Origin of the sequence: Vibrio sp. MA40-2 (assembly GCF_047302445.1) — a bacterium.
Taxonomy (GTDB): domain Bacteria; phylum Pseudomonadota; class Gammaproteobacteria; order Enterobacterales; family Vibrionaceae; genus Vibrio.
Genome location: NZ_CP178628.1, coordinates 2,075,993 through 2,133,322 on the forward strand (window position 1 = coordinate 2,075,993; position 57,330 = coordinate 2,133,322).

Here is a 57,330-nt window from a genome sequence, read left to right on the forward strand (position 1 = left end):
GAAAGAAACTGGAGAAAAAGATGCTGAGGGTAATCCCAAGTTTAGGGCAAAAAAAACAAGGCCACAAACAGGAAAAAATCAACTAACCGGAAATGACACGCTAAAGACTTGGGTTCCCGGTAAAACTGATTTGGATGAAGTAATAGGAATTTCTTCAGACCAGAAAATTTCTCAATGTGGAAAGGTTCGAGTTGCTTACCCCTCAAAAATTATGGTTACTCTCCCGTCAGACAGCAAAGGGCTAACCGGATTTAAGTCTGCTATTCCTTACACTTTCGAGGATGCCTTGGTATTAGCCAACCTCCCGACGTTCAAATGTATAACCCAAGTAACAGGTCTCACTAAGAAAATGGCTGATGCTACTCAGAAAGTAACCCTTGATGAAACCTGTGAAGAAATGTTTAATGCGTTGGATAGGAGTGCAAAAAAAGCAGAGATGGCGCTAGATTTACTCTATTCAACGGATCCAAGTATTTTTCGAACGCCGCATTATATACATGAGGGGTTATCATGGCTTAAAACAAACCTAGACGAGTTGGTTCAACCTACATCGAGTCTGGAGGCTAATCCATGACAGACGTTACCACCTCTGCTTCTATTGATGATGATATCTATAGTTGTCTTAACCTTGACGCACCCAAGAGTTTTTTTCTATTTGCTGGTGCAGGTTCAGGAAAAACTCGCTCATTGGTTGAAGTACTCAAGCGATTTCGTGAACACAACGTACATCGCTTACGAGCGAATGCTCAGCAAGTCGCTATCATTACTTACACCAACGCAGCATGTGACGAAATCAAGCGTCGTTTGGAGTTTGATCCAAGCTTCAGCGTTTCAACAATTCACAGTTTTGTTTGGGAACTTATAAAACCCCACCCAAACGACATCAGAGAAATACTCAGAGTTAGTCTTCAAGCCGATATTGAAAAACTTGAAGATGCTCAGCGTAGAGGGCGTGCAGGAACAAAGGCGGCAGAAGACAGGCCTCGGCAGATCGCAACAAAACAAAAGCGGCTTGACTCGCTTGATAGAGTTAAGAGGTTTTCATATAACCCCAATAGGGAAAATGCGGGCAGAGACTCTCTAAACCATACTGATGTAATAGGTATTGCTGTCGAACTCCTGATAAGCAAACCTCTTTTGCAACGAATCCTTATTCGCAAGTTTCCAGTGCTGCTCGTGGACGAGAGTCAGGACACCAAGAAAGATCTGATTGAAGCCCTATTTGTTGTTCAAGCGTCTCATAAAGAGCAGTTTTCAATGGGGCTATTTGGTGACGTCATGCAACGGATCTACTTTGAGGGTAAAGAGCATTTAGATCAAGACTTACCTGATGACTGGTTGAAACCCAAAAAAGAGTACAACTACCGCTGTCCGCGACGGGTTGTTAGGCTTATCAATAAGATCCGTGAGGATGTTGACCAAAACGTTCAACTGCCAGTTAAAGATAAAGAAGGTTTTGTTCGCCTTTTTATCGCAGATTCTCAAGTAGAAACTAATAAGGCTGAATTTGAGTACTCGGTTTGCCAAGAAATGGCAAAAATTACTGAAGACAAACGGTGGATAGAGGATAGAAAAACGCTTACTTTAGAGCACCATATGGCTGCGGTTCGTGGAGGTTTTTCAAGTTTCTTTGATCCACTGTATAAAGTTGAAAAGTTAAAGACGAGTTTGCTTGATGGTACACATGCCTGTATTACTCTGTTTTCAGAGCGAGTTTTACCACTGTTCAATAGTTTGGAGACAGGGAATCAATTTGCTATTAGTCGAATCGTAAACAAATATTCACCACTTATTTCTCCTGAACTCCTACAAGTAAGTAATAGTCCTCGAGAAGAATTAGCTAAAGCCAAGCAGGCTGTTGATTCTCTCTATGCTTTGTGGGATGAGGCTTCTGATCCCTCCCTACATAATATACTTAAAGAAGTTCATCGTAGCGGACTTTTCCCTTTACCAGAGACTTTAGCGGTGATCGCAGCTAGAAAAGAGGAAAAGGAGTATCAAGAGTCTGATGCCGAGAATGACCTTAATCCAACGATTGAAGCCTGGGATAACGCACTTAAAGCGAAGTTCAGTGAATTAAAAGAATATGTCCAGTACATTTCCGACGAATCAGAGTTCGGTACACATCAAGGGATAAAGGGGCTTGAATTTCCTCGTGTTATGATCATTCTAGATGATAAAGAGGCTCGTGGTACTACATTCAGTTATGACAAGCTTTTTGGAGCTAAGCCTCTTACATCAAGTGATCTCCGGAATCAACAAGACGGCAGAGACACGGGTATCGACCGCACCAAAAGACTCTTTTATGTAACTTGTAGCCGAGCAGAAGAGAGCCTAGCAATTATTGCTTACACGGATAACCCTACGGAAATAGCTAGAACAGCGCTCCAGCAAGGATGGTTTGACGAGGGAGAGATTATTAATATTCCAAAAACTGTGTTGGAGTAGTGAATTTGGTTCCCTAATTAGAGGTGGTTAAAGTACACCTCTAATTAGAAGAAACAGGTGGACAAGATAGGTTTTTTGTATGTGGTTCAATGTCGAATTGGCTGTTAGTGTATTTAGTATCGACTAGGGTTTCTTTTAGTTATGGAAGGTCAGGCGATGGACGTGTTTGTAACCCTCACCCCAAATTAGCCAAGTATCCATTAGTTTATATTATTTATTCACTGTTCCTGTAACTCTCTGCGCTAAATGATTTTTGTCCAGAGGCATGCAGACAGGGTATGAAACACGAAAATGCCCCATTCTTTGGTAGATCTTTTAATCATTCATAGCCTGTTCATTAGCTTTTGCTCTACTAAAGTTAATCGGATTTAGTTAATGAATTCACATTCCCATTATTAGACAACAATTCGTTCTCCAATAAGTATTATTATGCTTTTCACTCGCACAATAACACTTACTAACCCTGTTTTTATATACAGGCATTGTTGCTCTTGTTAGGATGAGTTAGTTTTAGTAATTAAGATGGCATACGGCAGAATCGATCGGTTTTGTGAGCCACATATCTTTATTGGACCTTACATAATAAGGAGTAACAATGAATATCAGTGACGTAAACGGTCTTGAGGCTACGGGTTTTGTCATTCGTACAACTAATGCGGATGAAGTAAATCCATCGACTGCAAAAATTGGAGAACTTTGGGCAAAGTTTTACACAAATGCAGCTCCAAAATTGAATGAAAAATCAAAAGTTTTTGGCATTTATACAAATTATGAGTCTGATTTTAGGGGGGCTTTTGACGTTATCGCTTGTTCGGATACGTTATCACCAGAAATATTACCAGACTCAGTAAAAATAAATGTTACCTCTGGCAAATACGTAACTTTTTCAGCAAGTGGTGAAATGCCACAAGCAGTTATAGATCTTTGGGGTGAAGTTTGGACTTACTTTAATTCTGAATACTGCCTATATCAACGGGCATACACAACAGACTTTGAATACTATAAAAGCGCTCATGAAGTGGAAATTTTTATTGCTGTTAGATAGCTACATGACAAGCGTTTAAGTTTTCAAGATACTTTTTTCTAATCTGCTCTATACGATTTAGGGCTTTGGATCTAAATCGTTTATGCCCCTAAACGTTTCAGAACGTTTCGCTTTGGCCATTGACCTAGCTAATGTGCAAAACATGCACATTGCTTATAACTAGAAATAGGGATTTCTCGGTAGTTGAGTTATAAATCTATTATGCACGGTACGTAATAGGTTCACTTTTGTCAGTTATCGCCGACCATTTGACTGGACTGCCTAGACAAGCGGTTGCTGTTTCCTCACTAGGCAACATAGTGACTAAGCCATTCCGCAAGTATACTTTGATATACAGATCTCTTGCCGAACTATGAATCATGAAAACATTGTATAAATATGTAGATAATCCTGATTTTATACTGAAAGATGGATATATCCGAGCAACTCAGTTGTCAGCGTTAAATGATCCATTTGAAGCAAATTATTGTGAGAACGGACTGACTAAGCTTGCGATAGAGTTAAATTATGCCCATGGGATAGAAACTGACCTATGTGAATACTTAAATAACAATAAAAATAAGATTGGAGTAATTTGCCTTACCGAATCTAAAGAAAACTTATTGATGTGGTCACATTATGCGAATGAACATAAAGGATGTGTTCTGGGATTCATGGTGAAGTCGGCACATGACGAAAAATTATTCGATTTTTTCGATAACTTGTTCACTTATGAGTCTTACACATTTTTTCCATCTCCATTTAATGGCTTTTTCGAACCTATAAATTATCGGAAGCAACCCCGATATCGAATAGACAGTTTCGACGTTGACTATTCAAATTTTCATGAAGATCAACTTCTTTTCGAAATTTTCCAAAGAAAGAGTGATGAATGGATTTACGAAAAAGAACATAGGTCTATTTTAAGGTTAGCCCAAGCCGATAAGGTAATAGTTACAGATGAGGCACTAGCTTCTCATCGAAACGTAGACCATTTTTTGACAGTAGCACAAGAATTAAATTGTTATAAACAACAGGATGGTAGACACTATTTTTACCTAGATAGTATTACTGATAACACTGATAGAATATGCATGGGGGAATGTCTCGAAGATTTTGCAAAATTCCGTGATGTACTTTATCTATTCAAAATTAGCAAGGGTTCTTTAAAATCAATAACATATGGTTATAATTCGAAGTATATTGAACAATTAACTGGATACAGGGAGTTATACCCATCTCGTTTTTTTGAGCACTGGACGACATCTCTAAATCCTGACTACTATACCCTCGATTTTAATGAAGTAAATATTGAATAATCTAATGAGTTTTTAGCTGGCATGTAAACATTCGGTTTCGTTGAGTCATTAGCTAAGGCGATGTTCCATCACTTAAAAAGGAAACATGATAATGGGTTGGTTCTCTGACATTTTTAACTCTTCCCTCAAAGACTATGATGTTGGTTTTAGAGAGGAGTTTAGCTTAGGTTTTTTCACGCAACTTCTTTATAAGCACAATGGCTGGTATTTATGGAAAACCGTGAATGGAGATTCAATTAGCTTAATGTTAACTAAATCAGCTATTGATGTAACAACTCCACCAAAGCCATCAGGGTTAGTTTGGTGTTTTGGTGGCTTAGGTGTTTATGCTCATAGGGTAATTTCAACCCCAGAACTTTATGCAAGCTTTTATGGGCAGAACCAATTTAGAGGATCAATAAAGTTCTTTTTTAACAACAAGTTATATACATCATTAACAGAGAGTAATCTGTTAGAAATGGAAGGCTCTATTGTTAGGTTTGAAGTAACCTCATCCCCTATAAAACAGAAATCAGGAGGCAAATATCAACTGGAAAGTAGTTCTGTCGACTTTTCAGGGATAGGAGAGGCTTTAAAGGTGCTGAATTCTGAATATCAAACGTTAATAATGAGCTAAACATGGATTAATGCCCCCTGTAGGCTATACGATATTCAATATATGGAATGGCATGCGAGCTCGCTTACATCAACACTACCCATTTTATGTGTGAGTTTAATCTGTTTGAAAGTGGGCTTTGATTTATCTTAGGTAAAGCTCCAATTTATCTAAATAACCAACTCATTCTCAATGAAAATTTGGTAGCGGTTTTTTCGGATGTTAGCGTATTGGATTTTTGAATCTTGACCAGTCAACCTGATGACACTCTCCAATAGCTTCCGGTCATGCTCCGAAATCTTAGAACCAATAATCACTTTTCGAAGAGCATTTACTTGATTGTAGTTTAATTCGCCATCTCCAGTTTTGATGAATCGATATTCTTTTTCATTTGAGAAGCAGTCAGGTTTATTCATGTAAGCAGAGGTAATTAACCTTTTAAAATTGTCACGTTTGAAGTTTTTACCGGGAACTTCTTCCAATCCCCACTCTTCAGTTATTAAACTATCCCCAACGAGAATGTTGGGGGTGTGCTGATAACTGACGGAATCGTGATATACGGTCTTTTCTTCAAAGCTATCAATAAGTATTTGCTTATCAAAAATCATACAGAATCCTTTCAGCCCATCAGCGTAATAAGACCAATGGAAGAGTGAGCTAGCCAATTCATAGGCATTTGTTTCATCAGAAGCCATGGATAAAATTGCTGTTTTTTCGAAAGAAGCCAAATCTGGACAGTATTTATCGTCTTCATCTGGTAATTCTAATTTGAATATTGACTCTGTAGGATCATTCAAGTTAGCGGAAGGCGAAAAATAAAGAGAATTGCTCAACAGGTTAGCTATAGAGTATTTGTCAACTCTCTGAAATTTATATAAATACAATGAGTTTTCCCTCATGTTTCACAACTCTCTGAAATCCTCCGCGCATCTTCAATCTCAACACCAAGGTATTCAATCGTGCTTTCGAGCTTAGCATGACCCAGAAGCAACTGAATAGCCCAAAGACTCTTGGTCTTAGCGTAGATCAAAGAGGCTTAGGTTCGGCGTAATGAATGCGTACCGTATTAAGTTTTGATTGGGTTAGAAAGAGGGGGTCAGGTCAATCAACTGTCCTACCACGTTTATGTCCGTGCTACGAGCTTGGGTATCTAACGTAACTCTGCACTTTCTAGCACATACATAAGAAGGGAGCGATTGCTCCCTTCTATGCCGCAAGTTTAAGCAAGGCTACTTCGTACAATCATACCACCCATCACCACTGTCACACTCATATTTGAACGTCCCATTAGGATAAGAAACAAATCGATAGTGCATTACCATATCGCCATTGGGCATTTCAGTCGCCGCATTAGTTCGGTGTTCAGATACGTTACTATCACCTTCTTTATAACGCTTTGTATACTCCCACCAGTCAGATCCTACAGAATCTTGGGAACCATAAGTTTGCGGTAGTGCTGCGATATCAGCATTTAATGCATCAATGTCGATGTTCTCCACATCAGCACTGAAGCCTAACCAATGCGCGTATTCACTTGGCACTGTATCCCACTTGTAACGGCTTCCCTCTTCATCGTACATACCACTCACTCTTGCAGTCGAAAGAGTCATGTTTTGGCTATCAGCGGTATCAATCAAACTAACCTCATTACACTCCAACTCACTTAAGTCATAGAACGATGACTTGTTCTCCATACCGTATTGGTTGTCAGTGTCAGCCATCTTCGAAAGTAAGGTTTCTGATTTACTGCAAATGTAATCGTCAAAGCTTGGATCAGAGCTCATATTACGGTATTCATTCACATAACCCACGGTGCCAAAGTCAGTGATACTGTCTTCTTGTAGGTAGTTTCTAACCAAACGTTCGGGTAGCCAGTTATCATCTACCGCATAGACGGATTCAGACCAGAAGCTACCTTGGCGAATAGAGACCGATTTGTACCACAGCTGTTCATCATCTTGGCGTTGCCAGTCCGTTGGATCGTTAAGATAGTGAGCCACGTTGATATGTGCATATGGGTACTGAAGCGACAATTCATAAGTCTCTTCAAATGAAAGTTGAATGGATGCCATAAGCTGCTCAGCAATATCGTATACCGCACTGTTACCATCCGCTATGTAATCACTCCACAGCTCTTCCTCTGAGATATTGAAATGCCAAACTAAATCACCCGCTACGTTACGCATGGCGTCTTTTATGGCATTGCGGACTTGTTCATTGTCTTTCACTAATTCACAGCTATACGCCGCTCCTTGCTCTCTTTCAACCGTCTGTTTCGCTGACTCCCACAACATTGTGGTGAGTGGCGTAATGTTAACGGAGCCATTCGCTACCTCTTCTGGCAACGTGAACGCTGGTGGCAGGTTAAGTACATATGCTTGAGTTACTTCCCCTAAGTCTTCATCAATAGCTCCGACAGGCACACCTACGATCACTGGGACATATTCAAGACAGGCTTGCTGCTCTTCTGTGATGTCACCTTCAATAGTGAACACACCACCAGCCTCGGTGATAGCCGATGGTTCATCAGGATCGACAACACCATTTGAATTAAAATCATAATGAACAGTGGCACCAATGATATAGCCGTCAATAGCACGACCGGATAACAACGTAGAGTTGGATGGTTGTGAAGGCTCAGATGAGCCACCACCGCCGCAACCAGCAAGGGTTGCACTAGCAATAAGTACAGAAACTAACGTCTTTTTCATAGGAAATTCCTTTTTATTAATAGATTGGTTTGCAGGGATAAATGCATAGAAAACAAAAGCGGCTTACTTTCGTAAACCGCTAATGGTGGGTATTAAGCGTGTGGTATTAGCAAGCACATCGGCATGGAGGCATATCGCAAATGTCACAAGTTGAACTGTGGCTACCTCCGCAATATTCACAGCTGAATGAAGCTAGGCAACGGTGCTTGTTAAGTAATGGTCGAATCGCTTTAATGGTCATGAACTTCTCTCCCCGTCTATGTCGTAGTGGATCACATAGGAAGACGGCAAACCCTATGTGATATCCCTGCTTGTTGTCAGGTTATCAATAGGTTGGGCATCTGGTGTCGCATGGGGCTGTACTAAGTGAGACCGCTATCGCTATTTAGAGAAGTGGTTTGAAGCTGGGGACTTTTAATTGACGGCGGTGTAGGTTGTTGTTCTGAAAAGGTGATGTGGTTTTTATGTGCTTCTAGCCACGCCACTAACGGTGGTGTATTAGAAACCGTAACAGTGATGTGTAAATACGTATCGAATTCAGAGATACGTTGGTCGTTGGAAAGTGGTGTTTGGTAGAGATGTTCACCCGCTGGTTTAGTAATGGTGAATTCGAGTGTATAACGCTCATGCTCTGTATTGGTGTATTTCGATACTGAATGTTGCAAGTCAAAGTCTTGTGGGTAAGCAAACATGAAGGTTGATAATGTGACTTTGTGAATTTGGCTGACATCAACAAAAGTAGCGTCTTTATCTCCCTTCTGTCTGTACACCAATATCAATGTATTACCTTGTTGTTTAAGGCCTAATGGCATGACATCTTTTCTGTGTTGTTCTCCTTCAGAGTAATAATGCAAGCTTAACCAACGATTATGATAGAGCCCTTGGCAGATCTTAGCGTAAATATCAGAGCTGACATTTTCGCTTAGCTGGAAAGCATTTTGAAATACAACCTTTCTTAGCCATTGAGATTCTTTCGATTTCTGACCGAGAGATTTCAGGTGGTAATTGGCGTCTTCAAATAAGCTATGGAAAGTATGGGATATATGAGAAGGGATTAAATAATGTATGTGAGACTCAACCAGACACAACAGTAGTGCTTCTTGAGTACTGGCTCCAACAAGAGATTTAGTTTGCTTTCGTTGGTATCCATAAGGTTTATCACGGGTATCTCGGTCAATATCAAAATACTCAAGTAACACATCAAGGTTACGTTGAATCGTTCGAATATCTCTATCAATACCTATTTCCTGAAGCTGTGCTTTGAGCTCAGAAGCTGTGACTTTGTGCCAATACGGTATGCGCTTGTATAGTTCAAGCGCGAGCACCATATGTTGGCGAGTGCTCACATGAGTGGTTTTACTCATCGTGCACACCTTTAGCGAAGTGGATCAAAATAGAGGTGACGGTATAACGATGTTGAAACAAGTCACTCTCACTCTGTTTGATAGCAAGAGACGAAGCTCTACACGCTAGGCTTTAAGGTGCGTTGATTGTATGAGTAGCTTGGGCATCTGGTGTCGGATGAAAGCGGACAATTGAAATTAATTGAATAATCGAGGTGGGCATTATGAACTCCTATGCTGGTGGATACATAGGAGTGATATGTGTGTGAAATATATTAGATTGAATAATTGAAAAGTAGGAGAAGAATTTAGGGCTTCTCTATACTCATAGCGTTATCGCTTGTTGGACTCAGCTCGTTTCAATCTGTCATTTATAGATGGGTCTTCAAAGGTTACAGCATCAGGATCTGAGTAAGCAGGGTCGTTAACCATATCTGAGTATAGCTGTTCGGCATCGTCTGCGGATGTACCGTTTTTTATCCACTGAGTAATGGTTTTTTGTTGATCTAATGAATTGTCGTAAGGCAAAGGAATTTCTCCATCTGAAATGTGTTTGTATTCCTTACCTTGGTGCTAGTTAACTGAATTTAAAGTCCTTTAGCCTAATCCTATTCATTAAAACTGTAAATTGAGTGGGTGGTCACGTAATGTGTAAAAAATACGCAACAGCATACTTATCTCGACTGAGATCATTGTCCATTCCCCAATTTTCCCATATTCTCTCACTATTAATTCTGATGAATAAAACCAACATGAGATAACACTCTGAATGGTAGACCAAATTTTAACCTTGAAAGAGGTGGCCGCTTACTTAAAGTTGGCAGAGAAAACAGCATATAGATTAGCTAGTGAAGGCAAGCTACCAGGCTTTAAAGTCGGTGGCTCTTGGCGTTTCAAACGTGAAGACCTTGAAGCGTGGATTGAGGAGCAGAAAAAATGATTGAGCAGCTAACCCCGTTTCATGCCAAATACTTTGCTCATGAGCTTTCTATACTCCATGCCAATAACGGAGTAGACCGCCTTTCTCAATCGCTGTTCGATGCAAGTGTAGATTTAAATCCTCACCAGATTGATGCGGCTCTTTTTGCTATCGATAACCCGCTTACCAAAGGTGTTGTTTTAGCTGATGAAGTTGGTCTTGGTAAAACAATCGAAGCAGGCTTAGTCTTATGCCAATACTGGGCGGAAAGAAAGCGTAAGCTTCTTATCATTTGTCCGGCGTCGCTGCGCCGTCAATGGGCAACTGAGCTGCTAGAGAAGTTCAATCTTCCATCTCGTGTTCTAGATGCCAAAACGTTTAACCAACTTCAAAAACAAGGCATCTACAATCCGCTGAACAATAAAGAAGTTGTGATCATGTCTTATCATTACGCGGCCAGGCTTGAAGATAAGCTGGTGGCTGAAATGTGGAATTTGGTCGTTATCGATGAGGCTCACAAGCTCAGAAATGCCCATAGAGAAAGCAACAAAATGGGACAGGCACTTAAGCGAGCTCTTGATGGAAGGAAAAAGTTACTGCTAACTGCGACACCATTGCAGAACTCGCTAATGGAGCTGTATGGAATGTCCACTCTCATTGATGAGCATATCTTTGGTGATCATAAGGCTTTTCGAAAACAGTTTATGCAAGCTGATAGCGACAGAGGTGAGCTAAAGGAGCGTTTGGCTGGCTTTATGAAGCGGACGCTACGAAAGAATGTACTTGAATACATTAAGTACACCGAACGTAAAGCCATCACTATTCCTTTCTATCCAAGTGAACAAGAACAAGAGCTGTATGATCGTGTCCAGTTGTTGCTAGAACGTGAAGATAGCTATGCATTACCCAAAAGGCATCGACACTTAACAGGATTGATTCTGAGAAAACTCCTGTCATCTAGTACCAAAGCGGTTATCAATAATCTGCAAATTCTGAAATTTAGGTTAGAGCAGCTTAAAAAAGATGGGCAACAAACAGATGACTTAGACATCATTCAACAAATCATTACAGATGACGATCTTGAAGATGACATATACGAGGATGCTGAGTTAGCTGAGGTTGATTCAGGAAAAGTAGAGTTGAACCTGAAAGCTCTGGATTCAGAGATTGCTGAGCTTGAAGCTATTATTGCCAAAGCGAAACTAATTGGTATTGATACAAAGTCCAAGGAGTTACTGCAAGGGCTTGATAAGGGCTTTGAACAGTTAGCTGAAATGGGTGCGGCTCGTAAGGTCATCATCTTTACTGAATCAATGAGAACTCAGCAGTATCTAGCTCAATTTTTAGAAAGTAATGGTTATGCTGATAAAGTGGTGACATTCAGCGGCACCAACAATACACCTAAAGCTGCTCAAATCTACCAACAATGGCGAGAAGAGTATCAAGGCTCATCCCGCGTGACGGGTTCGGCTCAAATCGATAAGCGGTCAGCGTTAATAGATCACTTTAAAGAACATGCTGAAATCATGATTGCTACAGAAGCGGCAGCAGAGGGTGTTAACCTTCAGTTTTGTTCTCTTTTGATTAACTATGACTTGCCCTGGAACCCCCAACGAGTAGAGCAGCGTATTGGCCGTTGTCATCGATACGGACAAAAGTTCGATGTGGTAGTTGTGAACTTTTTGAATCAACGAAATCAGGCTGATTCAAGGGTACTTGAGCTACTCACTGATAAATTTAATCTATTTGATGGTGTGTTTGGTGCATCGGATAGCGTACTTGGCAATATAGAAAGCGGTGTTGATTTTGAAAAGCGGATTCAAACAATCTATCAATCTTGCCGTACACCAGATGAAATAGAAATTGCGTTTGAGCTGCTACAAAAAGAGCTTGAAAATGACATCAATGAAAAAATGCAGAAAACTCAAGATCAGCTTCTTGAACATTTTGATGAAGACATCCATGACATTCTTAAGATTAAGCTTGATGAAGCGAAAGAACGTTTAGATAAAGTAGGCAGATGGTTTTGGGCAGTAACCTACCAGCAGTTGAAAGACAGCGCTTGCTTTGATCATGAGAAGCATAGCTTCTCTATCAATGAGCCAATAAACGACTCTTTCTTTGGTAAATATCAGTTGATAAGAAAAGCTGGTGGAGACAATCGAGAGGTTCAACAACTCGATCACCATACTCAAGCTTATCGGATCAATCACCCATTAGGTGAGCAAGTTATTGCTGAGGCGAGGAAATTTGAAACCGATCGATGTGAACTGTTTTTTGATTACTCGGGCCATACAACGAAGGTGTCAGTTGCAGAGCAACTTAAAGGTCAATCAGGCTGGTTAACACTTAACCTACTATCAGTTGAAGCCTTTAATATTCAAGAGTTTCTCGTATTCTCGGCTAAGACAGACAAAGGGCAAATAGTCGATACAGAGGCTTGTGAAAAGCTCTTTAACTTAGGTGTATCAAAATCGATTCAAACTGAGTTAATTATGCCAGAGGAGCTTTGCTCTCTTCGAGCTAGACAGATTGATGCAAAACTTGCAGAAGTGATGGACAGTAATAATACGCTTTTCGAAGTTGAGAGAGACAAGCTTGAGAAGTGGGCAGAAGATAAGGTGATGGCGGCTGAAGAAGCATTGCGTGATACCAAAGCCCAGATACGCTCATTAAAGCGAGAAGCAAGGCACGCACAGTCAGTAGAAGAGCAAAAGGCGAACCAAGAGCAAATTAAGAAGCTTGAACGACAGCAGCGACGTCAGCGATCAGAAATCTTTGATGTGGAAGATGAGATCGCAGACAAACGCGATGAACTAATCGCAGCGCTTGAAGAGCGCATGAAACAGAAAACAAACGTCACTGAGCTATTTACAGTTCGTTGGTCAGTGGTTTGATAAAGAATATTGGATTAAAGAGATTAAAATGAATAATTACAATGAATTAGTATTAAAACTAAAAGAGATTTTCCAAATCGATAAACCAGAGCTCGATTTTGGTATTTATCGCATCCTTAATGCTCGTGCAGATGAGATCAATGACTACTTAGAGAACAAGCTAAAAGCAAAAGTTCAAGCAGCACTATCTGAAGCGGGTAATGCGAATAAGGAAGAGTTAGAAAAGCAGCTTGCTGAAGCCATAAAGGGAGCTGAAGCACTTGGTGTTGATCCAAATGACATTCCAAAAGTAAAGGACCTTAAAAATCAAATCACACAATTGGCTCAAGGTACAAATGAGCATGAAAGTGCAGTGTTCTCACATCTATTGACGTTTTTCTCTCGCTACTACGACAATGGTGATTTTATCAGCAAGCGCCGTTATAAAGGTGATACTTACGCGATCCCTTATGCTGGTGAAGAGGTGATGTTGCATTGGGCAAACAAAGATCAGTACTACATTAAAAGTGGTGAGAACTTCGCTAATTACTCATTCAAGTTGGATGATGGTCGCAAGGTAAGTTTTAAGCTATTAGCTGCTGATACTGCCAAAGATAACCGTAAAGATAACGATGAAGATCGTCGCTTTATACTTATTGAGCCTCATCATCGAACAAAGCTTGATGAAGATGGTGAGGAGTACGAAGTAGAATATCAGCCAGTAGAAGTTAATAAAACAGAAGATGCTGAAGAGCTTGTTATTCACTTTGAATACAAAGCGATGAAGAAAGGTACTAAGCAAGATACTTTGGTCCAGACAGCTATTTCGACTGTTCTAGATAGTGAGTTAGTTCAATGTGATTGGGCTGATATTGCAAAGAGAGCTCCGACAGAAAAAAATCCGCATCGTACAGAGCTTGAACGCCACTTAACGACTTATACGCAACGTAATACAGCAGATTACTTCATTCATAAAAATCTTGGTGAATTCCTTAATAATGAGTTGGATTTTTACATCAAAAATGAAGTGATGAATCTTGATAACATCCAAAATGCGGATGTTTTTGCAAATGTTGAAAAGCAACTGAGAATGATCCAGTGTTTGAGGAGTATAGCTCAAGATCTCATTACTTTTTTGGCTCAGCTAGAAAATTTTCAAAAGAAACTTTGGGAAAAGAAAAAGTTTGTAACATCTGTTTCATATCATATATCAATAGACAAGCTAGACGACTGCTTCTTTGTAGAAATATGTAACAATGAATTGCAATGGGAGCAGTGGTTAGAACTCGGTTTTACTGATGGTCAGGATAGAACCGTTGATTTTATAAAATGCAATACAAGTCTTATCATTGATACTTCGCTATTTTCTGATAGCTTTCAGCAAAAAGTACTTAACTCTATTGATGACGTTGCCGATAACATTGATGGCGTACTTATAAACTCTGATAACTATGCTGCACTAAAATTAATTAAGAAAAGTGTGGAGAATAAAGTAAAAAACATTTTCATTGATCCACCATACAATACAGGTGATGATGGATTTTTATACAAGGATCATTATAAAAGCTCTTCTTGGTTGTCGATGATTGAGAAAAGATTTGATCAAGGAGTAGAGCTACTTTCAGAAGATGGAATTATTTTTACTAGCATTGGTGATGAGGAGCAAGAGTATTTGAGCTCATTGATTCGCCAAAACTATGGGAAGGAAAACTTAATCTCTACACTCATTTGGGAGAAAAAGAAAAAAGGAAGTTTTTTAAGTGGTAATGTTGCAAAGATGAAAGACTATATTCTGTGCACTACTAAAGAACACTCAAAATTTAATGGATTAATTGGTGAGATAGCAACAAATGAAGAGACTTACCCTTGTGTGAATGCATCGAACCCTAGAGAGTTAAGGGTAATAAAACCTGGTATTTTGAGCAAATTCAGAGAAAATGATTACTTTTTAGCTAAAGGGAGTACGATATCAGCTGGAAATATGACTCTTGTTCTTCATAGTGACCTAGTGATTAAAGACAAGACCCTTGATAGTGAGTTGATTATAGAAGGGAATTGGCGTTACTCTCAAGATAATATGTCAAAATTCGCAGCGACTGGAGATCTTTACATTACGCAAGACTTATATTTGAGAAGAATTGTTCGAGAGCCAAGATATAAAAGAATGAAAGATTTGCTTCCTCGATTGGGAAATGCAGGGGAAGGGGATTTTCGCTCATATGATGTTAATAACTTGAGTAAGTTTGGATGGGGAACAAATGAAGATGCTAATGATGAACTGCACCAATTATTAAATACTCAATATGCAGCATCTTATCCTAAGCCAGCTAAATTACTAACGTTACTACTTTCTTCTAGTAGGCACAAAGAAGGAATCTGGTTAGATTACTTTGCTGGTTCTGGCACTACGGGCCATGCCGTTATGAATTTAAACAGGGTGGATGGTAATAAGAGAAAATTTTATTTGGTCGAACAAGGTGAATATTTTAATGAGGTCTTAAGAAAAAGAATTATAAAAAATATGTTTTCTAGTGACTGGAAACAAGGTAAGGCAGAATCAAGTGATTCTTTGTCGCAAATAATTAAAGTCGTTAAGCTAGAAAGCTATGAAGATACTTTAAATAATATCGCATTGATAAAAAGAGAGCAGGGAAAGTTATTCTCTGAGTGGGACGAAAAGATAAAAGAAGACTACCTAATAAACTATATGCTTGATGTGGAAAGTAAAACGTCCCTCATCAATATTGACAGCTTTTATAGCCCTTTCAAATATGAATTGAATATATCTGCTGATTCAGCTGGCGCTACCGAACGTAAAAATATCGATTTAGTCGAGACTTTTAACTACTTACTTGGTTTGCATGTGAAAACGATCGAATCGAATGTCGATCGTGGTTATGTACGTGTGGAAGGCTCCCTACCTAATGGTGAGCGAGCACTTGTATTATGGCGAGATTGCGACAAGATTGGCTATGAAGAATTGACTAAGTACGCAAATAGATTCGACCTATATGCAAAAGAACAGACGTTCGATGTTATCTACATCAACGGTGACCACAACTTACCAACGGCATTCACTTCTGATGATGAAGACGGTGAGATTACTCGTACGTTGAAACTGCGTCAGATCGAACCTGAATTCCTTAGCAAAATGTTTGCAGAGGAGACTCTGTAATGGCTAAGAGACCAGCAGCCAAAGCCACTAAAAAAGGTGCTAAGAAGCTAAGCTTCCACAAACAGCTTGTATTGAACCGATACATGTATCGCTTCTTTAAAGACGGCACACTAGAGGGGTTAAAAAGCCGACTAGGTGATGACCGCTTTGAAGGCATTCATGAAGATGGACAAACACTATTTTTCCAAGAGCTAAGCAGTAACTTATTTGAGGTCGATCGTATCGACCTTGATGAACTGCGTCGTTATGACCTGAATATCGTCAAACATTGGAACCAAATAACAGAGCATCGTAACCGTAAAGAAGATACGGTGATGAATATGAAGTACTTCCAGTACTTGTCACTGTTATTTACAGAAATCTATTTAGACTGGTATTTCAATAAGAAACAACAGTTGTTAGACGGCTTGAATACTGAGTTAGCAGAGTTTAATCAAGAACAAAGTAAAGCAGATTTGTTCCAGCCTTATGTGCTTAGTGATTTAAACAAACTGGCATTTTGGAATGCAACAGGATCTGGAAAGACTCTGTTATTGCACGTAAATATTTTACAGTACCAGCATTACTTTAGAAATGGTCATAGCAACGTACATCCAGACAAGATTATCTTGTTGACACCAGATGAGCGTCTTTCCAATCAGCATTTAACAGAATTGCATGAATCTGGATTTGATAAGGTAAAACCTTTTAATAAAAACGACCGTCATCATGATCGAGAGTTCATTGAAGTTATTGATATTAATAAGCTTGCCGATGAAATGGGTGATAAAACGGTTGCTGTCGAAGCATTTGAAGGCAATAACCTCGTTCTGATTGATGAAGGCCATAAGGGGACTGGTACCGCTGCGGGTGCTTGGATGCGTCGCCGAGATACTTTAACCAAAGGCGGCTTTGCCTTCGAGTACTCAGCAACTTTTGGGCAAGCCGTCGCCAAAGGTAATACCGTTGCAAAGAACGAAGAAGAGTTACAAAAAACAAAAGCTAAAACCCTATTTGATACCAAAGCAATCAATAAACTTGAAGATGAGCAGAAAGCCCAATTAGTTTTAACGGATGCTGAAAAAAGAAAGGCGCGTATAGAGGCGACGCGAGAAGTGTATGGTAAGTGTGTTTTATTCGATTACTCATACAAGTTCTTTTACAGTGATGGCTACGGTAAAGAGTCTTTGATTCTTAACCTTAACCCAGAGAATGATAAAGATCCGGATGCCGATGATAGTAAGCGTTATGAGTACTTTACTGCGTGCTTGCTGAGCTTTTACCAACAGCAATATCTATACTCAAAGCATACCGACAAGCTCAACGAATATAACATCGAGAAGCCGTTATGGGTATTTGTTGGTAATTCTGTTTCAACGACTAAAGACGGTGAATCATCGGATATTCATGAAGTTCTTAAGTTCCTCGCTTGGTTCCTAAATAATGAGCAGCAAGCAAAGGCTTGGATTGCTGATTTCATCCAGAATAAAGCACGAATCTTGGACACCAAAGGGCGCAGTATTTTTGATAAGCGTTTCTTACCATTAACGACTTTTAGCGGTGACATATACGCTGACATCATTAAAAAGTTGTTTAACGCGACACATACTGGTCAACGATTACTCGTTCAAAATTTAAAAGGCAGCAAGGGTGAGCTAGCTCTGCGTGTTGGTACGTCTGAGCCGTTTGGCTTGATCAACGTCGGTGACTCTCCAAAACTCTATAAAGCGTGTGAGGAAGATGAAGACTTTGACTATGAGTCGAATGATTTTGCCTCAACACTATTCCACACAATCAATAACAAAGATTCGGATATTCACGTACTTATTGGTTCTAAAAAGTTTACAGAAGGTTGGAGTAGCTGGCGCGTATCGACAATGGGTCTACTCAACATGGGTAGAGGTGAAGGTTCACAGATCATTCAGCTATTTGGTCGTGGTGTTCGCCTCAAAGGGCAAGGTTATTCGTTAAAACGTAGTACAGTAATTCAACGACCAAAGGGTATACATCTAGAAAAACTAGAGACACTTAATATCTTTGGTGTTCGTGCTGACTATATGTCAACGTTTAAGCAGTATCTTGAAGATGAGGGCATTCCTCAAAGTGATGAAATCTTAGAGCTAGATTTTCCGACTCGTTCAAATGTGCCAGCAAACAAACTGAAAACACTAAAGCTCAAAGATGGCTATAAAGATAACCAGAAAAAGGGCTTCAAGCGTGTTTATTTCCCTCATCTTTATGAAGTTCCAGAGGATTTTAAAGGCAAATTAAAGCCCGCCCATGTCAAATTGGATCTGTATCCAAAGCTTGAAGCATTGAGCACAACCGATAAAAAAGAAAAGGTTCTAGTTGACCAGCGAAATGAAGATAAGTTGGACCCTAAAGTTATTGCAGCTTTTGATTTCGATAGACTGTATCTAGAGCTACAAGCTTTCAAGCATCAACGTGGTTGGTCAAATTTACGCCTAGATAAACAAAGACTAATGGATTTCTGTTTAGGTAAAACTGAAGACCAGAACCACTGGTATACCTTGCTGATTCCATCTAGTGAACTGGCGCTAAAGTCATTTGCCGATGTTCGTAAGCAAGAAGATATAATGCTCCGCCTTTTGTGTGACTTTACCGATCGCTTCTATAAAGCACTTAAGAATGCTTATGAGGGGCAGTTCTACGAAGTGACAAGAGTGCATGAAGAAGATCCTGGAATGATTAATATGTATCATTTTGAGATTGATGATACGAGTGATGGTGAAGTCTACAAAGATAAGCTAGAAGAGCTGTCTCAACTGGTTGCAAGTGGTGACTTAGGTTCAGCTAAAGACTGGGATGCTCCAGGCGTGATTGCTGTGAGCTTCGATAAGCACCTATATTATCCATTAATGTCACTTGATAAAAAGCAAGATGTGCCTTTACGCATGAGACCAAAAGCTTTTGATAGTGAAAGTGAAATCCAATTCATTGAAGACTTGGAGTTGTTCCTTAAAACACCACGAGGGCAAGAGATCGTTGGTGATAAGAGTTTGTACCTACTAAGAAATGCAGACACTAAAGCTAAAGGCTTAGGCTTTGCTACCGCTGGTAACTTTTATCCAGATTTTCTGCTTTGGCTAGTCGACACTGAAACAAACAAGCAGTGGTTGGCTCTGGTTGATCCAAAGGGGATTCGTAACCTTAATTTGGATGATGCCAAGTTTGGCCTTTACCAAGAGATTAAAGAGCTTGAGGGTAAACTTAATGATAAAGACCTGTCACTGAGCGCATTTGTTGTTTCTGCTACCGAGCATAAAGATCTTATTAATGTCAGTGAGTTCCAAGATCAGCTAGAAGAGAGAAACATCCTGTTTATGGATGACAATACATATCTTGAAAAGATGCTATTGAAAATGCTCGCTTTTAGCCATATGCCAATCGAAGATATGTCTGAAGAGCAACTCGCTAATTTGTTGCTTGCTAAAGTTAAATGGGCTGAACAGTCAACAAAAACTCGCGCTAAATCTCTTCATGTAATGCACGACTCCGTACAGTTTATTAAGTGCTTAACTGTAAATGGGGCTGATGGGAGTGGTGGAGCAACTTATCAAAAGCTTCCAGGGTTCATGAAGCTGCTTAAGAATATAGTATCAGTTGACGGTGATTTTTCTCTCGGTCTTCTTTCTGATGTTTTGTGCTTAGGTGCTATTGTTAGAGCCATGGAAGCCGCTCTCACCAAGGAAATAAAGCTATCCCCTGATGCAGCACTTGTTTTATTAGGATTTCCGAAGCAAATGAAACGTACTGCGCGTGAATTGTTGTATGAGATTGAGAAACTATGCAAAACATATGGACGTGGACGATTAGATGAGAGTAGCGTTCAGTCGATTCTTGCTCATTTGGAAGGGCATGATGTAGTTAAGAAAGTTTCTGGTGAAGAAAGTGCGTGGGAGCTTAATGAGCGTTTCTCTATAAGCCCGTTTTAGGTAGTTCATACATGGAGGATGCTAACCAGCATCCTCTGTACTGGCTTACAGCTTAATCTATAGCCAGTGCTTAGGAACTTTCAAATCAAAGCTTTTAGCTGCATACTCAAGCATCGTGATGATCTCACGGTGCTTTTTTTCATCATAGGGCTGACCGTTTTGCTTTTGCTCAACCATGGATTTGAGCTCGATGAGATTAAACTTCCCGAGCTTGTAAAAATTTCCCCAGCTTGGCGTGCCAAATAGGTTATAGATGACTTCAGTACTATCTCGTTCGCTGGCAAGGCGCTTAGGTTCATCGATTTTGGCAAGCGCTGCTTCGCCTTCTTCTTTTGTATCGTAGGTGTTGAGTTGTTTCATTGTTTAGTGTCTAGTCTATGACTTGAATGTTTATTCGAACCTGTAGTGTATCACCCTTTTGAGCTTAAGAATTATAGGGATTGTAATAGGGGAACGCTTGATGTTGAGTGAGTCAACTATAGTCAATTTCAACTGAAGTAACATCCTAAAACTCTATTTTTATAATGTTTATTTAAATCAAAAAGATAGGTGCTACAGTCGAGTCCAGTAGCGGCATCAGAACCGGTGTTGTTAGTTGACCAAAAATTTAAGTACCATTATATGTACCATTAAATGATTTATTTTTAATTATGTTAAGTATATTCAATGCTTTATCGTTATATTTCGACTGCCTCACTCCCGCCAAATTCGAAACCCTAGCAGAAATGCTGGGGTTTTTTCGTTTTAGGTCAGTAAGATAAGGTAGAATAAGACTTTATTGATATTGACGCCCATTTCTTTGTACTGACTTTTTTACGTTAGGTGGTACAGAAAAGGGGTACGAAATGGTGTTAGCGATGACTCGACCGTCCAAAACAAGACATGGTGTTTTTCAAACTCGTGTGAGTGTTCCCAAAGCATTGAGAGCGATTATTGGTGCTTCTGAGTTGAAGCGTTCTTTAGATACTAAAGATGAAAATGAAGCACGACACAAGCATGGTCCTGTTCTTGCTGAGTTTCGAGCAGAAATAGAGAAAGCAAAACGCAAGCTAGAAAGCGAATCTAAATTAACAGATGCAGTTATCGATAATGTTGTATTTGAATGGCGAAAGAAAACGGCATCATTATTTAGTGCTAATCCCGAAACAACCAATCCATTCTTGCTTGTTAATTGCGGCCTTGTTGAAGAAAATCATCTTCCTGTTTGTATGGTTCTTGATGATCTCGATAATCTTAATGCTTTAATCAAAAAGCGAGAGAAGTCTGATAAGCCATTATCAAATGATATTATTAAGAAAAAACAGGCTCGCTATTTTGGGCAATTAGACTCTTTATTAACTGAAATGTTACTGCCTCCTTTAGCTTCTTATCAGATAGAACCAAGTGTTTCTAGTCCTCAGTATCGAAAATTACTCTCTATTTTTGCCAAGGCTTATATTAGCATTTCTCAAAGTGCACTTAAACAAAAAGCGAGTAGCTTAGATTTGTTAAACCAAGGGGCAACACTGGCTGCACAACCAGTAAGTAGTCAGGTATTTAAAGAGCCTGAATTTGAAGTCGTTTGGGAAGAGTATCAGACTGCGGTAATGCGAAGAGAGCCGGGTAAAGCTTCTAGACTTAAAGACTACGCAGCTACAGTTAAGAAGTTTTTAAGATTGTATCCAAATAAACCAATTGATTCGTTTGCTAAGCGAGATATTGCTAAATTCAGAAATATCTTAGAGCAATTACCAACAAGACCGAAAGCTGATATTGCAAAGCTATCATTCAATGAGCAAATTGAAAAAGCAGATTTATTAGGATTAGGTAGAACATCTCCCGCGAGTGTGAAGAAGCAAATATCAGCAATATCTGCGGTTTTCACTTTTGCTGTTCAACAAGATTATATTCAAGTAAATCCAGTTCAAGGAACTGTTTCTGATATTAAGAAAACAGGTATTGTTCGAGTTGAAGGTAAAGGCTATACGACAGACGAATTAAGTACTATTTTTAATTCGAAACTATTTCATGAAGGTTATTCACCAGATAAGTCTGATTACGGTACTGCTCATTATTGGCTACCATTAATGTTGTATTACACTGGTGCGAGAGCTGAAGAAATTGCTCAACTTTATGTTGATGATGTTTGTTTAGAGTTACCTATCCCTTACATTCGGATTCATGGTGAGCGAGATGACCAATCTGTTAAAACAGGGGAGGAACGAAGAGTTCCGATTCATAAGCATTTATTAGAGTTAGGGCTTGATACGTATCTAGCATCATTACCAACAAATGGTCGAGTTTTCCCTAAATTAACAAAAGGCTCAAGCAGTAAGTACCATGTTGGTGTTGCTAAATGGTTAGCTAATTTTATTAGAGATGAGCTAGGGATCAACAGAGAAGGTTTACAGCCTCTGCATGGATTGAGACACGCGTTTATCTCATCATGCAGAGAACAGAATGTAAGGGTAGATATACAGAAAGCCATTACGGGACATTCTCAAAATGATGTCGCTAGTCATTACGGTGGTTACTCATTAGAGCTAATGGACCGAGCGATACAAGCACGGCCTAATGTTTTCTAATAACGGCCAGAGCCTGACTAATTACCCATGACACGCTTGCCAGTACACTTGCTACGTTTGCAATGGTACTGGCAATACCTGCTATGTTAGGGGCGACTTTCTCTAAGGCTTCTTCAAGCCAACGAAGCAGGCTCATATTAAGCAGCCTGATAGATAACGTTGTCTTCCTCTTCCTCTTTCTCGTTACTGAATAAACTAGCAATCCAGTTCCACGCCGCCTTTACTTTAGCTACCACGAAGTTCTTAAGTGATACTACTTGTTCAACAAGGAATAGACCGCTGAGCTGAGCGTACCCAAATACCGCTTGAGCTTTGCCTACTGCAAAATCCTTCATCCCCTTAAATACATTGGCGATTCTATTACCGAACGCTTTGATGCTTTTGATGGCACCTTGGCTCTTTAGTGTAGCTAACATAGCCAATAGTGCGGTGTTGTTCGTTGCGAAGAATGCGATAGCTGCAAGGATCGCAGCAGTGCTTGTTAGTTTTACTTTGCTTACTTTAGATGCGAAGAATTCAGTGGCTTTACCCCAAACGCTCTTTACGAAGCTAACAAGGCGCATAGTGATTGATGGGTTCTTTTCGATGTTCATGATTGGTTCCTCTTTAATGATTTGGTCGATAAATGTTTGGATATATGTTGGTACTGATTGGGTTTTCGATAGTGAAGCATTAAGCAAGTCGATGAATTGCTCAGGGTTTGATTGAAGAATGGCGCGCAGTTGTTTGCCTGAATACTCAGGATTGTGCTGATGGACGAAGTTGACGACTTTCTTAAGTTGTGCGGATTTCATGGTTGATCTCCAGTTTCATTTCTTTAGATACATTAGCGATGGTCACTCGACTCGCTCCTGTTATTTGTTGGATGGCAGAGTAGCTATGCTCAGTGGTTAGTAGGGTTCTGATTGAATCCCATAAGACTTGATTTCGTTTTCGCCCTTGATAACTTTCGGGTCGATCGCTCTTAGCCTTAGCAATCCCTTCCAATGTGCGCTTACGTCTCAAGTCGTAGTCTTTACGAGCGGTAGCCGCCAAGATATCAAGCAGCATTCCATTCACAGCACGTAAGACGGCGTGAACGAAGTTATCACTGTCATCAGACTGTTTCAGGGCTACATGGCTTGTGGGAAGATCTAGGGCGACGATACTGACGCCTTTAGATTCAATGGTGTGCTTTAGGTGAAGCCAGTCGGTGTTATTAAGACGACTGATACGGTCAACCGATTCAATCAAAATAATATCACCTTGTGACACGTCCGAGAGTAGTCTTGATAACTCAGGTCTATTTAATGATGTTCCGGTGTAACGTTCATAGTAGAACGCGGCGACTTGTTGGTGGTGACTTGCAGCAAAGGCTTCTATTTCTTGCTTCGCTCGCATTACATCTTGACCTACTGTACTGACTCGTAGGTAAGCTCGAATAAAGCCCATAGGTGCTCCTAGTAAACTTAGGGTCTAATTACTGTACTGGTAAAGTTAGGGTGGTTGGAGGGTTCTATACTGTACCGCAGGGGGTAGTAAACCTATGGTATAGCCTTAGTTTACCAGTGGTTTGACGATAGATAGGGTATGTGCAGGTTTGATGGCACGTACAATATCAATGAGTAACCGTTTCAATCTGAATATTAACGGGATGCCTCGTTGTTCAAGTAAGGATAACTTGTAGGCACGTCTGCCCTCGATTTGTCCTCGCTCACTGGCGACTCGTTGATATTCACTTAATGTGTCGGTTAGTGGGATGGATGAGATTTCAGCATGAGCCTGTTGTTGATGCTCAGGTGAAAGGTCAGGATGAACATTAAAGATAATCTTCAGTATTCGTTTTACTATCAAATAGAGCCGTTTAGTAAGCTCAAGCACATGGCCTCCTGTTGTTATTGTGTACCTTAAGATACTTATACCAATTTATTGGAGACGTATTGAAAAGAGTGGCTACCTTGGTTTCTGCGGTTACTGCTGGCTAACTGATTGTAACTTAAGATATTACGAGATGTCGCGCTTGAATGATCTATGGGTTACCGTAACCGAGGTATGTACGATGTGGTTACTTATAGGTTAAGGGGTAACTATTTGAATCAGTTTAAGAAAAACAGGAGGTAACCATGGGAACCGCCGTAACCTAAGGAGTAATAACTAAAACCATAAGTAGGTATTAATTAACGTTACGTTTTTGATTGCTTTGAGCTTACTTGTAACGCTTTATCTTGTCGATGCTAACTGGTCTCCAATGTAATTAAGGTATATCATTGCTAACTATATAAAAATTCAGTTATTGGTTGCTTATTCACTAACTCTCTTAACCCATAACTTAGCCGCTATCAGGACATTCAAAACATGTTTGAACAAGTATTCAAGAACGTTGATGACATCTTCCATAAAGACGCAGGTTGCTCTTCTGAGCTAGATTACACAGAACAGTCTTCATGGATGCTGTTTTTAAAGTACCTTGACGATCTTGAGTTCACTAAATCCCAAGAAGCGGAAATGATGATGGAGACGTATGAGTACATCATCGAAGAGCAATTCCGTTGGAGTAACTGGGCTGCGCCTAAAGATGAAAAAGGTAACTTTGACCATAACAACGCTTTAACGGGTGATGATCTGATGGATTTCGTTGATGGTCAGTTATTCCCATACTTAAAACGCTTTAAGCAACGTGCTGATAGCGCGAATACCATTGAGTATAAAATTGGTGAGATTTTTAGCGAGATTAAAAACAAAATTCAGAGTGGTTATTCACTGCGTGATGCACTAGAGAAAATTGATTCATTACGTTTTCGCTCACAGCAAGAAAAACACGAACTGAGCCACTTATACGAAGTCAAAATTAAAAACATGGGTAACGCTGGTCGAAATGGTGGCGAATACTATATAATGCCATCTACACCTTTACAGTCAAAATGCCACCTTTCTTTATCTGCATAAATTGTTACTCACCTACAAACCATTTCTTTAAGTCTTCCAGGTTTTTCTCCGCATCTTTTGTTCTATGCACCATTCGATGACAATTCGGACATAAAAGTATCAGATCGTCGATGTGAGTCGGTGTGTGCTCCGCCAGTGTTGATATTGGTTTGATATGATGAACTTCAATATATCCCTCAGAAAGAGAACTTGGGTATTTCTCGTTAAGGTTTACGCGGCATAGTTCGCAATGAATGAACTTATTGGTTGTTAGAAAATGCTTAACTTTTGCCTTGCGTAACGCACTTGAACGCTCTCTTCTTTTGTGCAGCACATAACGATATTTACCCTCAGAATCCGTAACTTTGCTAGGAGTAAGCTCATCGATTTCTGCACCTGAATCACTGCTATTATTCCAAGCAGAGAACATTTTATTAGCTATCGTGTCTTCGACTTGAAAAACTGTGCCAGTGGGATTGGTAATAATTCGATGCTTATTGACGACGGTATCCGTTTTGAAATGTTGGCGTGATATTGAGTGTTCATCAGCAACCAATCTTACTTCACTAATTGCAATGCCAACCTTTATGTCGTTGACATCCATTTCGTCCGAAGCCCAGAAACGCTGCCCAAGCAATTCAGGAAATTTGATACTTGATGCAGAAGTCGGTGCTTCAACAATCTCCCCAATAGCGATCATGCCAGCATCTTTACCTGCTCGCCATAATATGGCTTTGTCTCCAATTTGAATCTTGTCTTTGTAGCTTGGACAGCGCCAATAAATGTATGGGTGTGTCGCTAAGTAGGTATCGATATCGTAGTGTTTGGGATTGCCCTGAAATATGTATGTATTAGCCATTTTCTCAATCATCCATAACTTCAATCGTTACATGCTGAGCACCAAGGTATGTGCCTTCATCCACTTCATAGCGCAAGGTTTCATCGCAATGTGGACAATCAAAGGTTTCATTTGGTTCGACGCATTCATCTTCTAGCCAGTCCCAGCCAATATGCTTTTCACAAGTTGGACATCTCATTTCAACAATCCTTATTCATTCAAATACAACTCAGCCATCCCATCTAAACGGGTTTTGACTTCTTTCCAGTACGGCATCAGGCTTGTCAGCAAACGCCAGAACTTCTCGCTGTGGTTGTGCTCAGCGATGTGGCAAAGCTCATGCAGAATCACGTAATCAATACATTCTTTAGGCGCTTTGATTAGGTGAGGATTGAGCATCAGGTTCCCTTTGGCTGAGCAGCTTCCCCATTGCTTTGTCATGGGCAGTACACGAAAGCTTGGGATACCATCAACCCATGTCGCTTGAAAATCACCGCAAGCCTGCAATTATATGTAGGCTTGTTATTTTTGGTTTACTTAAATCTAGCAGCTAAGCCGGACTGCACAAACCGTTCATCACCAACATCTTTTCTAAATTTATGCATTCCACATAAAACGTTATTTGGTATTGATAAATTCCGGTAATTAGAAGTTATATTCTTACCTTGCTTTTCTTTTCTATCCCAATAGCTTAACACTTCATTACGGAGAGCAGGATACTTATTAATAACTGCTTCACCAATTTGTCTTGATAGGCTCGCATAGTCAGTTAAATTTACCAACGGGTCATAAATAGTAATATTATGGCGGATTGTATTGAAGATTAATCGATGGCGTTTTGAAAGGGGGAATTTATCAAAGCCAGCATTTTCTTCTCGTGTGATGTCAGTCCATTCAGAAAAAGAAAATAAAAGCGGAAATAAAATTTTATCAGTATTTTCTTCAGGAATAACACAGCCATCACCTTTATAAAATATTAATAGGTCTTCTTCTGTTAGTGAACCAAAATGGATTGAAAACGATGACTGTTTTAATATCCCCATTAATCTTAATGCTTTTTTCTCTCGAAGGCCGCAAGCTCGTAACTCATTATAAAGCTCTTTTTCCGTCATGTTTCCCGATAGACGTGAACTATTTTTATTAGCCAAGAAATAAGTACCATCGTTTATCGAAACGTCAGGTGTGTAATCATAAGAGATGTAGAATCTATTGTTACATAAATGCTTGCTAAATGGCTTTAGCAGACGAGATTGAACGCTTTCCCACGGCGTTAAACTTACTAAGCGTTTGCAAATCGAATGATTACTATTAAGCATATCGATGTCCATAAATATATCCTCTTAATTTATTATTCTGAAATTGGAATGGAAGATGATAGATAGAGAGGAGGTAGTTAAATAGTTCAATGCCATCGTTGGAATTTGAACTTGATTAAAAATAGGACCTATGCTCTTGCTTATAGTTGGAGTGCTCTTTCTATTCCATGAAAACCATAGGAAATCAAGTTCAATGTTTCGCGGTAATGGTGAACTAGTTTGAAAAAGGCTCTGCTCTTAAGATGGTTTCGTTCAATTGTGAACACTTAACTAGGAGCAATTTATGAGTACGAATACAGCAATCGCGGCGATGACTGAGCAAACCTTCCTTTCACCAGAAGAGCTAGGAGGTTTAATGGGCGAACTTCGCCCCGTAACCACTCATCGTTTTCTAACTGAGCATCAGCTTTCTGCGAATGATTTCTTAGTAAGCGAGAAAGAAGAACTTTATATCGTGATGAATAATGTAGATGCTGAGCTTGCAGGTGTGAAGAAAATCACAGGGGAGCAGGCAGGGATAGTATTTGGAACTGACAATAGTAAAGCAGGATTCTTTCGGTTTGCAGGTGACCCACAGAAGATTACTTTGGTTACCGATAATATTCTAACCGCCAATAAGGTTAATCGAACAACCAATTACAACTCGATCGTTATTGGAACTGCTGATGATTTAGAGAGTATTAAGTCTCAGCTTGCTCCTTTCAGTGAAGATGCTGTTATTGTGTTTTGTTATGAGGGAATAACTCAATTAGAAGATGCGCTAGATTCCTTAAGCATAGCTCGGGTTGATTGCTCTAATAGCATCGATTTAAAACCTCAAATTGAGAAGGCTGTCAAAACTGCGAAATTAAGAATCCCAGAGGGTTATGTATTAAATGATAAAGGGGTCCATTTAGCCTGTATTGGTAAAGATGGGGTGAAGCGGTTGGATTGGATTTGCTCTCCATTAAAAGTGTCTGCATTAACTCGTGATATAAAAAGTCAGGGATGGGGGCGCTATATTGAAATGTATGATGGCGATAAGAATCTTCATCGTTATGCAATGCCGATGGAAATGCTAACAGGGAAAGGGTTTATCGACCCTCTAGTGAACCGAGGGCTTACTTTTGAGTATGGTGCGCAAAAGAGTGTGAATCAGTACTTGATGCAGTCTCAGCCTCTTCAGAGAGCTCGCTCAGTGTCTAAAACGGGTTGGTATCAGGATATGTTTGTTTTTCCTGAGAAGGTCATTGGTGAAAAGGATGAGAAAGTGGTTTATCAAACCATAATGGAATCCCCTGCTAACTATGAATCATCCGGCACTCTTCAAGAGTGGCGGGAAAACGTAGCAAGTTTGTGTAAAGGTAACAGTCGCTTAACGTTTGGTACTTCAGTATCTTTTGCTACCATGTTACTTCCGTTAATGAATGGAGAATCTGGTGGTTTTCATTTCAGAGGCGCAAGTAGCCGAGGTAAAACGACTATTCTTACGCTAGCTAAGAGTGTGTTTGGTAATCCTCAAAGCCTCCCACGATGGCGCGCAACGGTTAATGGTCTAGAAGCCCTTGCTGCAAGCCATAACCATACTTTACTGTGCTTGGATGAGTTCAGTCAGTTGGCTGAGGTTAGCCCAAAGCAAGCGGGTGAAGCCGTGTATATGCTTGGTAATGGTGAAGGGAAGGTACGAGGAAAAAACGGTGGCGGTATGCAAGAAGCTTTATCTTGGCAGTTACTGTACCTGTCAGCTGGTGAAGTATCGCTTAAGTCAGTACTGGATAAAGCGGGAATGCAGGTTCGTGGTGGTCAAGAAGTTCGCTTTATTGACTTATCCTCTGATGCAGGGAGGAATCTAGGGGCTTTTGATACAGTTCAGGACTTGACTGATGGTAATGAGTTTGCTTTAGCGATTAAACGTAATTCGCTGAAGTACTATGGTACAGCTGCCACTGCATTTCTTGAGGAAGTTTCTGCTGATTATCAAGGAATGGAGAAGAAGCTCGCAGATAATATTCGTGAATTCCTATCGTTACTAGATTTAAGTGAGTCAGATCCTCAAGTTCATCGTGTTGCTCAACGATTTGCTCAAGTAGCAGCATCGGGTGAATTGGCAACTGAGTTAGGAATTACGGGGTGGGACAAAGGAGAGGCTAATAAAGCAGCTGTAGCCTGTTTTAAGGTATGGGTTGATGCTCGTGGTGGCCATGGATCTCAGGAAGCGAAAGCAGCATTAGAGCAAGTGAGTAACAAGCTGGTCTCTTGGGGACTGTTACGATTGAATTCTGCGGAGCAAACAGCAGCACGCAATGGGGCGGTTTGGGGGAGTCAGGATGATAACTTTTTCTATATCTACCCGAATGTATTTAAGAGTGAGCTTTGTGAAGGGTTAGATAGTCAAGCAGTTGAAGGTATTCTTAAAGATATCGGTGTTCTAATTCCAAGCAAGAATCGTGTAACGACACAGAAGAAATATAATGGTAAACCTATGTGGGTGTCAACAACAACCGAAAAGTGATCCACTCCATCATTTGAATAATGATCCACTATTTATTAAGGTTTTCCATTAATCCTGCTTGTTTCTTTTCTTTGATCCTATAACTTTCCCCCTTAATTTGAACAATGTGTGAGTGGTGTAAAATTCTATCTAACATCGCTGATGTTAACGCTGTATCATTCGCAAAAATGCTCCCCCATTGTCCAAATGGGAGGTTGCTGGTGAGTATGATCGCCCCTTTTTCATAACGCTTTGCAATGACATCAAACAATAATTTGGATTCTTGAGCACTAAACGGTAAATAACCTATTTCATCAATTATCAGTAGCCTGGGTGCCAGAACTGAGCGCTGCATCACTTGTTTATACTTATCTTGTCTTTGCGCTGTGGTTAATTGCAATATTAAATCAGACGCGCTAATAAAGCGGGTTTTTAAGCCTGCTTGCACTGCCTTGTAACCTAGCGCACTGGCAATATGTGTTTTTCCTACACCGGATGGCCCAAGCAGAACGATGTTTTCTTTTCGTTCAATAAACGAGAGTGTGGCAAGCTCATTAACCTGTTTTTTGGGCACACCAGTGGCAAACGTAAAGTCGAATTCCTCGAGCGATTTTAATGATGGAAACCCAGCCATACGTGTAAACATAACCTGTTTACGTTGGTGCCGATACGCCTGCTCACTTTGCAGTACGCGCTCTAAGAACTGTAAATAATCCCATTCCTCTTTTGCCGCTTGTTGCGCTAGTGCTGTTGCGTTCGTTTCAACACCTGCAAGTTGCAGCTCATCGGTTAGTTCATGCAAACGAGCTAATTGTAAGTTCATAATGCCTCCGAAAACTGCGCGTAAATGTTTAAGTCATGGTGTAATGGTTGAGTCTCAAAGGGCATATCAAAGACAGGCATGGTCACTTCTGCCGGCTGTGGTGGTGCAGGGAGTTGAGTTGGGGGTAAAGATTGCAGATAGACTTGCTCTTCCTTTAATCTATCCGCTGGCTTTACTTTGATTGTGTCGTGAATACGTTGATTAGCAACTGTATTTAACCAGTCAATGACTTCTATATTGGCAGTCTCAACGTCCAAAGTAAGTTCAAGGGCCGATAATTTGGTCGCCAATGGCTGATAAAAGTTATCGCGCACATAGCGCACCATTCGCTCTACTTTGCCTTTTGTTTGTGGGCGGTAGGGTTTACATAGCTTTGGAATGAACCCCATTTCTTTACTAAATTGGTAGAAGTGCTGGTTAAAGCGGTGTTTACCTTCACCATAAGCGTCGCGCTCTATCACAACGGTTTTCATATTGTCATACCACACTTGCTGTGGGATGCCTTGGAAATACTCAAAAGCTTGGCGATGACATGCTTCGAGCGTTTCATAGCGCATGTTGTCAGTAATCGCGACAAACAATGCACGGCTGTAGCCTAAAACAGCGACAAAGGCGTGCAGTGGTGATTTTCCACCTCGCATTTGGCCCCAATCGACTTGCACTTGTTTACCCGCTTCGGTTTCAAAGCGAATAATGGGTTGAGGTTCAACGCTACCGCGATATTGATGTAGGTATTGACGCAGTAACGATATGCCTCCTGTATAGCCTTGCTCTTTAATTTCTCTGAGTAAAACGACGGCTGATAAGTGTATTGGAGCAGCTTTAGCTAGTCGAGAGTGTAAATACGGTTTAAAGGCTTCCAATTTGGAAATACCTGTTTTGCGGGTAGCATAATGCGGCTCGTCAAAATCACCTTGCAGGTATTTTTTAACGGTGTTGCGCGATATGCCTAACTGTTTAGCAATGGCTCGTTGAGACATTCCTTGGATGGCTAAGACTTTTATTTTCATGAGCTCTTCTTTTGAAATCATGGTGCTTATCCAAAAGCACCAGTGTTAAGTTAACTGGATCAGATTTCAATTGTTGAAGTGGCTCATTTTTGCATTGCTGGTAACAGTGGGTTTATAAGCTTGATAGAAAGATTGTTGAGTATACGTTGATTGAACCTGAGGTAGAACAAGCAGATATAGATTAGCTATGAGCGAGGGGCTTGTCCCCTCTCAATTTAATTTTGGGGTAAGTGGTAATGAAAACTAAAGAACAATATGATTTTGATAAAGAAGTTTCCCGTGCTTTGTCCTTTCTCGGTTCGTTGCAACATATCGAGGGCATTGAGACTGATTTGAAGCTGACGGCAGCAAGGTTTCGACAAGATTATATAAGAGACAGTCAGAGTGATACGATAAAAACGTTGTTTACAGCAGCACGAATAGCCAGAGAAAACGGTCTTGAGATACCTAGAGAACTGTCCTATTTTATGATCGATTATTTAGAGGGTAAGCTTTATGGCGAGTCTGAAAAGGACTTTATTGAGCAAGCAAAAGGGCATGAAAGAGAAGATGATTCTATTCGTGAATATAATGGATATATGTTTACGTTGAATGAGATCCTGATGGGATTTGAAAAAGCCCAAGAGCAGTCATCAGAAATTATAGTGAAAGGTGATCTTGACCATTTTCTTAGCGGTGAAAAGTTAGAAATATCATTGTCAGCAAGGGACTATGGTTATTTAACTGGAACTAAGAAAGAGAAACTTACGGTGGCAGATACGAAGTTGTTTTTTGAATTTGGTCTAGGGCTTTCAGAATCAAACGTTACCCGTTTATTTGTTAAGTATCAACTTAATCAAGTGTTTAATCGGTGGAAAGCGAAAAGGAAACTAAACGTTAAGCAGGTCATTTAGTTTGTTTTAAAGTGGTTACTCTGATTTTGTGGCTACCTGCTGGTAACTCATTGTTATTAAGGGGCTTATGTCGTAACCCGTAAAGATGGCCGCTTGGCTCCTAATGGTTACGGTAGCCGAGAGAGATAAGGATAGGTTACTGCACGGTTGTTTAAGTAACTAATTGAATCCGTTTAAGAAAGACTAAAAGTAACCATGGACACCGGAGTAACAGCGTAATATTGACAAGATTAGAGGTAAGCTTAGAATTGTTTATTAGATAAAGTAATTACAAGCTATTTTTAGTGATGTTAAGGTAAATAGGTATAAGTTAACTCACTCTTATTGGTTGTTCTATAACATCCCAAAAATAATGAGGTAACTCTTCCTAAGAATCTTTCTTATATGAACATCATTGTTTTAAAAACTATACCCACTGTTATTTACAAAAATGTCCTCGTTAGCAGCTTGTAAGCCTTCTTCCCATGCGTCGTATCGAACGGAAAGCTCTTTTTTCTTTAAGCTAACGACTGACTTTAGTCCTTGGGTAAGCGTATTTGAAAAGTCATTTAACAGGGGCATTTCCTTACGCCACAAGCTGAGTTTATTACACTCATTACGAGTTAAAGGTATATCCCCTGCCATCTTGCGACCTGAAGGTTTGCTTTCGAAATCAGCAAGTAGCTGAGGATTAGTTAAGTAGGATACCTTCGCTTCAACCAAGACTCGTTCGTCAACGCCCCATTCATTTTCTATTCTATTTAAAAAGTATTCGATGCTTGCCTTATCGGGAAACACCAATGTACCCATTTGCTCTCCAGTTGGATTACGTAAGAAACAGCGAAAAGCATTCTGCATGTGAACATTGTGCTCACGCCATCTTGTTATTTCAGCATTGCTGATACCTAAGTTTTCCATTAACGCACTTTCAATCGGACTTGGCTTAAGGCTATAGAGCATGATAACGGTATCGAATCGTGTTAAGTCATTACGTCCATGGGTCATCGGGTTGAAGTCATCCACTTCATGTCCGGCTTCCTTTAAGTAAGCCAAGGCATCTCCATTATCTCGACTTGCGTTATTGAGTAACCAAAGTGAATTTGCTAAATCGCATTCATCAGCAATGGCGTGAGCGATGTTGTTCGAAAGGTCAGGTCGAGTATCCATCTTATTCTTACTGAATTGCTGCTCAGTGATACCTATGATACGACCTATGCGGCTTGCTACGCCATTTGTATGACGAGAAGGCAATCGTTCCACTTCACACTGAACGCCTTGTGTGCGTTCAAGCAGAAGCGCTAATACGCTGTTCTCGCAGTCATCTGAGAGTATTCGTATTTCACTGAAAGAATCAAACAGGTCAGCATCAAAGACTTCACATTTGGTAACCTTAGGTTGAGTGTTTATTCGTATTCTAGAGGCAACTTCCGTTTGTGTATTAAAACAGTTTGCGTACCGTTCGCTCCCTTTTTCGATATGTAGAAAGTTGGTGTGGTTACGAGAGCGCATCACTTGGTCGATGAGTTTCCAATACAGTTTGGTCTCAAGGCTCTTCTTATTGTTTTGATCAGCAATGAAGGCTCGACCATTTCGATTAAGGTCAATTAATGTTGCAATGTAGTAGCTGCTGAACTCCCTTATGCTAACATCGAAATAATTAAGATAAGTGCTAAGGTTGTCCGCATTCATTTGTTGGTTATTTACTTTGAATGCGTCTGGTACTTCATCAATCACCAATGCAGGCGCTAGGTCGTCTCCAAAGTCGAAGCTAAGCAAACTCATTCCTTGGTGAGTAATAAAGACAACCCAATTTTTATCTTCCGTTTCATCCGCTTGAAATTCATCGATAATGCGGTTGAATTGTACTGTGATAGTGTCTTTAGATTCAGAATCGTTAACTCTACGGATCGTTGGAAGAGTAAGGTTATCGTCTCCAGTACAGATATCTCTAATCATGCTAATACGACTGTCTTCTTGTCCCATGGCTTTCTTATTGTGTACTGCATAAATTGTTAAGCCGCTACCCTGAATGATGCGTCGACACTCATGGTATGACTTACCTGTCCCCGGAGGTGCAGAGACAAGGGTAATCGTTTGATTGCTATCGCCTAGTAGTGGTGCTCGGTCTTGCTCAATTCGACCAACTTCTTGCTCAAGAAAGTGCTTAGTTGTGACTAATCCTTTATCTTGACGCATATCATCAATGTCTTTGTGCTCAGTACAAAAAATCGCATCGAGTCCTGATTGTTTGGCACTAAGGCGACCAGCCTCATCGTTATCGCCTATGAGGATTAGTTCAGGCAACGCTTCTGCGATGTGTTTGATATTACCTGCGTTTAAACCAATGGCAACAGGGCGCTCAAGCACCATGTTTGCACTAATCGCATCAGCAAGACCCTCAACAATAAACTCAGGCTCACCATTGCCAACGACAGCGTAAGCCCCTCGCATCATTCCGCTTTCACGAATGATGTTGAATTTATCTTGTGGTTTGCCATTTAGCTCAAGTTTACGCGGTGTAATGACTTGGTAGGCATCATCACTCAGTTTGTAAATCAGCAATTCCATTGGTTGATTTTGTGTAAACAGTGGGGCGGTAATAACGCGAAAGTCGATATTAACGTTATCGACTAAAATTCCTTTGGCTAACAGGTAGGGGTGGGCTTTCTTCTCTCCCTGTAAGTAGGCGGCCTCGATGCACAGGAAGCGCTCTAAGCTCTTTTCTTGCTTTAGAGCTTGCTTTGCTTGTCGTTCAACTCGAACTGCTTCGCGGCGCTCTTGCGCTTCCTCATGATCATACCCTTCGATACTGTCAAATCCGCTTTCGTAATCAGAAAATAGGAAGTTAGCTTTTACGTCATTACCTTCAATATCCCATGCGGTACTGTGTAATCGAAAGCCAAGAGTGGTACGGTAGACTCTTACAACTTGACGTTCGTCAGTGTCGTGTAGGTCTTCATGCTCACCGTCATCAAGTGTCATAACGAAATTTAGAATGTCCTCAGCATCCTCTAAGATACAAGCATCATCAATGCTTTCTTGAAGTTCAGTCAGTAGTGCGTCGTTTTCTAGTAAGTTCATCATTAATCAGTTCCTTTGATTGAGTAGTAGCAAGTACATCCAGTACTGCCAAAAGGTGTTTCGAGTAAGAAAGGCCGAGAGTATCGGCCTCTAGAGTTAGATGCCTTATGACATCAGGTGGAAGCTTAAGCGTCATTTCGTGCATTGGTATAATCCTTCAGTAGCATCATGGCTATCCGTGCCATTGAGCAATGTGAATGATTGGCTAGGTTTTCTAGATGCCATCGAGTTCGACGGTTTGGTTTGATTTTCATGAACGAACCTCATCCCATGCTTTCTTTGTGATTGCTTGAATCTGACGTAGGCTCAAAGCAGGTAGCATCATGAATAGGTGTATGTCAGCAATTGGAATGCCATCGAAATGGGCATCTTGAATCATGTTGTCACGCAAATTACCTGAGAGATAATCGTCCTTAATCACTTGCTGAATTCTGCGAGTGCTTAATGGTTTGCTCTCCATGAATTGATGAATGTCGCTATTATCATATCCAGCAAAATACAACTCACCGATAATGAAGTTGCGAGTGGATAATGATTGGATTGTATTTGTTGACATGTGACTCTCCTTGTCTAAGTAATGACACCAGTTAGTTGGTGATACTCTTATTTTAAGGTGAGCGCGGAAGTAGCGATGAAGAAAACTAACAACTCTAGGCTATGTTGTTGTTTTTAGATGAATTAAGCGAAAGAAAAGAGAAATAAGAGAGAAGTTAACCAAAGGGAATGGAGGGTAAGTATTGGTAACCAAGTGCTTGTTTGGTGGTTACGTGGTGCTTATTAGTTAACCTATTGATAATGATGGTAAGTTAAGGTCAGTAACCAGAATGACCGATGTAACCATAAAAATAAGCCTCTCAATGTTTGAAAGGCTATTTAATTGAGTTCATAAGAAATGTCGTAAGGCTGCTCTGCCTGCAAAGTGTGCGGTTAGCTTTAAGAATTCAGTGAAATCTTCAGGCTCACAACGGCGTTCCATTTCTTTTTTGATAGCAATATCTAAAAGACGTTCTAATTCTCTAAAAGTTGAGCGGACAGTATCATCCGCTCGGTCTTTCTTTGAATCCCACATCTTTGCGAAATGCCCTTTTTTAGCATGAGCTTCGTTTGCCGTTTTCTGAAGCATGAGTGCTTCTGCATAGTTGGCATAAGTAATGATTAGAGGGTTCATTATGTGCCTAATCGAATAGCTTATTGGCTTCTAGTAGCTTGTCAGCAAAGATAATAGCTTGCTTTGATGTCGGAAATACAATTGAAATCCTTTTATCGTTTGAACTGTAAGAACCTAAGATTGCAACGTTGTGACTTCGAGAGTTTTTAGTTGGCATTCTTGCTACTCTGACAGCAAAACCACCATCAGAACGACAACTATCACTAAACTCTGAGCATTCCCAAATACGATATATGATATTGTTGAACGGAAAAACGACGAGTATCATCGGCTGCCGCTTTTATGGCAGAAGCTAAGTTAGGTAGGCTGTCTGTACGGAATATTAAGCCATTGAGATTCCTTGAAGATTTATTAGCCTCAGCAAGATATATTTCAATTTGTTCTTCTACTTCAGTTATCACCATGTAATTAATGTCGATATCAACATCATTCGCATGACCTAAACCGATCATAGTCTCTGTGTTATCTGCTGAACCATAGGTGAATTTCTTATCTTCACCACAACCATTAAGTGCGAGAACCATTACCATTAAGCTGATTAGTTTTTTCATAGAATATCTTCTTGTTTTCTGTCGTGAGTTGGGTTATTTAGGTACTCGGAATTTACTGCCATCTTTACATTCAAATGTGTAATACTTATCTGATTCATGGAATCGCTTAAACCCAGTCATTTCACAGTAACTGGCATTAAGTTCTTGGCTAATATCAACGCGTTCATACACGACTGTTTTATTCGGGTTAGGCATTGATTCTGCGTATTCAGAGCTAGAGCAACCAGCCAACAAAGCTAGAGTTATAGGCAGTAGTAATTTTTTCATGATAATTCCTTATAGAGTTAAGGTGTTGTGAGAGCCATTGCCACATTGGAAAGTAGCTCTTCTATTATTAAAATTGAATGATTTGAATCCGGTGTAATCACAAGAAAGAGCGTTAATGCTTTCTATTTTATCTAAGGTAATGTTGCTTAGAAATCTGGTGGTTATGGTGTAGCGTGATGGTCCGCATTCGAACTGAATGGTCTTTTTATTTCCTTTTTGCGCTATAAACCTTAATTGGAATGGGGCGCTTTCTGTGCATAATGAACTCATAGTAAAAGCGTACTCTAGCTGGTCGCTTATGGTATTTCGATAGAGTCCAGCGTCAATGTAAGCCCGTCCAGAGCTTTTGCATTCAATAAGATGCGTGTCATTTTCACGAGTACGTTTGTGTTTGTATTCAAATGGCAGTTCTGCTTCATCCGGGCATAAAGCCTCTTTAACTTCGACTTGAGTATCATAATGCTCTGCAATATATTCAGCATCAGACTTAAATCCAGTTTTAGCTGGTATTGAGAAGCGAGATATTTTGTTACAAGTAAAATTAGTGGATGTTTTTCCTTTAACTAAATTAGAGACCCCAGAGCCGTCACAAAAAGTCATATCAATTGCCGACGCCATATCCACTTGATTATCCAATGACGTGTTTTGGCATCCGGCTAGTAGGATAGAGATAATTCCGAGGACTATGAGCTTTCGTTCCTTCATTCCATTTCCTTTTTGTTTTCATTAATAATTCGATAGACACTGGTTCGGCTAATGCCTAATGTGTCCGCGATGTCTTGTTTACTCATGCCTTCTGCATCCAATAAGAGCACATCGGTACTCTTTGCTTTTGCTGTGGCTTTTCTTCCTGTGTATCTGCCTTGTGCTTTAGCTATCGCAATGCCTTCGGCTTGACGCTCAAGCAGTAGACTTCGCTCAAAAGCGGCAACTGCACCTATCATGGTTAACATTAAGCGACCAGTAGAGGAGGTGGTGTCTATTCCAAGGTTCAAGATGACAAGACCAACGTGTTGTTCATCTAGGAACTCAACGATCTCCAATAAGTGCCGAGTGTTTCTGGCTAAACGACACAGCTTGGTTATTTTCACCGTATCGCCTTCTTGAACGATCTCAAGCAAGTTCATTAGCTCCGGTCGAGTTTTAGATGCGCCTGAGCGTTTCTCTTGGAATATGCGATCGCAATCAGCAAGGGCATTAAGTTGAACATCAAGGTTCTGTCCTGTGGTACTGACGCGGGCGTAGCCGTAAACCGCCATGATGTGCTCTCACTATTTATGCATGTACCAAAAGGTGTAATTAGTGGTACAGATGGTAAAATCGATAATCTTGAAGGGATTGTGCAGATGTTGGTTGATATATGAAGAGTACCAATAGGTTACAACCTATTGATACCGCTTAAATAACGGAAGGTAGTGCATGAATAGTCGAGTTTCCTATCGATGGTAGACAGACCGTCTTTTCGAGTTTTTGCTGCTCTCTTTTAATTAAGTTAATTGGTGCTCGAACACGTTCACTAATGGTTTCAACGGGGATATTATGCGTGAGAGCTTGGTGAACTAACATCAATTGTTCATCACTTAAGCGGCAGTGTTTATTATTGAGGCCAGAGAAACCGTAGTGTACAGCTCCTAGTTCTCTACTTAGACTGTTGATTTCATAAAGTCGTAAGCTGTGAATATAGAGAGGTTGCTCGTCACCTAAGATGTCCAATAGATTAATGATTTGAATCATTGCGACTTTCACCTTATTAACAGAAAGGTCTTCGCCTGTGATGTTTAAGCGAGCAACGGCTTTTGCTCCTCCTTCTTGAAAGGTTTGGTAGATGTGAGCCAGTGTTAATGAACCACTCCCCATGCAAACATCACAGAAGTCAGTCATGCCTGATTTTACGCCCATGAGTTGTGCCATTAGTAAGCTGAGTGAGGGCGGAGTTCTAAAGAATGACAGGTGTCCTGAGCCGCCACATTCTTCAATTAAGTGACCAAGAAAATCCTCTCCCGGTGCTTCTCTCCATGCCTGTTGTATGACATGCGATAGTTGATGGGCAATCCGCTTTCTCTCACCGTCAAGTGGCTTAGAGGGCGGATAAAGACCTGTCTGATGGTAGCTCCAGTCATCAATGAAATCAGAAAAGAATCGTCCGTGACCCGAGTATCTATCGCCTTCTTGTACTAACTTAACGGCTTGTTTGAGTGTTGACATAATGGGGTTTCCTAGAAAGTAAAAAGGCTTCCGAAATGGAAGCCTGAGGGTTAATCAAATAGAGCGCGTAATCGTGCTTCTATTAGTTTTTCACTGATGTACCACGGTCTATCTGTAACGGTAATTTCTACGCCATTAGGAAGAAGTACATAGTGGGCAATGCGTTTGTTGTTAAAGCGAACGACACGCTCTTCAATAGTGACGTTAGGATTGCTGAGTGCGGCTTGTTGAGCTTTTTTGTCAACCTCATTTGGGTTGGTAATAATAATGATGTTCATGGGTTTCCTTAAAGTAAATCGGCAAGGGCGCTGTATTGGTGATAAGCCCATTCAATGCAATCGTCTTTGGATAGCCAAAGAACAGGTTTTCCTTTGATGAAGCTACGAACGTAATCCATAGAGTTATCTATGAATTCATCAATGGCATCGGGCGATATCCAAACAAAGTTTTCAGCAAACAGGGCAATTTGGTTTAAGTCGTATCGTCCCCGTCTGTCGATATGCAAGCTTTCAGCGTAGCCTTCTAGTTCAACATAGCGGTGACTAACAACCTCTGGCATTGGATCAATATCATCTACCCATACTGAACGTTGCGGGGAGGCTTTATTTAATGGGATAACATTGGAAGAGGAGTGAGATTTGGTTGGTACGATTTCATCAATGACTTCAAATAGACTCCAAAGCTCTTTTAGCCATGAGATGAGTTTTTTGAGCAGGGTTCGAAACATAGTTTTCCTTAGGTTACGGAGGTGTCTTATGTTTCTTATAACGAGAATTGAATGGGGTATTGAAATGAGCCGTAATCAAGGAATTTATTGAGTTTGTTATTTCTTGACATTTAACGATATAAAAGTGACGATCTCATAACTTCTGGTGGTACAGAGAAGTGGTACAAAGCGGGTTTCTAGTGGTTTGGTAAGTAGTTGTTTATTAAGAGGTATGTGGTTTTTCTGATGAACCGAGAGTTCGAATCTCTCACTCACCGCCAAATTCTTGATTAAAGACGCCTAATGGCGTCTTTTTTTATTTCTGATATTTCGTAAAATCAATATGTTAGTGTGAAGTTGCGCTCAAACCTATCCATTCCTATCCAAGTTTTTTTGTAATGCTAAAAGTAATGCTTTTATACTTAACCTGAAATCAGCATTACTTTCGGGAAAAAATTCGTCATTACTTGTGAGTTAAGGAGCCAACTTGAAGTCGACTCCTCGATACTGTAATTAATTGATAATTATAGATTCGATAAAAAAGCATTACTCGAAAATCAAGGAGCAGGATTAACCCCTAAATGGCATTACTTTGGGGATCAGATATGGCGAAATTAACAGCAAAAGAAGTGGCTAATGCAAAGGCTAAAGATAAATCTTATCGGCTAGGTGATGGTGGTGGTTTGTTTCTTTATGTTCGTAAGAGCGGGGCTAGGGCATGGGAGTGCCGCTACATCAAACCATCATCAAAGAAACCCACTTATACAGGTATTGGTTCTTATCCCGACGTATCATTAGCTGATGCGAGATTAAAGGCTACCGAAGTTCGTAAGTTAGTGGTTGATGGGATTGATCCTCAATTGGTGAAAGCAGAGCAAAAAGCCAGAACCACCAGCGAATAGAGTAATACTTTTCTCTTTGTTGCCGAGTTATGGATGGACAGCAAGAGAAATAGAATTCAACCCAGACCATTGAGGGAAACTGGCGCAAATTAGAGCTATATGCTTTTTCGAATATAGGATCAATTCCTGTAAATAAGCTTACTGCTCCTATGGCCATAGCTGCTCTGAAGCCTTTAGAAAAGTCAGGAAAGCTTGAAACGATTAAGAGAACTGCTCAGTTAATGAACGAGATTATGACATCCAATGTTTAAGAGAACGGAATACTAACCGAAGTGATGAAATATAAAGTTATCGAAGCGTTCTACGATGCGCCGGAGCAGCCAATAAAGATCAAAGAAGGCGTGGTTCTGACTATTATTGCAGAATACTCCCTTAATGGCTGGATTTGGGGAGCAAAAGAAAGCAGTCCTGTTGAGTTTGCATGGGCTCCTATAAATCATCTTCAGACAATCGAATGAAAAAGATAAATGTGGTCGGTACAAGCGGAAGTGGTAAAAGCACATTTAGCCGTCTGCTGGCACATAAGCTTAGTTATCCCCATCTGGAGATGAATGCCATGTTCGGGAAGCCTAACTGGACAGAACCTTCCGATGAAGAATTTTTCTCAGAGCTGGAAAGTCAGTTATCTAAGTCTGAGTGGGTGCTTGATGGAAATTATAACCGGACCAGTGCCATAAAATGAGCGGAGGTCGACGCTGTTATATGGGTGGATTATTCGTTCCCAAGAACTCTGTTTCAGGCGGTAAAACGTGCTTTTTTAAGGTCTGTTACTAAACAAGAGATATGGTCTGGTACCGGAAATACCGAAACCTTTGGTAAGTCGTTTTTTAGCAAAAATTCTGTACTCTTGTGGACACTGAAAACATACAACAGCAACAAAAAACCAACAGCAACAAAAAACGTTACCTAGAAATGTACAAAGATCCGAGCTACAGCCATATTAATTTTATTCGTATTACCAGCCCCCAAATGGCACAGAGGTTTACCAGTCAACTATGAGTTTTACAATCCGGGAAATGGTTATTGCAGATTACGATCAGGTCATAAAGCTATGGTCTGCGATCGAAGCTATGCGATTAAGAGATGCGGATTCACGCGAAAGTATTGAGCGTTACCTCAGCCTTAATCCGGGCCTAAGTTTTGTTGCTGAAAGACCAGGGCAAGTCGTCGGCACTATTTTGGTGGGATCAGATGGTCGCAGAGGTTATGTTCAGCATCTTGCTGTCCATGAATCTGAGCGTGGTGCAGGTATCGGAAAGCAGCTAATCGTCAGTGCTATAAGTGCGCTAGAAAGCATCGGAATATCGAAAACTCACCTCTTTGTTGCTAACGACAATATCAACGCTCAGCAGTTCTATGAATCTTCGGGCTGGTTTTCACGTGATGAAGTTAGGATGTACTCGTTTAACGCATCAGAAAACCGGAACGTATAGATAAATGACTGATACCAAATACCAAAAGGAAATCATAGAGCTGGTTTCACAAGATGCTCAGAGGCTACAAGCACTAGATGCGGTATTCCATCTGGGCTTGGGACTTACGGCGGGTCTATTGTTTCTAGGTATTGATGGTATTTGTGAAGAATTGAAAGAAAAGATGTTCGACTAATAGGGAGAGTTTAAGATGATAAGAGCTTCTGCGCCGCTGCCAACAGACAATATTTATAAGTTCTTTGCCCTATTTGGGTTGGTGATAATGGTTACTGGTTGTGTGATGTTTTCATCTATGCACGAACAGTACAATGAGCGTATTTACTCTGCTTTCCTTGAGGCTTCTAGACTTGAACAAATTGAGAAACCCAGTGCATTGCAAGAAAAACAACTCGAAGTTGCAGAGACCCGATATGAAATTTCAATAAGTGATAAGGGTTTCTATGTCACTATATCCGGGATCATAACGGCGTTGGGCGTGATACTTATGATATTAGGGTTTTATCATTGGATGATGTATATACAGCCAGAGGCTGATAGGTTTCTGAAGGTAAGGCTCGAGAAAGCAGAGCTAGAATTATTGCGTGAAGAAACTGAATTAGAGAAAGCTAATTTAGAGTTAAAGCAGCTCAAAAAAGCAAGAAGATCTTGGCGTTAATTCAGTCGAATTTATTCTATGGTAGACGCCTAACAAAATCCAAAAGTAATGCTTATTGTAATGCCAATCGTGAGTCCACACTCCCAAACTCTTGATTAAAGACGTCCTTGTGCGTCTTTTTTGTGCCTGTAATATATTGAAATTAATAGGTTAGTTATAAATTGGCTCGTTTAAGTTCGAGTGCGACTATCCGTCAAAGTAATACGTTAAGTAATATTAAAGACTAAGCCTAATTTTTGATATTATAAATTAGCAATAGCGCACCCAGTGTTTCCATACTAAACTTGGTATTCAAATTAGGCATAGGTTGGGCCTTTACCATCTTACACTGTTTTCATAAGTGTCTTTTAATGTACTTTTGTCACTATTGGGTTAGTCTTTAAACATAAGCACTTATGACAGATAAGAAAGCACTCAACTTTTTGTGTTCTTATCTGTCATGTGTTAGCGATATCAGAATCGTTATATTGAAATACCACGTCCAATCGAGGTTATCGGTCCCGTAGGTTTACCTGTTGCTGAACCAGTTTCTTGTTCCAACGTTAATTCAAACAATTGGTTTTCGATAAGAGGGGGGAGCTTGTCAATGTTTAAGCTAAGTGCTTCGCCATTCTTTATTAACCCTAAAGAAACCGGTGCATCCCAATCATCAGCTTTGGTCCAAAATTGCAATGCTTTTCCTTTCGGTATTTCTACCGCTCCCAAGGGGACGAGTTGCATTTGACTGCTTTGACTTGTTTGAATCACCCAACCAGGAGAATTATTCTCAGGTTGCATTAACACGGCGATATAAGTTGGTTTACTTAGCTCCGGTGAGATTACTTGCAACTTTAAACCCATCGCCAAAACCACCATAAGACAAGCCATCGATATGCCACGCCAAAAGCCGAGACTTTGCCAGAAAGAAACATTAACTTCACGTGTTGGCTGAGCCGATTGCGGAGTCGATTTTTCTAATTCATCGAGACTTCTCTCAATTCTCGCGGATAATGGTTGCGGTGCATCAACTGTATCTAATCGATCGGTAATCGTTAAAAAGTGCTGTTGCCATTGATTGACAGATTTTTGCAGCTCAATACTGTTTACTAATCGATGCTCAAACTCTTCTCTTTCTGGTGCGGACAAAGTACCCAGCACATATTGCCCGGATAACTCATCATCAGCCTCAGGAGTATTTGTTATTTCTTTTTTCATTGTAAACACTCCTTTAAAGCGCTCAAACTACGCTTGATCCATGACTTAACGGTACCAAGCGGTTTATCAAGTAATTTAGCTATTTCATCCTGAGTGTAACCATCAACATAAGCGTGTAATACACAGAGCTTACGCTCGGGCTCTAAATGTTCCAAACACGTATCGAGAGATGCTTGTATAAGAGGATCTTCCGCCATTTCAGAAATCCCGCTGATGTGGTGTGATGAATCATGGAAATGCTTATCGCACAAGTCGAGTAAAAATTCTGGTTCAGAGAGAATTTGACGATTGGAATACTTAAGAGCGTTCAGCGCCAAATTTCGTGTTAGCGTATAAATCCACCCACGCGCCGATCCAAGTTCTGTATTATAAGAGTCTGCATTTCTCCAAATTTTCATAAAGGCATCGTGTACGACATCTTCGGATAAAGGTCGATTTTTTAATATTCTCAACACGACAGTAAGGAGCCTCGAAGCTTCTTGCTCGTACAATTGCATCAAAGCAAGTCTATCGCCTTTAGCACACTGTTGAAGTGCATTTTTATAATCAAATTCATTCAATGTTGACACACGATTTATCCAATAGAAAAACGCCCAGTATACGGAACTGAGCGTTTCAAGTCATTATCTAGGAGAGAACACCAAGAGGTATCCACTCATTTATTTTTGTTTCCAGAAAAGGTACTCACCCGAATAGTTAACCACAACTTTATGACCGAGTTTATCAACATTACAACCGGTTTCTGGAGCCGCGCCACCCGATAAATTGATACGTTGTACATAGGTAACATCTTTTAATGCTCCCGGGCGAACGGACTCGTTTGCTTTAACGAGCTGCATAGGAATACTTCCTTTCTCTGAAGGCGATACCGCGAGTTGTTTTCCAGTAATAGAGGAACCATCGAGAGACTCCCATGTTGCTGGAGGACCGAAATAAGACACTAAGTGGTTCCCTTTATTATCACTTAACACTGCTCGAGGGCCTGCAAATGCCCACTTGGCTTGTTGGTCATCCATATTGTCGACTTTACATTCCCATGTAATATTTCCTTTGGCCATGGTATACATCGAGACTTCATGTCCAGCTGGAACACGAACCTCACTGGGCAAACCGTCTTGAGAAAACATGCCCGCATATGATTGAGATGCTATCACCATAAGAGTTGATGTTGTCGTGATTTTTAGTGCTTTCATCATAGTGTGTTTTTTCATCTTTTATTCCCTATTTAATGGTCGCTTTCGAATTATTTAAAACAGCTTTTTCGCCACTGTTAATAGGTACTACAATCGAGAGACTCATTTGGATGCAGAAAATAAAAATAAATTTATTGTGGCTGAGTGGGAGAGTTACATAGAACGATACCAGATTTCAAAATCGCTTGGGTGGACCAAACTTACGGCATAAATCTTACAAACAAATATTTGTAGAAAAATATGCCTAATTTATAGGCCTAAAATTTCAGGGATTGATCGCGATTAATGGATAGCAGTAAATCATTTGGTTACCATGATTTCTGTACATTCTTGTTTATATGACTATGCAAATCAGCAGATTCTTCATTGCGTAGAGTCAACATTTCATAACCAGAATTTGTGACCAAAATAGTATGCTCAGATTGAACGGATCGCTTCTTATTTCTCGTAACGACAGTCCAACCATCTTTCTTTGTTTTTATTTTTGCTGAACCTTGATTCAACATCGGCTCAATAGTGAAAGTCATGCCTCCTCTCAGAGTAAGACCCGTATTTTGTTTACCATAATGGAGTACTTGGGGTTATTCATGCATCTCTCGACCAATGCCATGGATACAGTATTCTTTTACAATACTGTATCCATGTGATTCAGACACGAATTGGTTAAATATAACATTCGGCTGTAACTCCGCCATCGTTCCAACCTTTATCCAAAACTCGGCTTTTAGTTGATGTTAGACCTAAACCTTTCACGAAAGATATTGCTTATAAATTTGCTAGCTTTTTGCCATGGACAAGATTGTTTCTTTAGCAAATTCAAACTAATAGTCAAGAGTAATGCTATTCTTCGACCAATTAAAAAGCGGTATAAATTTGACATAATGTTGTTTTAATAACATTAAAAACGCTAACTTCAATATTCATTAATCGTGTCTATTTAGCGTTTTCAAGAATGCTGATGCTACTTTTTAAAATACGAATGTTGTTTTTTAAAATACTAATGGAAGCTTTGCTATTGGGTTATCAAACCGTGGTTCCATTAGATGCTTAAATGTAAATTCTTGGCAAGTAAGGTTGGTAATTGAGCTAAAAAATCATTAAAAACTATTTAATAGGGGAAAGTTATGCAATCAGATATGCATTACTACGGCACATATGTCATGGCTCGCACCGCTGGGCTATCTATGAATGCCGCAAAGATTATCGCTACCTCCGCACAATTTGTCGATGACAATGCTCAGACAGGAAATATTGAGTTTGGCGATGCGTCAAGTTGTAGTGTGGAGCCCACCGCATTTCATACAACATCAGTTTATAACGTAAATTCTGAAGCACAGAGGAATGTTTGGGTGCCTTTTCATTTTATTCCCGGAAACGAAGGAGAAGGTTTTACTGAAAGACTAGTTTGTCGCAAGGATAGCCCGATCGCTCAACAAATGAGAGATCACCACCTTACGCAAAAAGAAAAGCCTTACTATCTTGAATTGGTTGGTATTATGGCTCATGTCTACGCGGATACATTTGCTCATTATGGTTTTTCTGGTGTTAGTTCTCGTCAAAATAGAGTAGATAATGAGAGTTTTGAATTTGAAGGAATACGCGGTGAAATTAAAGACTATATTGTGAGTAAAAAATCTTCTTTTTTCGAAAAATTCACGCCACTGATCCGTAACATAAAATCTAACCTTGCCGAAGAAGTCTCTGGCGCATTAGGACATGGTGCTGTTGTTACTTTTCCAGATCGTCCATTCTTGAAGTGGCGTTTTAATTACCAGTATCATGGAGATTCTGGCTGGCGAGATAATACCAATACTTTTCTCGAATATTGTGAAAAAATTCATGCCGCATTTCGCCAAGTTGCTATGGTATGCCCTCAACATAGAGATGAATCTCAATATCGGTCATGGGTAAATCTAAAGGAGTCTGTATTAGCGGTACTTAGAGTCCAAGGCTGTAAACAACAAAGAATGGATGCATGGTGTGAAGCGACGGTTAAGCGTAAGTTATTTAATGTCTCAGAGACTATTCCAGAGTATCAAGACTGGAATGCAGGATTTGAAGATCTGTCACAAAAAACTAGTGATGAAGCGATGCAATTTCCTGCCTATCGTTTTTATCAAGCCGCGTCTTACCATCGTTGGTATGTACTCAGAGATTTATTGCCTATGCACAAACTGATGGTTATATAAATGCAAAAATCTGTTTGTTACAGGGACAGTCACTTTAAATAAGGTTGCTTATCTTTGGTTAGCAAAGAGCTGAGTGAATAAAGTGCCTGTCTCGGTAACATTAGCCAGTTTGCAGTGTGCCTATTAATTTATAGCGGCGTCCTTCTTTTTCTAATATGCCTTCGTTGATTAACTCATGAATAATTCTTCGATAAGTACGAGAGGTAATGCCTAATTTTTTCGAATTTAAAGTTGAAGATAGCTCGAAAAAATCATGGTTAGAAAGGTTATAGGCTTGCAGGATTTGGTTTTCAATACTCGTTCGAGTTGGTTGGGTTAATCTTTCAATCAGCTTTTGGACATTGGTATTATATCTTTTGGTCATTAACTCCATTAAATCGGAAAAAACCTCGGTATTGGTAGAGAGAACTTTTAACACTTGCTGCTTATTTAATTTGTAATACGTACCAGGTTGATTAGATTTTACATTAAACAATGAGTGGTTATCTGTTTGAAAAAACTCCATTTCTCCCAAGAATCCAGTGTAGTTTTCCTTAATTTTCAAGATGAATTCGTTACCGTTACTATTAATGTAAGAAATAGTTAAGTTAGCATTTACACAAAATAACAAAGAGGAAACTTCTACAGATTGCTCTAATAAATAACTGCCTTTTTGATAATTTTTTTCAGGGATCTCAGAGGATTGAAGTATAGATATAATATGTTGCAAAATGACACCAAAAACTGCTTATAAATCGAACGATAATTAAGGTGCCACTGATAGTTTATTTCATCGGTTTGACAACCTGACCATTTACCCAGACTTTCATAATATTACTTCTGTTAGTATAGGCAATGATTTTTTCAAAAATATCTTGAATGCTATCTAGGTTGATATGAATATTAAAATCTTCATGCGTTGTATCCACACATATCGCATCGAACAGTCGGCCTGTACTCATTACACCTGTATTTAGGCCTAACGTCTTAGCCCCACCGGTGGTTGCCATCCAATAGGCTTCCAATAAAGTGATTCTGCTATCTGCTGTACCTCTTTCTGAGCCTGTTAATGTATAGTCCGTTCCATTTTCACGTGCTCTCGAATGCGTTACTGCATCAAAACATGATCTGAATAATGAAGGATAAGGGGATGCAGCGACATCAGAACCTAAACCGATTTGAATTTTTTTGTCTAATAATTCTCGACAGGGCAGAGCGGCATTGGCAAAAAATATATTTGAGAGTGGGCAGTGGGCGATAGACGATTTGTGTTTTTGCACAATATTTATATCGTCATCTGTTAAGAAAATAGAATGCGCTAACAATGTTTTTGGCCCTAGAAGCCCGGCTTCTTCATAAAGCTCTACATCTGTTTTACCGTATTTATCAGCACTGAAGTCTCTTGCCCAATCGCTTTCGCTGGCATGTGTTTGCACTGCGCAATCATATTTTTTTGCAAGAGAACCAAGACCATGCATTGCGTCTTTTGAGCAGGTCGGCACAAAGCGAGGAGTAACAATGGGCTCAACTAAGCCGTTATTCTGTTCTAGATTTCTTACATTGTTGATAAATTGTTCAGTAAGATCGATAGATGCTTGATAATTTTCATCTTTGTAATAATCAGGACACATGTCTACATCATCCATTGCTACTTTTCCGACAAACGCTCGTTGACCTTGATTCAAGCATTCTTGTGCCAGATAAGTTGAAGATTCAACATCAACTGTCGCGAAATAAACGGCGGTTGTAGTGCCATGAGACAAATATGTGTTTATAAGATCAGGATAAATACTTTTGGCAAAATCAATATCTTTGTAACGGCTTTCTAGTGGAAAGGTATAGGTTTGTAACCATTCATCAAGTGGGAGATCCAACCCTTTTCCGGCTTGTGGCCATTGAGGTGCATGAATATGCAGATCGATCATGCCCGGCAGTATAACTTGCCCAGGTGATAGCTTTTCTAATTGCCCGATAGCTGAGAAATGTTCAACATTGCTCGCATAATCGTGATCTTGTGGGTTAACTACTCGCTCAATTACACCGGTATCGCTGTCAAAAATGATCAGTGCGTCGGCAAGGTGTTCAAACGAGCCTAATACTGGTGTATGAAAAATAGAACCGAGAATGGCATGTTTCATAAATATTCCTATTGATAGGCTTGGTTTTTGTACACTGTACTTTCATCCAAAACCAAACCCTTACTCCATCTAGACTAAAATGTTAGTGCAGTTTCCAGTGCTATTTCGACCATTTCATTTAGCCCAGTTTGACGTTCATCTGAGCTAAGGTGCAATTCATTAACAATATGGTCTGTTACGGTGCAGATCCCAAGGGCACGGCAATTATGTTCTGCTGCTAATGCGTACAGAGCATTGATCTCCATCTCTACCCCTAATATTCCATACTTTTGCATTAGCTGATAATAATCTTCATCAGGGCGATAGAATAGATCAGATGAAAAAATGTTGCCTACTTTGTAGTTGACGCCGCGTTGTTTTGCTACTTGATAGCAAGTGTGTAACAGATCAAAGTTTGCTAGTGCGGCTAAATCATGGTCTCGAAATCGGATACGATTGATTTTTGAATCTGTACATGCACCTTGCGCAATAATTAAATCTTTTAGTTGTACATCGTCAGAAATTGCGCCACAACTGCCCACGCGAATAATATTTTTCACACCGTAATAAGCCATTAATTCATGGAAATAGATAGAAGCTGATGGGCCGCCCATACCATGACCCATTACAGAAATAGGCATAGATTTATAGACGCCAGTAAAACCGAGAATGCCTCTGACATTGGTTACTTCACGTACGTTGTCTAAATACTTTTCAGCGATATATTTGGCTCTTAGTGGGTCGCCAGACATAATAATTGTTTCTGCGAAATCGTGTTTGTTCGCATTGATATGAGGAGTAGACATAATATTCCTTAACTGAAGATAATCAGTAGGACAGATGTTAGCCTTGGGTTTGCGCGTAAAGCGGCAGAGCACAAGATAACATCTTATCCTGAATGATAAATGAGGTTAGCCGAGTGAAATAAGAGCACCAGCAATAGTGCCAGACATCAGATTAGCCAAAATAGAAGCAAGTAAGACTCGAGGCCCGATAGCGGAAATGAGTTCTCGTTTATCAGGACACATCGCACCAATACCGCCAACCACCATAGCGAGAGAACCAATATTGGCAAAACCGCATAAACTAAAGATGACGATGGCTTGTGTTTTGGCTGATAGTTGCTCGGCAATGTCTAAATAGTTGATGTAAGCAACAAATTCGTTGATGGCAATTTTTTGTCCAATAATAGAACCCGCTGTCACGGCCTCCGACCACGGTACACCCATTAAAAATGTTAAAGGTGCAAGTAAGTAACCAATGATAATTTCCAAGGTGAGTGCATCAATACCCACAAGGTTACCGACACCGCCGATAATTCCATTTAGTAGAGCGATAAGCGCAACAAACGAAATAAGCAAAGCTGTCACGATAATGACCTGATTCATACCAATAGTTGATCCATCGGTAATCGCTTCTAATAAGCCCTTAGGTTTATCCGCTGAATGAATATCAACCTCATTATTGACCAGTTCAGGTTCGGTTTGAGGGCACATTAGTTTGGCAAAAAGTAGCCCAGCTGGTGCGGTCATAAAGCAAGCTGTGAGGATGTAAGTTGGATCAATACCTAAATTGATATAACCAACCATTGTACCACCTGCCACACTGGCTAAACCTCCGGTCATTACAGCAAACAGCTCAGAACGAGTCATTCTTTTAACCAAAGGACGAATCATAGATGGTGCTTCGATCGGCCCAACAAAAATATTAGCGGTAGCGGAGAGAGATTCTGCTTTGCTTGTACCTAATACTTTGGATAACGCACCACCAATTGTATTGATAATGAACTGCATTATTTTTAAATAATACAGTACCGAAATAAGTGCAGAGACGAATACAACCACACAAAGTACATTGATGGCAAAGATAAAGCCCATTTTGAAATCAGCCAAATCGCCAAAAACAAATTTTAACCCTGCATTTGAAAAACCAATAATATCATTCACACCATGGCTAAGATATTCAATGATTTTCATCCCAAGAGGGACATACATAACAAATGCGCCTAGAGCTATTTGTATAGATAGTGCAAGTAAAACGGTTCGAAAGTTAATTTTGTTGCGGTTTTCTGAGCATAGAAAACCAATAAGTATCAGCGATCCGATGCCGATTAAACTCATAATGATAGACATAGTAAATTCCATTTTTTGTTATTGTTCCTTTTCTCAGTTTGCTAGCGATGAAAACAAAAAGAACGGACATTTTTCCTTTAAAGAAGAATAAATAGTTAAATTAGTCAATTTCAGGTCTGTTTTACAAGGACAGGCACCTTTGCAACAAGCATGTTACAAGTACAGGCACCTTTATAAATAGTCACTCTCATTATTTTTAGTATGAAATAATGATGCCTGTCCCGATAGAGTCCTCCCTTTATCATTGGATCCTAACTGGTGCAACTTAGGCTAACTTAGTGCATGTCGTACACTTTGCATTATTCAATAAGTGCAGTTGGTACAATTATTGTTTGTGGATTTGTACCAATTTTGCGCTATTTTTATACGGCTAAAGTGGCACAAAGATTGTAGGCTTTTATTACACACTCAATGTAAGGGAACTACATTATGCAAGGAAACAACGATTACCCACTCAGTGCTGTGCCTGCTGGAAGTCGTAAGGGGCTTATTTCTATGTCCGTTATGCTGGCAGGGTTCACTTTTTTTACTGCAACTATGTGGGCTGGAGGAAGTTTAGGTGCTGCATTTTCATTAAATGAACTGCTTGTGATTTTAGTGATAGGTAACCTGATTTTGGGAACCTATGCTGCCGCGTTAGCGTATATTGCTTATAAAACAGGGCTGAATACCGTGTTGTTGGGTCGCTATTGTTTTGGTGAATTTGGTAGTAAATTATCCGACTTTGTACTCGGTTTTACACAAATCGGTTGGTATGCATGGGGAGTCGCTACGATAGCAATTGTATTAACAAAATTGCTTGGTATTGATGAGACATGGCAAATACCTTTAATGGTTTTATTTGGCTTTGGTTTTAACAAAATTGCTTGGTATTGATGAGACATGGCAAATACCTTTAATGGTTTTATTTGGCTTTGGTTTTTGTATTACGGCTTCTATTGGCTATCGTGCAATGGAATTACTGTCTAAGATTTCTGTTCCTGCGATGTTGGCATTTATTGGACTTTGTTTTTATACAGGATTAGTCGACGTGGGCGGAGTAGGGGCTTTGTTTGATATTGCGCCACAAGAGAGTATGAGTGTTAGTGCTGCGGTTACCGTTGTGATCGGAACATTCATTAGTGGTGGTACGCAAGCGACTAATTGGAGTCGTTTTTCAAAAACAGGCAAAATAGCGGTGGTGTCTACCTTAGCCGCATTCTTTGTTGGCAATGGACTTATGGTATTCATTGGTGCGTTTGGCGCGATGATTTATCAACAGTCTGATATTGTCGATATCTTAGTTGCGCAGGGTTTTATGGTTACGGCTATCTTAATGTTGTTTGCCAATATTTGGACAACTCAGGACAATACGATTTATAACTTCGCTGCGGCGGGTTGTAACCTATTCCGTACCGATAAGCGTGGTTTAATTACGGTCATTGGTGGGGCGATTGGTACCTTATTAGCCATCTTAGGTATGTACAATTATCTCATTCCATTTTTGATTTTATTGGGTACATTTATCCCACCAATTGGTGCCATCATAATGACCAATTTTTGGGTAGTATATAAAGGAAATCCACCTAAACTGACTGATATTGAATTGCCAAATTTTGATACAAAAGGGTTAGCTGCATACGCATTAGGTTCATTATCCGCCTATTTTTCTCCATGGGTACCCCCTATTATCGGTATGCTAGTGGCGAGTATCAGTTATGTCGTCTTAGTTACCGTGTTATCTCCTCAGCGTTCGGAGATTAAGGTTGGGTAGTAATTAATGATTACTGTACGAGATATTCCGACTATAAAAGGGTTGGAATCAATACGCATACGTGCAGGTGCAGAATTCGCAGATAAGGCCATTCGTTGGCCTTATCTTGCCGAAGATCACGAACTCGACCCGTGGCTAGTCGGTGGTGAAGTGATTTTTATCACTGGTATCAATCGTAGTTGGACCGATGACGAGTTTATTTGTCTGCTTCATTCTGCAAAGAATAAAAATGCAGCGGCGATTATTCTGTTAACTGGCTCGGCACATATATCTGCGTTAAATCTAGATTGGGTGACTTTAGCCAATGAGCATCAATTACCGTTATTAGAACAACCTTTTTCACTACCAATGGTTGTGGTGACAGAAAGACTGTCCAACGCGATTATCCAAAGTACCTTTGCTCAGCGGTCAAAAGAATGGTTTTTAACTCAATTGGTAGAAAACCCAACAGAAACCGAAGCGATAGCTCTGGAACAGGCGCGAGATATTGGCTTGCCGCATGACAGTGAATTATCGATGGCAATGGTATTGCCAAACACCAGTGCAAGTAAAAGTATTGAATCATGGAAATTTATATTAAGAGAATTTATTGCCGAGCAAAAAAGCCCTTTCCCAGTAATCGAGTATCGAACAGGATGGCTACTTTGCTTAGTAAAAGATCATGACAATAACCAGGCAAAAATGGAGGCATGGCAGCATCTACATTCTATGCTACAAAGTAAACAACTTTTATCGAGTATTGGTGTAAGTGATGGTTTCACGTTAAGTAAGTTAAATCGCTTAGCATTTCAAGCTAAACAGTGCACCGAATTTATCCATCGCCATTTCCGAGGGCAAGTTTTCCACTATAAAACGTTCGGTTTACAACAATTATTTGCCGCTGTTGATGATATTGAACGGTTACACGATTTTTGTCATCGATATCTTGGCCCCTATTATCAATTGAATGGAGAAGATGTGGGGCAGGTTAAGCAAACGCTGCGTTGTTATTTCACTAATTTATGTTCGGTTAGAAGTACTGCGTCAGATATGGGTATCCATCGTAATACGGTGACCGCAAGAATTCAGAAATTTGAACAAAGAACACATCTCTCACTAGACGATGCAGGCAATCGATTAGCGATACAAAACGCACTCGTTATCGAGTCCTTTATTTTGCCGCAAACAGAATCCCGTTAAGGAGCCTTATGAAAATCATCAACGCCCGTATGAGACATCAACCCTGTTTATATACAATTGAATGTATTAATGGTTATTTTACTCAAATTACTCAACAACAAGGTGTCAGCGAAGAGCCTTGTGATATTGATGCTCAACAACAATTGATTTGTGCTCCTTTGGTTGAGCCACATATCCACTTAGATGCTGTGTTAACGGCTGGTGAACCACGATGGAATAAAAGTGGAACCTTGTTTGAAGGGATAGAATGTTGGGCGGAAAGAAAACCGATGCTCAATGAACAAGACGTACAAAGCCGAGTACTAAAAGCGGCTGAATTATTAATTAGTCATGGTGTTCAATATATACGCACCCATGTAGATGTGACAGACCCCGATTTAACAGCTCTCAAGGCAATCGTACCGTTAAAAAAGAAGTTAGCGCCTTACTTGGATTTACAAATAGTCGCCTTTCCACAAGAAGGCATTTTGTCTTTCCCTAATGGCAAAGCGTTAATGGAACAGGCGTTACACATCGGTGCCGATGTTGTTGGTGGTATTCCACACTTTGAATTCACCAGAGAATATGGCGTAGAGTCAATGCGTTGGGTGATGGATTTAGCTAAAAAACATAATAAGCTTGTTGATGTACATTGCGATGAAATTGATGACGGCAATTCGCGATTTTTGGAAGTGCTTGCAACCGCAGCGTTAGAAACTGGCATGAAAGGCAAAGTAACCGCCAGCCATACAGTGGCTATGCACTCATATAATAATGCCTACTGTTCGAAATTATTTCGATTATTAAAAATGTCTGGTATTAATTTTGTTTCGTGTCCGACAGAAAATACTCACTTACAAGGTCGTTTTGATACTTTCCCGAAACGACGCGGAATCACCCGAGTTAAAGAGTTACGTGATGCAGGAATAAATGTCGCACTAGCTCAAGATTCAATTCAAGACCCGTGGTATAGCTTAGGTAACGGCAAGTTACTTCGTCAGGTGGACTTTGCACTGCACGCTTGCCATATGATGGGATACGATGATTTCAAAACAGCGCTCGATTTTATTACCGATAATGGCGCCCAAGTGATGAACATTACTGATAAATACGGAATAGAAATTGGTAAACCAGCCAACTTTATTATTTTACAAGGCCAAGATGATGCAACTGTCATTCGTGAACAAGCTGATGTTCTGTGGTCTGTGCGCAACGGTGAAGTGTTAGTGGAGCGCGCACCATCAGTGGTCAAACAGGGTGTTTGTTTCAGTTGATAGATAAGGGAGATAAGGGGACAGGCACCTTTAAAATGTCAGTTTAGCTTCCAGTTATAAGGTGTGTGTCCCTGTATCAAAGTTGCGATTTAATGAGGCGATGTTCTGGCATACATGCAAGACATCGCCTGATATTAACTTATCGTTATGATTCTTCTTTGAAACCTATTCCAGTTATAACTGACCCAAATAATACGATGAACAGCATAACAGGATATAAGAAGGCAGCCG

General features: G+C 40.1%; 57 protein-coding genes and 4 pseudogenes (2 of these 61 only partly in view). 24 read left to right on the forward strand and 37 right to left on the reverse strand.

Translation table 11 applies throughout. The features are described from left to right. From ACLKML_RS17045 to ACLKML_RS17065, 5 genes are all read left to right on the forward strand, one after another. On the forward strand, positions 1–574 hold the final stretch of the coding sequence (locus tag ACLKML_RS17045; RefSeq protein WP_413284199.1) for an AAA family ATPase. The gene continues 1,769 nt to the left of window position 1, outside the view; only the last 574 of its 2,343 coding nucleotides appear in the window; its start codon lies off the left edge, out of view; its stop codon occupies positions 572–574. Beyond that, positions 571–2,448: a UvrD-helicase domain-containing protein gene (locus tag ACLKML_RS17050; protein WP_413284200.1), complete on the forward strand. Its 1,878-nt coding sequence runs from the start codon at positions 571–573 to the stop codon at positions 2,446–2,448. Before ACLKML_RS17045 ends, ACLKML_RS17050 begins: the two co-directional genes overlap by 4 nt. Before the next feature lie 595 nt (positions 2,449–3,043). Next, entirely contained in the window at positions 3,044–3,493 is a 450-nt protein-coding gene (locus tag ACLKML_RS17055) for a GyrI-like domain-containing protein (protein ID WP_413284201.1), read from the forward strand. Between the two features lie 359 nt (positions 3,494–3,852). Beyond that, positions 3,853–4,791: a DUF2971 domain-containing protein gene (locus ACLKML_RS17060; RefSeq protein WP_413284202.1), complete on the forward strand. Its 939-nt coding sequence runs from the start codon at positions 3,853–3,855 to the stop codon at positions 4,789–4,791. An 85-nt stretch (positions 4,792–4,876) separates the two neighbouring features. After that, positions 4,877–5,407 (forward strand): hypothetical protein, encoded by a 531-nt coding sequence (locus tag ACLKML_RS17065; RefSeq protein WP_413284203.1) that lies wholly within the window; start codon positions 4,877–4,879, stop codon positions 5,405–5,407. 149 nt (positions 5,408–5,556) lie between these two features. Here ACLKML_RS17065 and ACLKML_RS17070 read toward each other — a convergent pair whose 3' ends face one another. The 5 genes and pseudogenes from ACLKML_RS17070 to ACLKML_RS17090 form a co-directional block, all read right to left on the reverse strand. Beyond that, positions 5,557–6,270 carry a DUF2971 domain-containing protein gene (locus tag ACLKML_RS17070; RefSeq protein ID WP_413284204.1) on the reverse strand — a complete coding sequence of 238 codons (714 nt, stop codon included), beginning with the start codon at positions 6,268–6,270 and terminating at the stop codon, positions 5,557–5,559. Positions 6,271–6,281: 11 nt separating this feature from the next. Further along, positions 6,282–6,452 (reverse strand): annotated as a pseudogene (locus ACLKML_RS17075) (integrase); the annotation flags it as partial. Between the two features lie 163 nt (positions 6,453–6,615). Then, positions 6,616–8,097 (reverse strand): hypothetical protein, encoded by a 1,482-nt coding sequence (locus ACLKML_RS17080; RefSeq protein WP_413284205.1) that lies wholly within the window; start codon positions 8,095–8,097, stop codon positions 6,616–6,618. A gap of 362 nt (positions 8,098–8,459) precedes the next feature. Further along, positions 8,460–9,461, reverse strand: coding sequence for a helix-turn-helix transcriptional regulator (locus tag ACLKML_RS17085; RefSeq protein WP_413284206.1), 1,002 nt, complete (start codon positions 9,459–9,461; stop codon positions 8,460–8,462). A 312-nt stretch (positions 9,462–9,773) separates the two neighbouring features. After that, on the reverse strand, positions 9,774–9,968 hold the full coding sequence (locus tag ACLKML_RS17090; protein ID WP_413284207.1) for a hypothetical protein: 195 nt from the start codon (positions 9,966–9,968) through the stop codon (positions 9,774–9,776). A gap of 241 nt (positions 9,969–10,209) precedes the next feature. On the opposite strand from ACLKML_RS17090, the gene mads1 reads away from it, so the two are divergent. From mads1 to ACLKML_RS17110, 4 genes are read left to right on the forward strand one after another with little or no spacing between them, the layout of a single operon-like run. Further along, the gene (gene mads1, locus ACLKML_RS17095; protein ID WP_102558320.1) at positions 10,210–10,380 is read left to right on the forward strand and encodes a methylation-associated defense system helix-turn-helix domain-containing protein MAD1; all 171 of its coding nucleotides are present in this window, start codon (positions 10,210–10,212) and stop codon (positions 10,378–10,380) included. Further along, positions 10,377–13,256, forward strand: a complete 2,880-nt coding sequence (locus ACLKML_RS17100; protein ID WP_413284208.1) for an SNF2-related protein — start codon at positions 10,377–10,379, stop codon at positions 13,254–13,256. The genes mads1 and ACLKML_RS17100 overlap by 4 nt, the downstream gene beginning before the upstream one ends. 28 nt (positions 13,257–13,284) lie before the next feature. Beyond that, positions 13,285–16,410 carry a DNA methyltransferase gene (locus ACLKML_RS17105; protein WP_413284209.1) on the forward strand — a complete coding sequence of 1,042 codons (3,126 nt, stop codon included), beginning with the start codon at positions 13,285–13,287 and terminating at the stop codon, positions 16,408–16,410. Continuing rightward, complete coding sequence (locus ACLKML_RS17110) at positions 16,410–20,345, forward strand: DEAD/DEAH box helicase family protein (RefSeq protein WP_413284210.1); 3,936 nt, start codon at positions 16,410–16,412, stop codon at positions 20,343–20,345. The genes ACLKML_RS17105 and ACLKML_RS17110 overlap by 1 nt, the downstream gene beginning before the upstream one ends. A gap of 57 nt (positions 20,346–20,402) precedes the next feature. On the opposite strand, the gene ACLKML_RS17115 is transcribed toward ACLKML_RS17110, so the two are convergent. Then, the gene (locus tag ACLKML_RS17115) at positions 20,403–20,705 is read right to left on the reverse strand and encodes a hypothetical protein (RefSeq protein WP_413284211.1); all 303 of its coding nucleotides are present in this window, start codon (positions 20,703–20,705) and stop codon (positions 20,403–20,405) included. Between the two features lie 485 nt (positions 20,706–21,190). On the opposite strand from ACLKML_RS17115, the gene ACLKML_RS17120 reads away from it, so the two are divergent. Continuing rightward, positions 21,191–22,909 (forward strand): DUF6538 domain-containing protein, encoded by a 1,719-nt coding sequence (locus tag ACLKML_RS17120; RefSeq protein WP_413284212.1) that lies wholly within the window; start codon positions 21,191–21,193, stop codon positions 22,907–22,909. Here ACLKML_RS17120 and ACLKML_RS17125 read toward each other — a convergent pair. The 4 genes from ACLKML_RS17125 to ACLKML_RS17140 form a co-directional block, all read right to left on the reverse strand. Next, positions 22,896–23,045 (reverse strand): hypothetical protein, encoded by a 150-nt coding sequence (locus ACLKML_RS17125; protein WP_413284213.1) that lies wholly within the window; start codon positions 23,043–23,045, stop codon positions 22,896–22,898. The two genes, ACLKML_RS17120 and ACLKML_RS17125, sit on opposite strands and share 14 nt — an antisense overlap. Position 23,046: 1 nt before the next feature. Further along, a complete protein-coding gene (locus tag ACLKML_RS17130; RefSeq protein ID WP_413284214.1) occupies positions 23,047–23,703 on the reverse strand; it encodes a hypothetical protein in 657 nt (218 codons plus the stop codon). Then, positions 23,684–24,340, reverse strand: coding sequence for a recombinase family protein (locus ACLKML_RS17135; RefSeq protein WP_413284215.1), 657 nt, complete (start codon positions 24,338–24,340; stop codon positions 23,684–23,686). The genes ACLKML_RS17130 and ACLKML_RS17135 overlap by 20 nt, the downstream gene beginning before the upstream one ends. A 105-nt stretch (positions 24,341–24,445) precedes the next feature. After that, complete coding sequence (locus ACLKML_RS17140; RefSeq protein WP_413284216.1) at positions 24,446–24,769, reverse strand: hypothetical protein; 324 nt, start codon at positions 24,767–24,769, stop codon at positions 24,446–24,448. 474 nt (positions 24,770–25,243) lie between these two features. On the opposite strand from ACLKML_RS17140, the gene ACLKML_RS17145 reads away from it, so the two are divergent. Further along, on the forward strand, positions 25,244–25,834 hold the full coding sequence (locus tag ACLKML_RS17145; RefSeq protein ID WP_413284217.1) for a type I restriction-modification system subunit M N-terminal domain-containing protein: 591 nt from the start codon (positions 25,244–25,246) through the stop codon (positions 25,832–25,834). Between the two features lie 4 nt (positions 25,835–25,838). On the opposite strand, the gene ACLKML_RS17150 is transcribed toward ACLKML_RS17145, so the two are convergent. The 4 genes and pseudogenes from ACLKML_RS17150 to ACLKML_RS17165 form a co-directional block, all read right to left on the reverse strand. After that, the gene (locus ACLKML_RS17150; RefSeq protein ID WP_413284218.1) at positions 25,839–26,672 is read right to left on the reverse strand and encodes an HNH endonuclease; all 834 of its coding nucleotides are present in this window, start codon (positions 26,670–26,672) and stop codon (positions 25,839–25,841) included. Positions 26,673–26,676: 4 nt separating this feature from the next. Then, positions 26,677–26,850, reverse strand: coding sequence for a hypothetical protein (locus ACLKML_RS17155; RefSeq protein ID WP_413284219.1), 174 nt, complete (start codon positions 26,848–26,850; stop codon positions 26,677–26,679). Positions 26,851–26,861: 11 nt separating this feature from the next. After that, positions 26,862–27,137: pseudogene (locus tag ACLKML_RS17160) on the reverse strand (M48 family metallopeptidase); the annotation flags it as partial. Positions 27,138–27,184: 47 nt separating this feature from the next. Continuing rightward, complete coding sequence (locus ACLKML_RS17165) at positions 27,185–27,979, reverse strand: hypothetical protein (protein ID WP_413284220.1); 795 nt, start codon at positions 27,977–27,979, stop codon at positions 27,185–27,187. Positions 27,980–28,250: 271 nt separating this feature from the next. On the opposite strand from ACLKML_RS17165, the gene ACLKML_RS17170 reads away from it, so the two are divergent. Continuing rightward, entirely contained in the window at positions 28,251–30,458 is a 2,208-nt protein-coding gene (locus tag ACLKML_RS17170) for a DUF927 domain-containing protein (protein ID WP_413284221.1), read from the forward strand. A gap of 28 nt (positions 30,459–30,486) precedes the next feature. Here ACLKML_RS17170 and istB read toward each other — a convergent pair whose 3' ends face one another. Together istB and istA are read right to left on the reverse strand one after the other, a co-directional pair. Further along, entirely contained in the window at positions 30,487–31,260 is a 774-nt protein-coding gene (gene istB, locus ACLKML_RS17175; RefSeq protein ID WP_413282456.1) for an IS21-like element helper ATPase IstB, read from the reverse strand. Beyond that, positions 31,257–32,291, reverse strand: coding sequence for an IS21 family transposase (istA, locus tag ACLKML_RS17180; RefSeq protein ID WP_413282455.1), 1,035 nt, complete (start codon positions 32,289–32,291; stop codon positions 31,257–31,259). Before istA ends, istB begins: the two co-directional genes overlap by 4 nt. A gap of 215 nt (positions 32,292–32,506) precedes the next feature. Here istA and ACLKML_RS17185 point away from each other — a divergent pair, with 215 nt between their 5' ends. Continuing rightward, the gene (locus ACLKML_RS17185) at positions 32,507–33,163 is read left to right on the forward strand and encodes a hypothetical protein (RefSeq protein ID WP_413284222.1); all 657 of its coding nucleotides are present in this window, start codon (positions 32,507–32,509) and stop codon (positions 33,161–33,163) included. 399 nt (positions 33,164–33,562) lie between these two features. Here the strand turns inward: ACLKML_RS17185 and ACLKML_RS17190 are convergent, their stop codons facing one another. The 12 genes from ACLKML_RS17190 to ACLKML_RS17245 form a co-directional block, all read right to left on the reverse strand. Further along, entirely contained in the window at positions 33,563–36,226 is a 2,664-nt protein-coding gene (locus ACLKML_RS17190; protein WP_413284223.1) for a hypothetical protein, read from the reverse strand. Continuing rightward, positions 36,189–36,368: a hypothetical protein gene (locus ACLKML_RS17195; protein ID WP_413284224.1), complete on the reverse strand. Its 180-nt coding sequence runs from the start codon at positions 36,366–36,368 to the stop codon at positions 36,189–36,191. Before ACLKML_RS17195 ends, ACLKML_RS17190 begins: the two co-directional genes overlap by 38 nt. Continuing rightward, positions 36,349–36,477, reverse strand: coding sequence for a hypothetical protein (locus tag ACLKML_RS17200; protein ID WP_413284225.1), 129 nt, complete (start codon positions 36,475–36,477; stop codon positions 36,349–36,351). The genes ACLKML_RS17195 and ACLKML_RS17200 overlap by 20 nt, the downstream gene beginning before the upstream one ends. Beyond that, a complete protein-coding gene (locus tag ACLKML_RS17205) occupies positions 36,474–36,779 on the reverse strand; it encodes a hypothetical protein (protein WP_413284226.1) in 306 nt (101 codons plus the stop codon). The genes ACLKML_RS17200 and ACLKML_RS17205 overlap by 4 nt, the downstream gene beginning before the upstream one ends. Before the next feature lie 327 nt (positions 36,780–37,106). Then, complete coding sequence (locus ACLKML_RS17210) at positions 37,107–37,391, reverse strand: hypothetical protein (RefSeq protein WP_413284227.1); 285 nt, start codon at positions 37,389–37,391, stop codon at positions 37,107–37,109. Positions 37,392–37,594: 203 nt separating this feature from the next. Beyond that, positions 37,595–37,942, reverse strand: a complete 348-nt coding sequence (locus ACLKML_RS17215; protein WP_413284228.1) for a hypothetical protein — start codon at positions 37,940–37,942, stop codon at positions 37,595–37,597. 33 nt (positions 37,943–37,975) lie between these two features. After that, the gene (locus ACLKML_RS17220; protein ID WP_413284229.1) at positions 37,976–38,209 is read right to left on the reverse strand and encodes a hypothetical protein; all 234 of its coding nucleotides are present in this window, start codon (positions 38,207–38,209) and stop codon (positions 37,976–37,978) included. Positions 38,210–38,218: 9 nt separating this feature from the next. Continuing rightward, entirely contained in the window at positions 38,219–38,914 is a 696-nt protein-coding gene (locus ACLKML_RS17225) for a hypothetical protein (RefSeq protein WP_413284230.1), read from the reverse strand. Further along, a complete protein-coding gene (locus ACLKML_RS17230) occupies positions 38,911–39,468 on the reverse strand; it encodes a recombinase family protein (RefSeq protein WP_413284231.1) in 558 nt (185 codons plus the stop codon). The genes ACLKML_RS17225 and ACLKML_RS17230 overlap by 4 nt, the downstream gene beginning before the upstream one ends. Positions 39,469–39,607: 139 nt before the next feature. After that, positions 39,608–40,414: a hypothetical protein gene (locus ACLKML_RS17235; RefSeq protein ID WP_413284232.1), complete on the reverse strand. Its 807-nt coding sequence runs from the start codon at positions 40,412–40,414 to the stop codon at positions 39,608–39,610. A 50-nt stretch (positions 40,415–40,464) separates the two neighbouring features. Continuing rightward, complete coding sequence (locus tag ACLKML_RS17240; protein ID WP_413284233.1) at positions 40,465–40,692, reverse strand: hypothetical protein; 228 nt, start codon at positions 40,690–40,692, stop codon at positions 40,465–40,467. 8 nt (positions 40,693–40,700) lie between these two features. Continuing rightward, positions 40,701–41,141, reverse strand: coding sequence for a hypothetical protein (locus tag ACLKML_RS17245; RefSeq protein WP_413284234.1), 441 nt, complete (start codon positions 41,139–41,141; stop codon positions 40,701–40,703). Between the two features lie 584 nt (positions 41,142–41,725). On the opposite strand from ACLKML_RS17245, the pseudogene ACLKML_RS17250 reads away from it, so the two are divergent. The 6 genes and pseudogenes from ACLKML_RS17250 to ACLKML_RS17275 all read left to right on the forward strand — a co-directional run. Continuing rightward, positions 41,726–42,261, forward strand: a pseudogene (locus ACLKML_RS17250) (integrase arm-type DNA-binding domain-containing protein); the annotation flags it as partial. 36 nt (positions 42,262–42,297) lie between these two features. Then, complete coding sequence (locus tag ACLKML_RS17255) at positions 42,298–42,480, forward strand: hypothetical protein (protein ID WP_413285919.1); 183 nt, start codon at positions 42,298–42,300, stop codon at positions 42,478–42,480. Beyond that, positions 42,477–42,704 carry a hypothetical protein gene (locus ACLKML_RS17260; RefSeq protein WP_413284235.1) on the forward strand — a complete coding sequence of 76 codons (228 nt, stop codon included), beginning with the start codon at positions 42,477–42,479 and terminating at the stop codon, positions 42,702–42,704. The genes ACLKML_RS17255 and ACLKML_RS17260 overlap by 4 nt, the downstream gene beginning before the upstream one ends. A gap of 334 nt (positions 42,705–43,038) precedes the next feature. After that, positions 43,039–43,455, forward strand: a complete 417-nt coding sequence (locus ACLKML_RS17265; RefSeq protein WP_413285920.1) for a GNAT family N-acetyltransferase — start codon at positions 43,039–43,041, stop codon at positions 43,453–43,455. Between the two features lie 4 nt (positions 43,456–43,459). After that, on the forward strand, positions 43,460–43,630 hold the full coding sequence (locus tag ACLKML_RS17270; protein WP_413284236.1) for a hypothetical protein: 171 nt from the start codon (positions 43,460–43,462) through the stop codon (positions 43,628–43,630). Between the two features lie 15 nt (positions 43,631–43,645). Then, entirely contained in the window at positions 43,646–44,110 is a 465-nt protein-coding gene (locus tag ACLKML_RS17275) for a hypothetical protein (RefSeq protein WP_413284237.1), read from the forward strand. Between the two features lie 462 nt (positions 44,111–44,572). On the opposite strand, the gene ACLKML_RS17280 is transcribed toward ACLKML_RS17275, so the two are convergent. The 4 genes and pseudogenes from ACLKML_RS17280 to ACLKML_RS17295 all read right to left on the reverse strand — a co-directional run. Then, on the reverse strand, positions 44,573–45,304 hold the full coding sequence (locus tag ACLKML_RS17280; protein ID WP_413284238.1) for an anti-sigma factor domain-containing protein: 732 nt from the start codon (positions 45,302–45,304) through the stop codon (positions 44,573–44,575). Further along, a complete protein-coding gene (locus ACLKML_RS17285) occupies positions 45,301–45,873 on the reverse strand; it encodes a sigma-70 family RNA polymerase sigma factor (RefSeq protein WP_413284239.1) in 573 nt (190 codons plus the stop codon). The genes ACLKML_RS17280 and ACLKML_RS17285 overlap by 4 nt, the downstream gene beginning before the upstream one ends. 90 nt (positions 45,874–45,963) lie before the next feature. After that, positions 45,964–46,515, reverse strand: a complete 552-nt coding sequence (locus ACLKML_RS17290) for a DUF3455 domain-containing protein (RefSeq protein WP_413284240.1) — start codon at positions 46,513–46,515, stop codon at positions 45,964–45,966. A 290-nt stretch (positions 46,516–46,805) separates the two neighbouring features. After that, a pseudogene (locus ACLKML_RS17295) lies at positions 46,806–47,147 on the reverse strand (M24 family metallopeptidase); the annotation flags it as partial. Positions 47,148–47,621: 474 nt separating this feature from the next. On the opposite strand from ACLKML_RS17295, the gene ACLKML_RS17300 reads away from it, so the two are divergent. Next, entirely contained in the window at positions 47,622–48,686 is a 1,065-nt protein-coding gene (locus tag ACLKML_RS17300; protein WP_413284241.1) for a DUF6765 family protein, read from the forward strand. Between the two features lie 100 nt (positions 48,687–48,786). On the opposite strand, the gene ACLKML_RS17305 is transcribed toward ACLKML_RS17300, so the two are convergent. The 4 genes from ACLKML_RS17305 to ACLKML_RS17320 all read right to left on the reverse strand — a co-directional run bounded on the left by ACLKML_RS17305 (position 48,787) and on the right by ACLKML_RS17320 (position 52,914). Then, complete coding sequence (locus tag ACLKML_RS17305; RefSeq protein WP_413284242.1) at positions 48,787–49,395, reverse strand: Crp/Fnr family transcriptional regulator; 609 nt, start codon at positions 49,393–49,395, stop codon at positions 48,787–48,789. 55 nt (positions 49,396–49,450) lie between these two features. Further along, the gene (gene guaD / locus ACLKML_RS17310) at positions 49,451–50,803 is read right to left on the reverse strand and encodes a guanine deaminase (protein WP_413284243.1); all 1,353 of its coding nucleotides are present in this window, start codon (positions 50,801–50,803) and stop codon (positions 49,451–49,453) included. A 74-nt stretch (positions 50,804–50,877) separates the two neighbouring features. Further along, on the reverse strand, positions 50,878–51,588 hold the full coding sequence (gene deoD, locus ACLKML_RS17315; RefSeq protein ID WP_317718274.1) for a purine-nucleoside phosphorylase: 711 nt from the start codon (positions 51,586–51,588) through the stop codon (positions 50,878–50,880). Between the two features lie 105 nt (positions 51,589–51,693). After that, a complete protein-coding gene (locus tag ACLKML_RS17320; RefSeq protein WP_413284244.1) occupies positions 51,694–52,914 on the reverse strand; it encodes a NupC/NupG family nucleoside CNT transporter in 1,221 nt (406 codons plus the stop codon). A gap of 429 nt (positions 52,915–53,343) precedes the next feature. Here ACLKML_RS17320 and ACLKML_RS17325 point away from each other — a divergent pair, with 429 nt between their 5' ends. Genes ACLKML_RS17325 through codA form a run of 4 tightly spaced genes read left to right on the forward strand, consistent with a single transcriptional unit; the run spans position 53,344 to position 57,099 of the window. Beyond that, positions 53,344–53,790 (forward strand): cytosine permease, encoded by a 447-nt coding sequence (locus ACLKML_RS17325; protein ID WP_413284245.1) that lies wholly within the window; start codon positions 53,344–53,346, stop codon positions 53,788–53,790. Then, positions 53,762–54,667: a cytosine permease gene (gene codB, locus ACLKML_RS17330; RefSeq protein ID WP_413284246.1), complete on the forward strand. Its 906-nt coding sequence runs from the start codon at positions 53,762–53,764 to the stop codon at positions 54,665–54,667. Before ACLKML_RS17325 ends, codB begins: the two co-directional genes overlap by 29 nt. Before the next feature lie 6 nt (positions 54,668–54,673). Next, a complete protein-coding gene (locus ACLKML_RS17335) occupies positions 54,674–55,846 on the forward strand; it encodes a PucR family transcriptional regulator (protein WP_413284247.1) in 1,173 nt (390 codons plus the stop codon). 8 nt (positions 55,847–55,854) lie between these two features. Beyond that, a complete protein-coding gene (gene codA, locus ACLKML_RS17340) occupies positions 55,855–57,099 on the forward strand; it encodes a cytosine deaminase (RefSeq protein ID WP_413284248.1) in 1,245 nt (414 codons plus the stop codon). A 145-nt stretch (positions 57,100–57,244) separates the two neighbouring features. Here the strand turns inward: codA and ACLKML_RS17345 are convergent, their stop codons facing one another. Further along, on the reverse strand, positions 57,245–57,330 hold the final stretch of the coding sequence (locus tag ACLKML_RS17345; protein ID WP_413284249.1) for a Na+/H+ antiporter NhaC family protein. Its footprint extends 1,273 nt past the window's final position; the window shows 86 of its 1,359 coding nt (coding positions 1,274–1,359); its start codon lies beyond the right edge, outside the window — the gene reads right to left on this strand; it ends in the stop codon at positions 57,245–57,247.

Coding starts and splice junctions, on each gene's coding strand:
- ACLKML_RS17050 (WP_413284200.1), top strand. CDS start 571: ATGACAGACGTTACCACCTCTGCTTCTATTGATGATGATATCTATAGT.
- ACLKML_RS17055 (WP_413284201.1), top strand. CDS start 3,044: ATGAATATCAGTGACGTAAACGGTCTTGAGGCTACGGGTTTTGTCATT.
- ACLKML_RS17060 (WP_413284202.1), top strand. CDS start 3,853: ATGAAAACATTGTATAAATATGTAGATAATCCTGATTTTATACTGAAA.
- ACLKML_RS17065 (WP_413284203.1), top strand. CDS start 4,877: ATGATAATGGGTTGGTTCTCTGACATTTTTAACTCTTCCCTCAAAGAC.
- ACLKML_RS17080 (WP_413284205.1), bottom strand. CDS start 8,097: ATGAAAAAGACGTTAGTTTCTGTACTTATTGCTAGTGCAACCCTTGCT.
- ACLKML_RS17085 (WP_413284206.1), bottom strand. CDS start 9,461: ATGAGTAAAACCACTCATGTGAGCACTCGCCAACATATGGTGCTCGCG.
- mads1 (WP_102558320.1), top strand. CDS start 10,210: ATGGTAGACCAAATTTTAACCTTGAAAGAGGTGGCCGCTTACTTAAAG.
- ACLKML_RS17100 (WP_413284208.1), top strand. CDS start 10,377: ATGATTGAGCAGCTAACCCCGTTTCATGCCAAATACTTTGCTCATGAG.
- ACLKML_RS17105 (WP_413284209.1), top strand. CDS start 13,285: ATGAATAATTACAATGAATTAGTATTAAAACTAAAAGAGATTTTCCAA.
- ACLKML_RS17110 (WP_413284210.1), top strand. CDS start 16,410: ATGGCTAAGAGACCAGCAGCCAAAGCCACTAAAAAAGGTGCTAAGAAG.
- ACLKML_RS17115 (WP_413284211.1), bottom strand. CDS start 20,705: ATGAAACAACTCAACACCTACGATACAAAAGAAGAAGGCGAAGCAGCG.
- ACLKML_RS17120 (WP_413284212.1), top strand. CDS start 21,191: ATGGTGTTAGCGATGACTCGACCGTCCAAAACAAGACATGGTGTTTTT.
- ACLKML_RS17125 (WP_413284213.1), bottom strand. CDS start 23,045: ATGAGCCTGCTTCGTTGGCTTGAAGAAGCCTTAGAGAAAGTCGCCCCT.
- ACLKML_RS17130 (WP_413284214.1), bottom strand. CDS start 23,703: ATGAAATCCGCACAACTTAAGAAAGTCGTCAACTTCGTCCATCAGCAC.
- ACLKML_RS17135 (WP_413284215.1), bottom strand. CDS start 24,340: ATGGGCTTTATTCGAGCTTACCTACGAGTCAGTACAGTAGGTCAAGAT.
- ACLKML_RS17145 (WP_413284217.1), top strand. CDS start 25,244: ATGTTTGAACAAGTATTCAAGAACGTTGATGACATCTTCCATAAAGAC.
- ACLKML_RS17150 (WP_413284218.1), bottom strand. CDS start 26,672: ATGGCTAATACATACATATTTCAGGGCAATCCCAAACACTACGATATC.
- ACLKML_RS17155 (WP_413284219.1), bottom strand. CDS start 26,850: ATGAGATGTCCAACTTGTGAAAAGCATATTGGCTGGGACTGGCTAGAA.
- ACLKML_RS17165 (WP_413284220.1), bottom strand. CDS start 27,979: ATGGACATCGATATGCTTAATAGTAATCATTCGATTTGCAAACGCTTA.
- ACLKML_RS17170 (WP_413284221.1), top strand. CDS start 28,251: ATGAGTACGAATACAGCAATCGCGGCGATGACTGAGCAAACCTTCCTT.
- istB (WP_413282456.1), bottom strand. CDS start 31,260: ATGAACTTACAATTAGCTCGTTTGCATGAACTAACCGATGAGCTGCAA.
- istA (WP_413282455.1), bottom strand. CDS start 32,291: ATGATTTCAAAAGAAGAGCTCATGAAAATAAAAGTCTTAGCCATCCAA.
- ACLKML_RS17185 (WP_413284222.1), top strand. CDS start 32,507: ATGAAAACTAAAGAACAATATGATTTTGATAAAGAAGTTTCCCGTGCT.
- ACLKML_RS17190 (WP_413284223.1), bottom strand. CDS start 36,226: ATGATGAACTTACTAGAAAACGACGCACTACTGACTGAACTTCAAGAA.
- ACLKML_RS17195 (WP_413284224.1), bottom strand. CDS start 36,368: ATGCACGAAATGACGCTTAAGCTTCCACCTGATGTCATAAGGCATCTA.
- ACLKML_RS17200 (WP_413284225.1), bottom strand. CDS start 36,477: ATGAAAATCAAACCAAACCGTCGAACTCGATGGCATCTAGAAAACCTA.
- ACLKML_RS17205 (WP_413284226.1), bottom strand. CDS start 36,779: ATGTCAACAAATACAATCCAATCATTATCCACTCGCAACTTCATTATC.
- ACLKML_RS17210 (WP_413284227.1), bottom strand. CDS start 37,391: ATGAACCCTCTAATCATTACTTATGCCAACTATGCAGAAGCACTCATG.
- ACLKML_RS17215 (WP_413284228.1), bottom strand. CDS start 37,942: ATGAAAAAACTAATCAGCTTAATGGTAATGGTTCTCGCACTTAATGGT.
- ACLKML_RS17220 (WP_413284229.1), bottom strand. CDS start 38,209: ATGAAAAAATTACTACTGCCTATAACTCTAGCTTTGTTGGCTGGTTGC.
- ACLKML_RS17225 (WP_413284230.1), bottom strand. CDS start 38,914: ATGAAGGAACGAAAGCTCATAGTCCTCGGAATTATCTCTATCCTACTA.
- ACLKML_RS17230 (WP_413284231.1), bottom strand. CDS start 39,468: ATGGCGGTTTACGGCTACGCCCGCGTCAGTACCACAGGACAGAACCTT.
- ACLKML_RS17235 (WP_413284232.1), bottom strand. CDS start 40,414: ATGTCAACACTCAAACAAGCCGTTAAGTTAGTACAAGAAGGCGATAGA.
- ACLKML_RS17240 (WP_413284233.1), bottom strand. CDS start 40,692: ATGAACATCATTATTATTACCAACCCAAATGAGGTTGACAAAAAAGCT.
- ACLKML_RS17245 (WP_413284234.1), bottom strand. CDS start 41,141: ATGTTTCGAACCCTGCTCAAAAAACTCATCTCATGGCTAAAAGAGCTT.
- ACLKML_RS17255 (WP_413285919.1), top strand. CDS start 42,298: ATGAAATATAAAGTTATCGAAGCGTTCTACGATGCGCCGGAGCAGCCA.
- ACLKML_RS17260 (WP_413284235.1), top strand. CDS start 42,477: ATGAAAAAGATAAATGTGGTCGGTACAAGCGGAAGTGGTAAAAGCACA.
- ACLKML_RS17265 (WP_413285920.1), top strand. CDS start 43,039: ATGGTTATTGCAGATTACGATCAGGTCATAAAGCTATGGTCTGCGATC.
- ACLKML_RS17270 (WP_413284236.1), top strand. CDS start 43,460: ATGACTGATACCAAATACCAAAAGGAAATCATAGAGCTGGTTTCACAA.
- ACLKML_RS17275 (WP_413284237.1), top strand. CDS start 43,646: ATGATAAGAGCTTCTGCGCCGCTGCCAACAGACAATATTTATAAGTTC.
- ACLKML_RS17280 (WP_413284238.1), bottom strand. CDS start 45,304: ATGAAAAAAGAAATAACAAATACTCCTGAGGCTGATGATGAGTTATCC.
- ACLKML_RS17290 (WP_413284240.1), bottom strand. CDS start 46,515: ATGAAAAAACACACTATGATGAAAGCACTAAAAATCACGACAACATCA.
- ACLKML_RS17300 (WP_413284241.1), top strand. CDS start 47,622: ATGCAATCAGATATGCATTACTACGGCACATATGTCATGGCTCGCACC.
- guaD (WP_413284243.1), bottom strand. CDS start 50,803: ATGAAACATGCCATTCTCGGTTCTATTTTTCATACACCAGTATTAGGC.
- deoD (WP_317718274.1), bottom strand. CDS start 51,588: ATGTCTACTCCTCATATCAATGCGAACAAACACGATTTCGCAGAAACA.
- ACLKML_RS17320 (WP_413284244.1), bottom strand. CDS start 52,914: ATGTCTATCATTATGAGTTTAATCGGCATCGGATCGCTGATACTTATT.
- ACLKML_RS17325 (WP_413284245.1), top strand. CDS start 53,344: ATGCAAGGAAACAACGATTACCCACTCAGTGCTGTGCCTGCTGGAAGT.
- ACLKML_RS17335 (WP_413284247.1), top strand. CDS start 54,674: ATGATTACTGTACGAGATATTCCGACTATAAAAGGGTTGGAATCAATA.
- codA (WP_413284248.1), top strand. CDS start 55,855: ATGAAAATCATCAACGCCCGTATGAGACATCAACCCTGTTTATATACA.